Genomic DNA, 53,527 nt, shown 5'->3' on the forward strand with positions numbered 1-53,527 from the left:
AATCCGATCCGGTGAAGGGATCAGGCCAGGATTATCAAGCCTGTGCGGCTTGTGCCTTGGCGATCTCTTTCTTCACTTTCAGCGCGTTTGCCGACAGCTCTTCGTCCTTGGCTTTGGCCAGGAACGCGTCCAGGCCGCCGCGATGGTCGACAGAGCGCAGGGCAGCTGCGGAGATGCGCAGCTTGACGCCGCGGCCCAGAACTTCGGACTGCAGAGTCACGTCGTTCAGGTTGGGCAGAAAGCGGCGCTTGGTTTTGTTGTTGGCGTGGCTGACATTGTTGCCAGTCATCGGGCCTTTTCCGGTCAGTTCGCAACGGCGCGACATATCTTCATCCTTCGTTTCTGGAGGCGCCGGCAGCCCGGTGCCATATCACAAGGGGCGCGGCCATTGGCTGCGCCCGAAAACTGGTTGGATGCGTGTAGGAGGAATCGCGGGCGGGGTCAAGTCATCTGCCAGCGTTTTCCGGTGCTTTCCCCACCGCAACCTGCATATGACGCTGCCGGGCCTGCTGCGCAAGCTGTTTGCGGCCGAATTTTTCCGCCTGCGCCGCCAGATGCTGCCAGTAAACAGGGCTGTTGCGGCGCGCAGGCCGGTGCAGGGCGACGGCCCCCTGTGCCGCGGCTCCGCCGTGCAACAGGAGCTGCTGTAGTGCTGCAAACCCGCGGCCCTGGCGCAGCACCTGGGTCGCCGGATGGCCGCCGCCTGCCAGGCGGGCGATGGCCAGGCCCGGGAACACCATCTGGATCATTTCGGCATGCACCAGGTCCGCCGGGCGGAACGGATCCGCCAGCACCGCGCCCTGCACCGGGTGGCCGCGCCCTGCCAGCGCACCCTGCTCCGGATCAAAGCCATCGGCGTGTTTGCGATAGCGCCGGTCGAAGGGCACATGTTCCGGCGAGATCGAGATCTGCGGTGACACTGCCACCAGCCGGGAGAGGTTCAGCGCCCTGGCAAAACGCAGCGCCGCATAGCCGCCCATGGAGAAACCCATCGCGGCGACCTCATCAAAAGCAGCGGAGAACGCCTGCAATGCGGCCTCCAGCGCTGCGGTGTCGGGGTTGATGTACCAGTCGTTCAGCCGCGACTGCAGGTGCAGGTGGCTGAAGCCCGCGCGGGTGAAGGTCCTGACCGCTTGCGCCCGGGAAAACTGCCCGGCCTCCGCGGTGCGCTGGCGGAAGCTGACGAACAGCCTGGACTGCCCGGGATTGAACAGCGAGGCGCGCAGATGCGTGCCGTCGAAGACCCGGGTTTCCCGCATCCGGCCTCAACCCTTCAGGTGGTCCTGCAGCATCTGCTGCGCCGCCGCCGCCGGGGTCAGCACGCCTTCGGCCACCTGGCCGGACAGCTCTGCCATCGCGGCCTGGGCTCTGGCGGTGTGCAGCCGCGCCAGCAGCGCCTGGCGCACCTCCTGGTCGAACCAGTAGCAGGACTGATCGGCGCGGCGGCGGTCCCAATGGCCGTTTTCCTTGCGCCAGGCGGTCAGCGCCTGCATTTCCTCCCAAGCCTGTTCCAGCCCGTGCTCCTCCACCGCGGAGACCATCAGCGCCTTGGGGAAGCCCTCCGGGTCCTGCGGCCGCTTGCGCAGCAGGCGCAGGGCGCCAGCGTAATCGGCGCAGGTGCGAGTGGCGACGGGCTTCAGCGGCCCGTCCGCCTTGTTCACCAGAATGAGGTCGGCCATTTCCATGATGCCGCGCTTCACCCCCTGCAATTCATCGCCGCCCGCAGGCGCCAGCAGCAGCAGGAACAGATCCGACATCTCTGCCACCACGGTTTCCGACTGGCCGACGCCGACGGTTTCGATCAGCACCACGTCGAACCCTGCCGCCTCGCATAAGGCAACGGCCTCGCGCGAACGGCGGGCAACGCCGCCCAGGTGGCTCTGGCTGGGAGAGGGGCGGATGAAGGCATTGCGCTCGCGGCTGAGACGCTCCATCCGGGTCTTGTCGCCCAGAATGGACCCCCCGGAGCGCGCCGAGCTGGGATCGACCGCCAGCACCGCCACCCGCAGGCCGAGGCCGGTCAGCATCATGCCGAAGCTTTCAATGAAGGTGGATTTGCCCACGCCGGGCGTGCCCGACAGGCCAATGCGCAGCGATTGGCGTTTGTGCTTCGCAAGGCCCGACAGCAGCTCCCCCGCCTTGGCGCGGTGATCCTCGCGGCCGCTTTCCACCAGGGTGATGGCGCGGGCCAGCGCCCGGCGGTCGCCATCGAGGATTTTCTGTGTCAGCTGTTCGGTATCCATGCGCGTCTTCCTGTCGTGATGGGCGGACCTTGGCGCAAGCCATGCCGCAAAGTCCAGCCCCTGCCGTCTGCCGCGCACCCTACATCAGACACGGCCCCGGGAAAGGCGGCAAATCCGCCGCGCCTGCCCCGGTTTGCGTATGGCAGATTTGCGAAAGGGGGGCGCATCACTCCAAATACCGTCATCCATGTCCTGACCGGCGCCACGCCCGGCGGCGCTGCAGCCACGAAGTCCAGCCATGACGCCGCTAGACCTCCCCCTCCGCATTGGCGATAAGGCGGACATGACAAGATTGCCGATCGAAGACGCCCTCCCCGACCTGCTGGACACGCTGCGCGCCCGCGGCCGTGCCGTGCTGCAGGCGCCGCCCGGCGCGGGCAAGACCACGCGGGTGCCGCTGGCGATGCTGGAGGCCGGGCTGACCCAGGGCCGCATCGTGATGCTGGAGCCGCGCCGGCTGGCCGCCCGCGCCGCCGCCGAGCGGATGGCGGAAACGCTGGGGGAGAAGCCGGGCCAGACCGTCGGCTACCGGGTGCGCGGCGATGCCAAGGTCTCCAAGGCGACCCGCATCGAGGTGGTGACCGAGGGCATCCTGACCCGGATGCTGCAGTCGGACCCGGACCTGCCCGGCGTTGGCGCGGTGATCTTTGACGAATTCCACGAGCGCTCGCTGAATGCCGATCTGGGCCTCGCCCTGTGCCTGGAGGTGGCGGGCGCGCTGCGCGATGACCTGATCCTCGTGGCGATGTCGGCGACGCTGGACGCCGAGCCGGTGGCGGGTTTGATGAAGGCGCCGATGGTGACCTCCGAGGGCCGAAGCTATCCGGTGGAGACCCGCTGGCTGGACCGCCCCCTGCCCGCCCAGGCGCGGCGCGTGGACGCCTTAGCGGACCTGGTGGTGCAGGCAGAGAGGGACACAAAGGCAACCGGCGGCGGCATTCTGGTGTTCCTGCCAGGCGAGGGCGAAATCCGCCGTGCCGCCGGCGCGCTGGCAAAACGCCTGCCCGGCCACTGCCATATCCGGCCGCTGTTCGGCGCCCTGCCCTTTGCCGAGCAGCGCGCCGCGATCCAGCCCGAGGCGCAGGGCCGCAAGGTGGTGCTGGCGACATCTATCGCCGAGACCTCATTGACCATTCAGGACATAAGGGTGGTGGTCGACATGGGCCAGGCGCGCCGCGCGCGGTTTGATCCCGGCTCCGGCATGTCGCGGCTGGTGACAGAGAAAGTGACCCGCGCCGAGGCCACCCAGCGGCAGGGGCGCGCAGGACGTGTGGCGGAAGGCATCTGCTACCGGCTGTGGACCAAAGGCGAGGAAGGCGCCCTGATGGCGTTTCCGCCGGCAGAGATCGAAAGCGCCGACCTCACCGCGCTGGCACTGGAGCTGGCGCTGTGGGGGGCCGCGCCGGAGGACCTGATGTTCCTGACCCCGCCGCCTGTCGGTGCGATGGCCGAAGCGCAGGCGCTGCTGCACATGCTGGGCGCGCTGGATGCGCAGGGGCGGATCACGGAGCATGGCAAGGCGCTGGCCGCCCTGCCGCTGCATCCGCGGCTCGGCCACATGCTGCTGCAGGCAGGCCCTGCGGCGGCGCCGCTGGCAGCGCTGCTGGGAGAGCGCGACCCGCTGCGCGGGGCGCCTGCGGACCTGTCCCTGCGGCTGAAGGCGCTGCGGGACCCCAAGGGGTTCGAACGCAACCACCCCTATCAGCTGAACCGTCCCGTCGTGGAGCGGATCAAGAGCGAGGCGCGGCGGCTGGAGAAACAGGCGGGCCGCCGGGACGCAGGCCTGTCCGCTGCAATGATGGCCGCGCTGGCCTATCCCGACCGCATCGGCCAGCGCCGCAAGGGCGACAGCCCGCGGTTCGTGCTGTCGGGTGGCAAAGGGGCCGTTCTGGACGGCGGCGACACGCTGGCGGGCGCGCCGTTCCTCGTGGCGCTGGACACCGACGGCAACCCGCGCGAGGCGAATATCCGGATGGCGGCGCAAATCTCGCAAGGGGAAATCCGCGAGCTGTTTGCCGATCAAATTGCCTGGGAGGACAGCTGCGAGTGGTCCAAGCGCGACCGCCGGGTGGCGGCGCGCCAGCAGGAACGTTTTGGCGCCGTGGTGCTGGACGACCGGATCTGGAAGGACGTGCCGCCGGACGCGGTGGCCCAGGCGATGCTGGACGGGGTGCGTGATCTGGGCCTGCGGCTGTCAGGGGCGGCCGCGCGGCTGGCGGCGCGGGTGGAACTGGTGCGGGCGGAAGGCTTTGACCTGCCGGACTTCTCCCGTCCCGGCCTGACGGAAACGCTGGAGGACTGGCTGCTGCCGATGCTGGACGGGGTGAAATCCGCCGAGGACTGGAAACGCTTCGACCTGTTGCCCGCGCTGAAGGCGGCGCTCAGCTGGGAGCAGACGCAGCTGCTGGACCGTGAGGCACCGGGCAGTTTCATCACGCCGCTGGGGCGCAGAATCCCGATCAGCTATGATGGCGAGATCCCGGAAATCTCGGTCCGCCTGCAGGAAATGTTCGGCGTCACCCGGCATCCGTCCGCGGGCGGGGTGCCGCTGAAGGTCTCCCTGCTGTCGCCGGCCCAGCGGCCGATCCAGATCACCCGCGACCTGCCGGGCTTCTGGGCCGGCTCCTATGCGGATGTGCGCAAGGACATGCGCGCCCAGTACCCCAAGCACCCCTGGCCCGAGGACCCTACCCAGGAAGACCCGACGCTGCGGGCAAAACGGCGCAAGTAGCGCCGCGCATCCCGCGGGCCACGGTTACAACCGCCTTTTCCTGCGGGTTCCTGCAGCAGCCGCGATACCAGCGCAAAAAGTGCCGTGCCAATGCAGGATTTCCCGCCTGAGGCCGGCGCTTGCCTTGAAACTCCGGGCATTCACGCATATTTTTCCACAACTAAGCATAAAAAAACGGGACGATCCCAACACAACAAGGCTGAGCAGACATGACCCGCACGCTGACCCGCGCCTGGGAGGAAATCCTCAGGCCGATGCTGAAACGACCCAACCGCCTGCAAGTTGCTGCCATGTGCTACCGCACCGGCGAGCACGGCAAGGAAGTGCTGATGATCACCAGCCGCGGCACCGGCCGCTGGATCATCCCAAAGGGCTGGCCGGTCGAGGGCAAGGACGGCCCCGCATCCGCGCTGCAGGAAGCCTGGGAGGAAGCCGGGGTCCGGAAAGCGTGCATATCCAAGCAGCCGATCGGCGAGTACCATTACGTGAAGCGCCGCGAGCATGGCCTGGATGAGCCGGTCACCACCCTGATATTTGCCGCCGAGGTGGAGCAGCTGGAGGATGACTACCCGGAATCCGCCGAACGCACCCGGCAGTGGATGACGCCGGAACAGGCCGCGGAACTGGTGCACGAGCCGCAATTGCAGGCCGTTTTGCGCCAACTGTAAAAATTATGTGACATTTTTATGACAAAACCTTGCGCCCGGGCGGCTGCGAGGATAGGCGCGTGCGCAACTCTCTGAATCAGGAATTCGACGATGAGCGATGCAGAACAGCGCACGCAATGGACCACGCTGGACAAGGATCTGAACCGGATCTCCCAGCTTGAACTGGCGACAAGCTATGTCTCCCGCCCGCTGGTGGCGCCCGGCATTGCGCTGGCCTTCATCGTGCTGGCTGGCCTCGGCGCCGGTGTCTTCTTCGGCGGCTCCGCCATGAGCATGGTGGTGATCGCCGCCGCCGCATTCGGCGCCTATATGGCGATCAACATCGGCGCCAATGACGTCGCCAACAACATGGGCCCGGCAGTTGGCGCAAACGCGCTGACCATGGGCGGCGCCATCGTAATCGCCGCCGTGGCCGAAAGCGCGGGCGCCCTGCTGGCAGGCGGCGACGTGGTCTCGACCATTTCCAAGGGCATCATCGACCCCGCCGCGGTGGCCAGCAGCAACGTGTTCATCTGGGCGATGATGGCGGCGCTGATCTCCTCGGCGCTGTGGGTGAACCTGGCCACCTGGGTCGGCGCGCCGGTCTCCACCACCCATTCGGTGGTCGGCGGCGTGCTGGGCGCCGGCGTGGCCGCCGCGGGCACCGCCGCGGTGAACTGGCCCACCATGGGCAAGATCGCCGCCAGCTGGGTGATCTCGCCGGTGCTGGGCGGTGTTATCGCGGCGCTGTTCCTCGCCTTCATCAAGGCCAAGATCATCTACCAGGAGGACAAGATCGCTGCCGCCCGCCGCTGGGTGCCGGTTCTGGTCGCCATCATGGCGGGCGCCTTCGCCTCGTACCTGGCGCTGAAGGGACTGAAGAGGATCGTCAAGATCGACCTGCAGACCGCGTTGCTGATCGGCGCCGGCATCGGGGCGCTGGCCTATGTCGTCACCGCGCCGCTGATCAAGCGCCAGTCCGAAGGCATGGAAAACCGCAACAAGTCGCTGAAGGCGCTGTTCGGCCTGCCGCTGGTGATCTCCGCCGCGCTGCTGTCCTTTGCCCATGGCGCCAACGATGTCGCCAACGCGGTCGGCCCGCTGGCGGCCATCGTGCACGCCACCGAATTCGGCGATTTCGCCACCAAGGTGGCGATCCCGACCTGGGTGATGGTGATCGGCGCTTTCGGCATCTCCTTCGGACTGTTCCTGTTCGGCCCTAAGCTGATCCGCATGGTCGGCAGCCAGATCACCAAGCTGAACCCGATGCGCGCCTACTGCGTGTCGCTGTCGGCGGCGATCACCGTGATTGTGGCCAGCTGGCTGGGCCTGCCGGTCTCCTCCACCCATATCGCAGTGGGTGCGGTGTTCGGCGTCGGCTTCTTCCGCGAGTGGCACATGGAGCGCCGCCTGAAGAAATCCGCCGCGGGCCGCCCGGAGGCAAAGCGCATCGCGCCGGAAGAACGCCGCCGCCGCAAGCTGGTGCGCCGCAGCCACTTCATGACTATCGTGGCTGCCTGGGTGATCACGGTGCCCGCCGCCGCGCTGCTGTCCGCGGTGATCTACATGCTGCTCAACACCTTTGTCGGCTAAGCCGCACCGCTATTGAACAAAGAACCCCCGCGCCAATCCGGCCGCGGGGGTTTTTCTTTTCATCAGAACCGCTCCACCCAGGGCCGCAGCACCAGCTCATCGCTCCAGGCGGAGCGGTGCTGGCGGATCAGATGCATGTATTCCCGGGCGATGGCCTCCGGGTCGAGCATGCTGTCGGGGTTGTCCGCGGCCTCAACCCGCTCCGGCCGCGACGCATTGCGGATGCCGCCATCGATATTGACCCAGGCGACATGAATGCCCTTGGGATGCAGCTCCCGCGCCATCGACTGCGCCAGGCCCCGCTGCGCGAATTTGCCCATGGCAAAAGGCGCGGAGTGCGCGAACCCCTTCACCCCCGCAGAGGCCCCGGTGAACAGGATGGTGCCAAGCCGCCCGTCCGCGGACTGCTGCGCCAGCATCCGTTTGGCCGCCGCCTGCCCCAGCACAAAGGCGCCATAGGCGGTGATCTCCACCGCCTTGCGCACCGCCTCCGGGTCCAGCTCCGCCACCGGGCCGCGCAGCCGGGCCGACGGGTTGTAGCAGGCCACCCGCAGATCGCCGGGCAGGCTGTCTATCAAGGCAGAAGTTCCTTCAGCGTCGGTGCCGTTCAGCGGATGCAGCTCTGCCCCGGTTTCCGCCGCCAGCAGCTCCAGCTTGGCCGGATTGCGCGCTGCCAGATGCACCGCATAGCCCGCAGGGGAGAGCTGCCGGGCGAAGGCCGCGGAAAGACCTGTCCCCGCCCCGACGATCAGCGCCTGCGGCGCTGCCGGATTCCGTGCCATGGCTTACCCTCCCCTTTCCCGTGCAGAAATGCTGACGGCAATCCGCAGGCGGCGCAAGGCCTGTCAAGCGGCGGCTCTGGCGGCCGGCGTGTCAGGTTTCCGCCCCGGCGGGCAGCTGCGCCAGCACATCCTCCGCGCGCACCACTTTGCCAAAGCCTGCGTGCAAAGCCGACAATGTGACCTCGAGCACCACCTCGGCATCCAGCATGCCGCCGTTGCGGGCGGGCAGGTCAAAGGCGATCAGCGCGTCCTCCGCCACTACGACATCAAAGCCCAGATTGGCAGCAGAGCGCGCGGTGGAGTTCACGCAGAACGCCGCCACGCCGCCAACGATCACCAGCCGGCTGACGCCCGCGTCACGCAAATGGCTGTCCAGCCCGGTGCCGCAGAACCCGGAGGATCCGGACTTCCAGAACACCGCCTCGCCGTCCTGCGGCGCTGCGCAGAGCAAGGGCCGGCCGCTGGGCAGATCGCGGCGGAACCTGCTTTCGGGGCGCGGGTCGTCATGCAGCACATGCACCACCGGCAGCCCCGCCGCACGGAAGGCCGCGGCGATCCTTGCCACCGTCTCCTCCGCCCCGGGGTTGGCCTGCGGGCGGCCCGTGGCCGCCACATTGGCCATTTCCTGCTGCATGTCGACGATCAGAAGGGCTGTGCTGCGATCCATGGAAAAATCCTTGCGGTGAAATCCTCGGCAGGAAGGGTTGCCGATCGCGGGTGCAAGGGCCAGCGCAAAAGCCAATGCCCTTGCGTTACTTAGGCCAGCCGCATGAAAAAGGCGCACAGCAGGATGAACTGCTGTGCGCCCTGGCAGGAGCGGAACGCGGCGGCGTCAGCCGCCCAGGCACCAGCGCATGATCGCCTTCTGCGCGTGCAGCCGGTTCTCGGCCTCGTCAAAGATCACCGACTGCGGGCCGTCCATCACGGCAGAGGTCACCTCTTCCTCGCGGTGGGCCGGCAGGCAGTGCATGAACAGCGCATCCGGCTTGGCAGCGGCCATCAGCGCGTCGTTTACCTGATAGGGCCGCAGCATGTTGTGGCGGCGCTCTTTGGAGGACTGGCTGTCATGCATCGACACCCAGGTATCGGCGACCACCAGATCAGCACCCTCAACCGCCTTGAAGGCATCACGTTCGACCACGATCTTGGAGCCCGCCTTGCGCGCCAGCCCCATGAACTCCCCCTCCGGGTCCAGCTGCGCCGGGCCGGTGAAGGTGAGGTCGAAGCCGAACTGCCCGGCAGCGTGAATAAAGGACGCGCAGACGTTGTTGCCGTCACCGGCCCAAACCACCTTCTTGCCCCTGATCGGGCCGCGATGCTCTTCGTAGGTGAGGATATCGGCCATGATCTGACAGGGATGGGTGCGGTCTGTCAGGCCGTTGATCACCGGCACATCGGCATATTCCGCCATCTCGGTCAGCACGGTCTCGTCGAAGGTGCGGATCATGATCATGTCGACGTAGCGGCTCAGCACCCGGGCGGTGTCGGCAATGGTCTCGCCATGGCCCAGCTGCATGTCCTTGCCGCTGAGCACCATGGTCTGGCCGCCCATCTGGCGCACGCCGACGTCGAAGGACACCCGGGTCCGGGTCGAGGGCTTCTCGAAGATCAGCGCCACCATCCGGTCCTTCAGCGGCAGCTCGTCATCCAGCGCCGCCTTGGGGCGGCCGAGACGCGCCAGCTTGGTGGATTTGGCCTGGTCGATGATCCCCCGCAGCTCGGCCGGATCAGTTTTGTGGATGTCGAGGAAATGGTTCATGGTCGTATCGCTTTGTTCTGACGAAGGCCGGGGGCTGCCTGCCCCCGGACCCCCGGGAGTATTTCTGCAAAGGTGAAGATCAGGAGGCTTCCACCTGGGCGGCGGTTTTTTCAAGGCGGCTGACGGCCTCGGCGATGTCCTCGTCCGTCAGGGTCAGCGGCGGCAGCAGGCGGATCACATTGTCCGCAGCCGGGACGGTAATGAGCTCATTGTCATACCCCGCCTTCACCACATCGGCATTCACCGCCTTGCATTTGAGCCCCAGCATCAGGCCCGCGCCGCGGACCTCCTCGAAGACCTCGGGGTGATCGGCAACCAGCCCTTCCAGCTTCTGCCGCATGAGGCCCGCTTTGCGGTTCACTTCCGCCAGAAAGGCCTCGTCGGCGATGTGATCCATCACTGCACAGCCCACCGCGCAGCCCAGCGGATTGCCGCCGTAGGTGGAGCCGTGGGTGCCTGCGGTCATGCCGCTGGCGGCCTCCTCGGTGGCCAGCACCGCGCCCAGCGGGAAGCCGCCGCCGATGCCCTTGGCCACCATCATGATGTCCGGGGCCACGCCCGCCCATTCATGGGCAAACAGCTTGCCGGTCCGCCCGACGCCGCATTGCACCTCGTCGAGGATCAATAGCAGGCCGTGCTCGTCGCAGATCGCGCGCAGCGCCTTCAGCTCGGCATCCGGCACCGGACGGATGCCGCCCTCGCCCTGCACCGGCTCGATCAGGATGGCGGCGGTTTTCTCGGTGATGGCATTGGTGACGCCGTCCAGATCGCCGAAGGTCAGATGCACGAAGCCGGGCAGCAGCGGGCCGAAGCCCTTGATCATCTTCTCGGACCCCGCCGCAGCAATCCCCGCCGAAGACCGGCCGTGGAAGGAGCCGTCAAAGGTGATGATCTCCACCTTTTCCGGCTGGTCCTTGTCGTAGAAATACTTGCGCGCCATCTTCACTGCCAGCTCGCAGGCCTCGGTGCCGGAGTTGGTGAAGAACACGGTGTCGGCAAAGGTATGCTCCACCAGCTTGTCCGCCAGCGCCTGCTGCTGCGGGATCTGGTAGAGGTTGGAGACATGCCACAGGTTCTGCGCCTGCGATGTCAGCGCCTCCACCAGCGCCGGATGGGCATGGCCCAGCGCGTTGACGGCAATGCCCGATCCCAGATCCAGGAAGCGTCGCCCGTCCGCCGCGGTCAGCCAGGCGCCTTCGCCTTTGACGAACTCAAGCGGGGCACGGTTGTAGGTCGGCAGAACGGACGGGATCATCGGGATCATCCTTTTCAAAGGTGGAAGCCAAAGCTGTGACGTAAGCTTGGCCTTGGGTCAACGGTGGATCAGCGGATTTCAAATGGGGGATGTGCTGCACGGCAGGCACAGGGGATCAGGAGCCGGTCACGCCAGGCGGCGTCGGCGTCGCGAGATGGTGATATAAGCGCGTTTGATCATGGTGGGGTTCCATAGTGGAGGTTTCGGTGAAAGAAAACCCCTTTTGTGCAGCCTGCCCCGCCGTTTCGCCGCAGCCCGCCGCCCGGCTCATTCTTCTTTGCTGAAATACTCCGGGTGAATTGGCCGCCAGGCCAAGAGGGCAGCGCCCCTTTTCCGAGCAAGCCTGCGGGGCAGCGCCCCTGCCCTAGCGGTAAATTACGTCAGCGGCCGAGGCCTTTCCGCTTGCATCCCGCGGCGGCTTGCCGCACCGCTTGTGCCATGAGCATCGCAACACCGCAGAACCCGGCCCTGGCCGCCGCCCTGATCCTGGCGGCAACCACCTTCATTGCCGGCACCACGCTGATGGCCAAGGCGCTGGGAACGGATCTGCTGGGGGCGCCGCTGCACCCGATGCAAATCAGCCACGGGCGGTTCCTGTTTGCCTTCATCGGCATTTCAACCGCCGTGCTGATCCTGCGGCCCAGATTCACCCGGCCGCACTGGGGCTATCACATCGGCCGCACGACCTTCGGCTGGGCCGGGGTCACGCTGATGTTTGCCTCGGTGGCCTACATCCCGCTGGCGGATGCCACCGCGATCACCTTCCTGAACCCTGTGTTCGGCATGCTGTTGGCGATCCCGCTCCTGGGAGAGCGGGTCGGCCCCTGGCGCTGGGGCGCTGCGCTGGTTGCGATGGTCGGCGCGATGATCCTGCTGCGGCCCGCGCCGGCCAGCTTTCAGCCCGCGGCGCTGCTGGCCCTGGGGGCGGCAGCGGTGATGGGGCTGGAGCTGATCTTCATCAAGAAGCTGGCGGGCCGCGAAGGGCCGCTGCAGGTGCTGTGGTTCAACAACCTTCTGGGGATGATGATCGCCAGCTGCGCGGTGCTGCCGGTCTGGCAGATGCCGGGCGCGGCGCAATGGGGCGCGCTGGCAGCGCTTGGCCTCCTGATGGCCTGTGCCCAGGCCTGTTTCATCAACGGCATGGCGCGGGCCGATGCGTCCTTTGTCGCGCCGTTCAGCTATGCCACGCTGGTCTTCGCGGCGCTTTACGACTTCCTCGGCTTCGGCGAGGTGCCGGATGCGGTGTCCTTCCTTGGCGCCTGCATCATCCTGGCCGGGGCTGCCATCCTGGCCTGGCGCGAAGGCCGGGTGCGGCCCCCTGCAGGCCGCGCGGCGGCTGCGGTGAAATAGCCCGCGCCCGAACCGTCCCCACGAAAAGTTATTTCACTTGAATGGCCCGGCGGCGACGCCGAGGTCGAAAACCGGCAATTTCCGCCTGCCCGGCGCGCCACCCTGCCTGTTAGCAGGACAGGAGATGACAGATGCACGAAAGGCGAATCCCCGAATGGCTGCGCCACGCGCCGGTGCCCTCGGTCCGGGATTTCGGAATCCTGGCCGGGCTTGAGGCGGTGGTGCGCGGCACATTGATCTCGGTGTTTCCGCTGATCATGTACCGGGCGCTGGGGGATGCCGGGCTGGTTTCTGCCTCCTATTTCGCGGTTGGCGTCCTGTCGCTGCTGGCCGGGCTGATGGTGCCCGCGCTGATCCGGCTGGTGCCGCGCCGCTGGGCCTACAGCCTGGGCGCTCTGATGTTCGTGGCCTCGGCAGCCCTGGCGGTCGAGGGCAGCCCGCCTGCGGTGCTGGCGGCGCTGGCGCTCAACACCGTGGCGGCGGTCACCACCTTCATCTGCTTCAACGCCTATGTGCTCGACTACATCGCCCGGGTCGAGCTGGGCAGATGCGAGACCTCGCGGATGTTCTATTCGGCGCTCGGCTGGACCGCCGGGCCGATGACCGGCGTGCTGCTTCTGGAGGTCTGGGCGCCCGCCCCCTTCCTGATCTCCGCCGCCGCCGCGGCCCTGATGCTGGCGGCCTTCTGGTGGATGCGGATGGGCAACGGCAAGCAGATCGCCCGCGCCCGCGGCCCGGCCTCCAGCCCGCTCAAATACCTGCCACGGTTTCTGGAGCAGCCGCGGCTGGTCACCGGCTTCCTCTTTGCGGTGATCCGCTCCTCCGGCTGGTGGATCTATGTCGTCTACCTGCCGATCTTTGCCATCGAGAAGGGCCTGGGGCAGGAATTGGGCGGCATCCTGCTGTCAGCGACCAACGCCTGCCTGTTCGCCGCACCGCTGCTGCAGCGCTGGGTGCAGCGGCATTCGATCCGCATGGCGGTGCGCACGGGGTTTCTGGCCGTCTCCGCCTGCTTCGGCGCCGCGGCGGCGCTGCAGGGCTGGCCCGCCGTTTCGGTGGCGCTGCTGATGGCGGGATCGGCGGCGCTGATTCTCCTGGACATCTGCGGCGGGCTGCCCTTCCTGATGGCGGTGAAACCCTCCGAGCGCACCGAAATGTCGGCGGTCTATTCCAGTTACCGGGATATTTCCGGCATTCTGACGCCGGGGGCCGCCTGGCTGGTGCTGATGGCGGCGCCGCTGGCCGGGATCTTTGCCGCCGGGGCCGCCGCCACCGCCTATGCCGCCTTCCTGGCGGGCAAGCTGCATCCGCGGCTGGGGCGCGGCAAGCTGGCGCCGGTCTCCGCGGAAGACCCGCTGCCCGCGGAGTAGCGGCGCCGGGGACAGGACCCTAGGGTTTCAGCCGGTAGCCGGTGCGCAGCATCACCCAGGCCAGCAGGCAGACGGCAAAGGTGGCGCCGCTGCAGACCGCCAGCCCCAGCATCGGCGGGCTGTCGGAGGTGCCGATCACCCCGAATCGCACTCCGTCGATCAGGTAGAACACCGGGTTCAGATGCGAGATCACCTTGAGCACCGGCGGCAGCGCCTCCACGGAATAGAAGGTGCCAGAGAGGAACGCGAGCGGCGTCACAATGAAATTGGTGATCGCCGCCATCTGGTCGAACTTGTCGGCAAACACCCCGGCAACGATGCCCAGGCCGCCCAGGAACGCCGCGCCCAGCACGATGAACACCAGCGCCGTCAGCGGATGTGCGGGCACGATCTGAAGCACCGCCATCAGCCCCAGACCGATGCCCAGCGCCACCAGCGTGCCGCGGGCCACCGCGCCCGCCAGGTAGCCCAGCAGGATCTCCAGCCCCGACAGGGGCGGCATCAGCGTGTCGACGATATTGCCCTGCACCTTGGCAATCACGATGGAAGATGAGGTGTTTGCAAAGGCATTCTGGATCACCGTCATCATCATGATGCCCGGCGCCAGGAAGGTCAGGAACGGCACCCCCATCACATCGCCGCGCCTGGGGCCGATGGCGATGTTGAAGATCATCAGGAACAGCGCCGCGGTCACCAAGGGCGCCAGCAGGGTCTGGGTCCAGACCGCCAGGAACCGCTTCACCTCGCGCCAGGCCAGCGCCCTGAGCCCCAGCCAGTTCACCCGCCCGAAGCGGCGCGCGCCCAATTCCACCTGATAGCCACGGTCTGCCATGATGCCCCCTGAATTTCCTTGGCCTGACTGCATAACGGCTGAGGCAATAGGCGCAAGATGCCTTGTAACTCCGCCCGCAGTGATTAAAATAGGGCGATCATACGGATTAGGATGGCGGCCGCAGAAACCCTGGGGCCGCTATTAGCTTGGAAAGGCAACATATGTCCTGGACAGACGAGCGCGTCGAACTGCTCAAGAAAATGTGGGGCGAGGGCCAGTCGGCCAGCCAGATCGCCAAGGAACTGGGCGGCGTGACCCGCAATGCCGTGATCGGCAAGGTGCACCGGCTCGGCCTGTCCAACCGCAACAGCGGCGGCGCCAAAGCGGCCGAGCCCAAGGAAAAGCCCGCCGCGGCCCCTGCCGCCGCCGCGCCCAAGCCTGCCGCCGCGCCCAAGCCCAAGCCGCAGCCCAAGACCGAACCGGCGCGCCCGGCCGCGGCGCAGCCCGCGTCGGACGCCAAGCCGGCAACGCCTGCGCGCCGCCAGATCATCCCGGCCGGCCAGCCGCTGCCGCCGCAGCCCTCGGCCAATGAAATCAGCCCCGAGGCGCTGGCCAAGGTCAACGAGATCGAGAAGAAGGCCAAGAAGCTGGGCCTGATGGAGCTGACCGAGCGCACCTGCAAATGGCCGGTGGGCGACCCGGCGACCGAGGACTTCTGGTTCTGCGGCCTGCCCGCCCAGCAGGGCAAGCCCTATTGCGAGGCGCATGTGGGCGTGGCCTTCCAGCCGATGTCCTCGCGCCGCGACCGCCGCCGCTGAGCGCATCCCGCGATCGGAAGAATTGAAGGCGTCCGCGAGGGCGCCTTTTTCTTGTCCGCGGCGCCGGCGGCCTCGCCTTCTGCCGGAAACCTCTGAAACCGTGTATGATGGGGGCGTCCGCCACCGCCCTGGCGGCGGCGGGCCTGACCCATCGAGGAGGCCAAAATGAAACGCACTGCATCCGCGGCCTGCGCCGCCCTTGGCACAGCGATCGCCCTGTCTCTCAGCCCGGCATCAGCCGACACCGTATCGGAAACGGTCCTGAAGACCGAACTGGAAGGAATGCCCGGAACCGAAGCCCATATCGTTGTCTTCGACGTTGATCCGGACTGGCAGACCGAGCATCACTACCACCCGGGACACGTCTTCGTCTATGTGATCGAGGGAACCGTCAAGATTGACGTCGACGGAGAAGCTCCTGTCGAATACGGCGCAGGCCAAGCCTTCTATGAAAGGCCGAACATCAGTATGACCGGCTCAAACGCCAGCACAACGGAGCGGGCCAAGATCGTTGTCTTCCAGGTGGGAGAGGCCGGCAAACCGCTGATGGTGGCCAACTAGCCGGTTTCCGCCGCACGAGCCCGGCACCGGACGCCGCCCCCTGCTGTCTGAACAACCGGGAGCGGCGCAGCGGCCTGCTGCCGTCAGTTGGCGACCGGCCCTTCCGAATTGAATTTCGGGATCACGCTGTCAGAGGCCGCTTTCCCCTCGATGCCCGGCCAGTTGCCTTCGGCCAGGGTGATGTTGCCGGGGATGTCCTCTTCCCAGAAACCGACCACCACGTCGGTGATGTTGAGGTACAGCTTGTCATCGACGATGCGCCACAGGTTAGGGTTGGCCGGAACCTTGCCGCCCTTCGAGACGCCATAGGCGCAGTGGCCGTCATACTGCGGCGCGTAATAGGCCGGGTTTTCCAGGAAGGCGTCGCGGTTCTCTGCCGAGGCGAAGGCCCAGGTTGCGCCATTGTAGTCCGCAGTGAACGCGGTGCTGCCGCGCACCGGTGCCGTCTGCGGGCTGCCGACCGGGTTCATCTCCAGGCTGCGGTAGGCGACCACGTCATAGCCGGACACCGCATAGCCGGTGCCATCGACATATTGCTCCCCGGCAAAGGCCGGCAGGGCAAAGGACAGCGCTGCCGCAGCAGCAAATGCAAGACGCTTCATGAAATCATCCCTTCCATCGGTGATCGCTTCTGGTTTGGCAGCGGCCCGCAGGCCGGCTTCGGCATTGACATTACCGCCCCCGCGGCAAATGCGAAGGGGGGCTCACGGCTCTGTGTCCAGGGACGAGAGGATGTGAGCGGATTGTAAAATTTCCGCGCGCAGACCTTCCCGTCATTGGAATTTCCGAAAATCTCCTTATCTCTGCCGGAACCGATCGCCGCAGCGCGCGCGATTGCCCCGCAACCGGAAACAATCAGGACAAGGCCGACAGATGAGCGACACCCCCTATACCCCGCCGAAAGTCTGGAAATGGGAACAGGCGAACGGCGGCGAGTTTGCCGCCATCAACCGCCCCATCGCCGGTGCGACCCACGACAAAGAGCTGCCCGCGGGCAAGCACCCCTTCCAGCTCTACTCGCTGGCGACGCCGAACGGGGTGAAGGTCACCGTGATGTTCGAAGAGCTGCTGGCGGCAGGCCACGCGGGTGCCGAATACGACGCCTGGCTGATCAGGATCGGCGACGGCGACCAGTTCGGCTCCGGCTTTGTCGGGGTGAACCCGAACTCCAAGATCCCGGCGCTGCTGGACAACAGCGGCGCGGAGCCGGTGCGGGTGTTCGAAAGCGGCTCGATCCTGCTGCACCTTGCGGAGAAATTCGGGGCCTTCCTGCCCAAGGCGGGCGCAGACCGCACCGAGACCCTGAACTGGCTGTTCTGGCAGATGGGCAGCGCGCCTTATCTGGGCGGCGGCTTCGGGCATTTCTATGCCTATGCGCCGGAGAAGTTCCAGTATCCGATTGACCGCTTCACGATGGAAACCAAGCGCCAGCTGGATGTGCTGGACCGGCAGCTGGCGGAGCATGAGTTCGCCGCAGGCAGCGAATACACCATTGCCGATATCGCCATCTGGCCCTGGTACGGCCAGCTGGTGCTGGGCCGCACCTATGGCGATGCCGCCGAGTTCCTGGATGCAGGGAGCTACAAGAACGTGGTCCGCTGGGCCAAGGCCATCGACGCCCGCCCGGCGGTGCAGCGCGGCCGCATGGTGAACCGCACCTCCGGCGATCCGTCCACCCAGCTGCATGAGCGCCATGACGCCAGCGATTTCGAGACACGCACCCAGGACAAGCTGGAAGCGGCGGAGTAACCGAGCCCCCGTCTTTGGCCGGATCAGGGGCTGCGCCGGCAGACGCGCAACGCGCGGTTCTCCCTTGAGGCGGTCAAAGGCGGCTACACCCTCGATATGGCGCTTCAAGGGCAAAACTGCCCTTGAACGCTTCTCAGAAAAAGAGCACCCGCGCTGTGCGCAGCACAGCGCCACGCCCAACCGTGACGCACATCCAAAAGATGTGCAGGAACAGGCGGGAGCGCTCCCGCCCGGTCAGACCAGCCGCGGCGGCTTTTCCGGGTCGCTGCCGGGCTTCACCGGCTTCAATTCCTGCGGCGCCTTCGGCTGCGGCAGGTCAAAGCGTAGGCCGACGCGGGCCAGGCTGGCCGCGACCGGATCCCCGGCCTCGAAGAACCCGACATCCATCGCCCCTGCCTCGATGCCCGAGAAGGTGAGCGCCTCGCCGGCGGCCTTGGCCAATGAAGCCTGCGCGGCCTCCTTGGCGCCGACAAAGCCCAGAAGATGCCCCTGCCCGCCGCTTTCGTAGCGCACGCCGGCCAGATAGGCCGCCGCCGCCAGCCCGCCCGCGGTGGCGAGCTTGGCGTCCAGCGCGGTCAGCAGCGCTTCCGGCAGACCCTTGGGGGCAGTGAATTCGATGACGCCTGCCTCCACCTCCTGCGGCGCGTGGCCCAAGGTCTGATGCAGCCAGCTGATGGCTTCCGCCGGGATCAGGAAGGCGGACGGCGCCACCTCCAGGTTCAGCCCCAGCCCGATCTCCTGCCCGGCCAGCATCTGCGCAACGATCCGGCCCGACAGCGCCGCGTACGGCACGGGCCTGCCGGCAAACTGGGCCAGCCGCTCCTCGCGGTCGAACACCAGGACAAAGGCGCCCTCCGGCGTCTCGAACAGCTCGGGCGAGATCTGATCCCCGTCCGCCTCCTCCGTCAGCATCAGGAACAGCTCGGCATCCGCCAGCCGCTCGTAAAACCGCAGCCGGGCGGCATCATCCTGCGGCGCGGCCTCCATCGCGGCATGGGCCAGGTCCAGCGGGGTTTGTTCGGTCATGTCATCAGCTCCTTCACCCGGGCCCGCAGTACCGGCAGCAGCTCCGCCTCGAACCAGGGGTTTTTCTTCAGCCATCCGGTATTACGCCAGGACGGATGCGGCAAGGGGAAGACCTGCGGCGCATGATCCCGCCAGCCGCGGACAAGCTCCGTCACCGGCCCCTTGATGCCCAGGTGGTAGCGCTGCGCATGGGCGCCGACCAGCACCTTCAGCCGCACATCCGGCAAGTGCTCCATCACCTGATCATGCCAGGTTTTTCCGCAGACCGCGGGCGGCGGCAGATCGGCCTTCTTCCCGTTGTAGCCGGGGAAGCAGAAGCCCATCGGCACCACCGCGACCCGGTCCTTGTCGTAAAACGCCGCCTCCGTCAGCCCCAGCCAGGCCCGCAGCCGGTCGCCGGAGGGATCGGTGAAGGGCCGGCCGCTCTCATGCACCCGCAGCCCCGGCGCCTGGCCGGCAATCAGGATGCGGGCGGAGGGGCGGAACCACACCACCGGGCGCGGGTCATGCGCGGTGGCGGTGGCGGCAAAACGTTCCGCGCAGATCCGGCAGCTGCGAATCCGGTCCTTCAACTGCTGCGCGGTGCCAATTGTTTCAACTTTGGAAACAGGCATCTTTCCCCCCGAACCCCTCCTCTGCCTGCAATTTCCGCCCCCTGCGGCCCAGTGGCAAGGCAAATTGGTTAAGACTTGGCTGATGATTTATGTCACAATTCGACATAATAAGGCCAAATTCCCGGCGTAGGCCATTAACACTCTTTTGATAAGAAAGAGCCAAGGGCGCGCTGCAAGCGCCTGGAAAATGAGGCATACAAGAGCCCGGCACAGGGCCGAACGGGCAGTACCGGAACAAGCGATGCTTGAGTTTGAGAACGTCAGCAAGTCCTTTTGGACAGGAACCCAGCGCAAGGTGATCCTTGACCGCGTGTCGTTCCGCATCGAGCCCGGCAAATCGCTGGGCGTGCTGGCCCCGAACGGCACCGGCAAGACCACGCTGATCAACATGATGGCCGGGCTGGAAAAGCCGGATGAGGGCGAAATCCGCCGCAACTGCAAGGTCTCCTTCCCGCTCGGATTCATGGGCGGCGTCATCAGCCGCCTTTCGGCAATGGAGAACTGCCGCTACATCGCCAAGCTCTACGGGCTGGACCCGGACTACGTGGAGGCCTATTGCCGCTGGCTCTGCGGGCTCAAGGAATACTTCGACCAGCCTGTCGGCACCTATTCCTCCGGGATGCGGGCGCGGTTCAGCTTTTCGCTGATGCTGGCGCTGGATTTCGACATCTACCTGATCGATGAAGGCATGCCCAGCACCACCGATGTGGAGTTCAACCGCAAGGCCGGGGAAATCCTGCAGGAGCGGCTGGCGACCACCACCATCATCATCGTCTCGCATCAGGCCAAGACGCTGGAAAAATTTGCCCGTTCGGCTGCCGTCCTCCTGCAGGGGCAGCTGCACATGTTTGACACTCTGGAAGAAGCGAAACAGCTCTATGACTATGAAACCGAGAGCTAAGAAGTTCCGCATCCGCCGCAGCGCCTCGGTTGCCGGCGACAGCAGTGCCGCGGCCCGGCCGCAGGCGCCCGCGCGGCCCGAACCCGCTGCCGCTGCCGAAGCAGCCAATGCGCCGATGTCGGGCATGGTCAGCTCGGCCCGCGAAACCAGGATGGAAACCGATATCGACGCAATCCGCCAGGAAGGCCTGACCGGCCGCCAGCTGCGCCTGGCGCGGCGGATGGCGCAGAAGCACAACCTGCCCGCGACTTCCGATTTCGAGGCGGTGCGGATGCTGCGCGAACGCGGCATCGACCCGTTCAAGCGCGCCAACATGCTGGAGCTGGTGGTGCCGCAGAACAAGGCGCAGCCCGCAGGCACGCCGCCCGCCCCCGGCACGGTCCAGCTGCCGCAGACGGTGCCGGCAGGCAAGACCACCCTGCCATCGACGGAGCTGAGCCCGGCGGAACGGCGCGCCCGCGAAATCCAGGACATCCAGCGCGACATCGCCCGCCGCCGCCGCCGCAAGCTGACGCTGCTGGCCGCCCGGCTGGCCTTCTTCGTGATGCTGCCGACCCTGGCGGCGGGCTATTACTTCTATTCGGTGGCGACGCCGATGTATTCTTCCAAGTCGGAATTCCTGGTGCTGAAGGCCGACAGCGCCGCCGGCGGCGTCGGCGGGCTGCTGTCCGGCACCCAGTTCGCCACCAGCCAGGACTCGATTGCGGTGCAAAGCTACCTGATGTCGAAGGAGGCCATGCTGCGGCTGGACGACGAGGCCGGCTTCAAGGCGCATTTCACCCAGGACTGGCTGGACCCGATTCAGCGGCTGGAGAGCGCCCCGACCAACGAGGAGGCCTATGCCACCTACAACCGCAATGTGAAGATCGGCTATGACCCGACCGAGGGCGTGGTCCGGATGGAAGTCTCGGCCGCGGACCCCGAGGTGGCGGCGGAGTTTTCCCGCAAGCTGATTTCCTATGCCCAGGAGAAGGTCAACAACCTGTCGCATCAGAAACGCGCCGATCAGATGTCCGAGGCGGAAACCGCCCTCGCCGATGCCGAGGCCGAGCGCCGCGCGGCGCAGGAGCGGCTGGTGGTGCTGCAGCAGCAGGGCGCGGTTCTCGATCCCGAGGGTGTGGTCGCCTCGCTTCGCCAGCAGATCAGCACATTTGAAATCCAGCTGGAGGAGAAACGGCTGGAACTGGCGGCGCTGCTGGACAATGCCCGCCCCAACCGGGCCAAGGTGTCCGGCGCCGAGGCGGACATCAAGCGGCTGGAGGCGGTGATCGAAAGCCTCAACAACCGCATGGTCGACGCCTCTGCCGGCGAAAATTCGCTCGCCAACCTGCGCATCCAGATCCAGATGGCTCAGGCCGATCTCGCCACCCGCGACCTGATGCTGCAATCGGCCTTGCAGCAAGTGGAAACAACGCGCCTGGAAGCCAACCGCCAGGTCCGCTACCTGACCACCGCGGTGGAACCTGTGCCCAGCCAGGAGCCCTCATATCCGCGCAAGTTCGAGAATACCGTTTTGGCATTCCTGATCTTTTCCGGTATCTACCTGATGTGTTCGCTCACCGCGTCCATCCTGCGGGAGCAGGTGTCATCGTAAAGCCATCGGGTACCCATGAAAAACATCGATATCGCCGGCCTAACCATCGGCAATGATCGTCCGCTGACCTTCATTGCCGGCCCCTGCCAGCTGGAAACCGCAGACCACACCCGGATGATTGCCGGGCAGCTGAAGGAAGCCTGCGACAAGGCCGGCGCCCAGTTCGTGTTCAAGGCCTCCTACGACAAGGCCAACCGCACCTCGCTCTCGGGCAAGCGCGGCCTCGGCATCGACGAGGGGCTGAAAGTGCTGGACATGATCCGCAGCGAATTCGGCGTGCCGGTGCTGACCGATGTCCACACCGAGGCGCAATGCGCCGTGGCGGCCGAGGCCGTCGACATCCTGCAAATCCCGGCCTTCCTGTGCCGCCAGACCGACATGCTGCTGGCCGCCGGCAACACCGGCAAGGCCGTCAACATCAAGAAGGGCCAGTTCCTGGCGCCCTGGGACATGGCCAATGTGGTGGCCAAGGTCGAAAGCACCGGCAACACCAACATCCTGCTGACCGAGCGCGGCACCTCCTTCGGCTACAATACCCTGGTCGCCGACATGCGCTCGCTGCCGCAGATGGCACAGGGCGGCTATCCGGTGGTGATGGACGCCACCCACTCGGTGCAGCAGCCCGGCGGCAAGGGCGGCTCCACCGGCGGCCAGCGCGAGTTTGCGCCGCTGATGGCGCGCGCGGCGGTGTCGCTCGGCATCGCGTCCGTGTTCATCGAGACCCACCAGGACCCGGACAACGCGCCCTCCGACGGGCCGAACATGATCTACCTTGACCAGATGCCGCAGCTGATCGAAAGCCTGATGCGCTTTGACGCGCTGGCCAAGGCCGACCCCATCCGTATTTGACCTTCAAAAGAGATTTCAGACATGACCAAACCGCTGTCCGAGGTGACCCCGAACACCTGGAGCTTTCTGCGCGACGCGATGATCAAGCCCACCGGCTTCCGCGAATACGACGCGCGCTGGAAATACCCGGAGGAGATCAACCTCCCCGGCATGACCGCCCTGGGCCTCGGCCTCGGCACCCAGATGCGCAAGCGCGGCATCGAGCCGGTAATTGCCGTCGGCAACGACTACCGCGACTATTCGCTGGCCATCAAGAACGCGCTGATCCTAGGCCTGATGCAGGCCGGCATCCAGGTCAAGGACATCGGCCCGGCACTGTCGCCGATGGCCTATTTCGCCCAGTTCCACCTGGATGTGCCCGCCGTCGCAATGGTCACCGCCTCGCACAACCCCAACGGCTGGACCGGCGTCAAGATGGGCTTTGACCGCCCGCTGACCCACGGCCCCGACGAAATGGGCGAGCTGCGCGACATCGTGCTGAACGGCGAAGGCCAGCCCGCGCCCGGCGGCTCCTATGAGTTCGTGGACGGCGTCAAGGAGGCCTATCTCGATGACCTGGCGGGCGACTTCAAAATGTCCCGCCCGCTCAAGGTGGTCTGCGCCACCGGCAACGGCACCGCCTCGGCCTTTGCGCCGGAGCTGTTCAAGCGCATCGGCGTCGAGGTGGTCGAAAGCCACAACGAGCTGGACTACACCTTCCCGCACTACAACCCCAATCCCGAAGCCATGGAAATGCTGCACGACATGTCGGCATCGGTGAAGGCCTCCGGCGCCGATCTGGCGCTTGGCTTTGACGGCGACGGCGACCGCTGCGGCGTGGTCGATGACGAGGGCGAGGAGATCTTTGCCGACAAGGTGGGCGTGATCATGGCCCGCGACCTGTCCAAGCTCTATCCGAATTCGACCTTTGTGGCGGATGTGAAATCCACCGGCCTGTTTGCCTCTGACCCGGAGCTGCAGAAGAACGGTGTCACCGCCGACTACTGGAAGACCGGTCACAGCCACATGAAGCGGCGCGTCAAGGAAATCGGCGCCCTGGCAGGGTTCGAGAAGTCCGGCCACTACTTCCTGGCCGAACCGGTGGGCCGCGGCTACGATTGCGGCATGCGGGTCGCGGTCGAGGTCTGCAAGATGCTGGACCGCAACCCGGATCAGGCGATGTCCGATCTGCGCAAGGCGCTTCCCAAGACCTGGTCCACACCGACCATGTCGCCCTACTGCGCCGACACCGAGAAATACGCCGTGCTGGAGCGGCTGGTGCAGAAGCTGGCGGCCAAACATGAGGCGGGCGAAAGCTTTGCCGGCCGCGCGATCAAGGAAGTCGTCACCGTGAACGGCGCCCGGGTGATCCTGGACAACGGCTCCTGGGGGCTGGTGCGGGCCTCGTCCAACACGCCGAACCTGGTGGTGGTCTGCGAAAGCTCCGAGAGCGAAGCCGAGATGCGGGCGATCTTTGCGGATATCGACGCGGTGATCCGCACCGAGCCGCTGGTCGGCGAGTACGACCAGACCATTTGAGTCCGGCGCACATGAGAGGTTTCGCCTGCGAAGCAGGCGATCCGCGCCCGCCTTCGGCGGGCGCTTTTTCGTTTGGCTGAGAAGCTATGTGAGGGTGAGGGCCGTCTTGGAACAGATCCGGAGGATCAATTCAGGCCCGAAGGGGCGGAGCACGGCCCTTACATGCGCCAATGCAAGGTGCTGCCGCGTCAAGGCCACGCCGGGCAAAGCCCGGAGGCCTGCGGCCTCCCATGACCCCGCCTCCGGCTGGTCGCGTCAGTCGCCGCCCAGAAGCTTCAGCAGCTGATCGCGGGCCTCCTGTTCGATCCGCTGCCTCAGCACGTCGTTCAGGTCCTGCTCCGGCGCGGTCTCCGTGTCCAGGTTCAGCTCTTCGGCCAGCTTCTGGCGCACCCGGTCCTTGGCTTCCTGCTCAACATCGTCAATCCGGGTCTGCAGCGCCTGGCTGAAATCAGGGCGGATGTCCGGATTGTCCCAGCTGCCGCGGATGCGGACCGGGATCGTCAGCACCTGATCGCGGCCCGCCCGAACGATCTGCGGCGAGAACAGGTAATCCAGATCGCGCGCGCCCAGCCCGATCCGCCCGTTGCCCTCGGCCCGGAAGCCCTTGAGCAGCACCAGCAGGTCCTGGTTGCGGAGGTTGCCGCCCTCGATCGCGAAGCTGGCGGTCAGCTGGTCGAACACAGTGCTGCCGCCGTTGCCGCCCGAGCGCATCAGCTGCTCCAGGTCGAAGCCGGTGAAGAAGCCCTTGCCCGCCTCCAGCCAGCCCTTGCCGCTGAGCGACTGCATGATGGCGGCAACCGAATGTCCGGAGCCGAGGAATTCCAGCTCGCCCAGCGCCTCGCCGTTCAGCCGGTCATAGCCCGCGGTTTCGCCCAGGGCGCGTTCCAGCCGGATGCCGGTGAAGGTCATCTTGCCGCCCACCGACAGCCCGCCCCGGTTATTGGCGACCACCTGCCCCTGCACCTGGCCGCCGAACATCGACGCCGGCAGGAATTTCAGCACCGCGCGCTTCTGCTCCACGGTCAGGTTCAGCTTGCTGGCCCCCAGGTTCACACCGCCGGTCCGGAGGCTGTCGAAGGTCAGATCCACAACCGCATCCGCCAGCCCCAGCGCAGAGGCGTCTATCGGCGTCTCCGGCCATCCGCTTGCTGCGGAGCCGCTGGCGGGAGCGCCGCCCTGCGCGGCGGCCAGGCCGGAGAAATCCAGCGCCCCGCCCCGCAGCTGCGCGGTGATGCTCGGGCGTTCCTTGATCACCACATCCGCCGCTCCGGTCAGCCGGTTGGCACCCAGTTCCAGCGCCAGATCGCGCATCGCAAGGCGCCCGTCGGCGGTATAGGTCACGTCAGCGCCAAGCACCGCCTTCTGCGCCAGCGCATCGGGCAGAAACACCCCCAGCGCCACGCCGGTTTGCAGCAGGTCATCCGCGCCGAAGGTCAGCCGCCCGCTGGCCTCGCCGCTGATGCCGGCATGGCCGTCAAACCGCCCCTTGCCGCCCGGCGCCGTCACCGTTGCCCCCACCGAGGAGACCTTGCCCGCCAGGAAGGCCGCGAAAGTGCCGATCTCGGCATCCACCTCCACCGGCTCCCCCGCCGGGCGCAGGGTCACCCTGGCGTTCACGGTGCCGTCAGGGTCCGGCCACTGCAGGCTGAGGTCGACGTTCTTCATCTCCACCGGATCCTGCCCGTGCGCCGCATAGCGCAGCGAGGCCCCGGTCAGCTCCACCGCCTCGATCCGGAGCGGCAAAGCGCTGCCGCCCTCGGACCCGCTGCCGCCCGGTGCCGCCGCGCCGCCGCCGCCCATGACCCAGTTGCCAATGCCGTCCGCGTTGGTGGCAAGGTTCAGATGCGGCAGGATGGCGGACACCTCGGTGATGCGCACATCGCCCTGCATCAGCTCCGCCGCAGACACGCCGATGGTCAGCCGCTCCGCCCGCAGCATCGGCTCCGGCCCGGCCCAGTCCGCATTGGACAGCGTCACCGCGTCGGCCTTGACGCCCAGCGTCGGCCAGAAGGTGAAGCGCAGCTTGCCGCCGAACTCCAGCTTGCGCCCGGTCTGGGTCTCCAGCTGATCGGCGGCCAGCCGCGCGATCTTCTCGCCCGGCAGCAGCAGCACCAGCGCCACCAGCAAGACCACCGTCAGCACCAGCGCCGACACGACCCGGATTATCAGCTTCATCATCCCGCTCCTTCTGCCTTGCCCCCCGTCTTCCCCGCGGGCTTTTGCCCAGCTTACCGCCTGTGCGCGGGGGCGCAATGCACGAAGCCCCCGCCCCGCATCAATGCTTCGCGCATATGCGGCCAAGGACTCCCGCAGCCGGGCCCGCCGGCGCAGGCCAAGCCCCCGCTTCACGACGGGCCGCGCCACCCGTTTTCCTTGCCTCCTGCCGCATTCCTGATATATGCGCGCGCATGACCAGTACCCCGTCCAGCAACCCGCCCAGCCTCCGCCCCGACCTCGCCCCGGAACCGCAGTTCCGCGAGGCGCCCCGTGACGGCCAGCCGACCCTCGGCATGGTCTCGCTCGGCTGCCCCAAAGCGCTGGTCGACAGCGAGCGCATCCTGACCCGGCTGCGCGCCGAAGGATACGGCATCTCGCCCGATTACGCGGGCGCCGACGCGGTGATCGTCAACACCTGCGGGTTTCTCGACAGCGCCAAGGCGGAAAGCCTCGAGGCGATCGGCGAGGCGCTGAAGGAGAACGGCAAGGTGATCGTGACCGGCTGCCTCGGCGCCGAGCCGGACTACATCCGCGAGCATCACCCGCGCATCCACGCCGTCACCGGCCCGCATCAGTATGAGCAGGTGCTGGACGCGGTGCATTCCGCGGTGCCGCCCAGCCCGAACCCCTATGTGGATCTGCTGCCCGCGGCGGGTGTGAAACTGACCCCGCGGCACTTCAGCTATCTGAAGATTTCCGAGGGCTGCAACCACAAGTGCAAGTTCTGCATCATCCCCGACATGCGCGGCAAACTGGCGTCACGCCCCGTCCACGCGGTGCTGCGCGAGGCGGAGAAGCTGGTCGAGGCAGGTGTGCGCGAGCTTCTGGTGATCAGCCAGGACACCTCCGCCTACGGGCTGGACCGCAAGTATTCCACCCACCCCTGGAAGGGCGAGGAGGTGCGCAGCCATATCCAGGACCTGTCGCGGGAACTGGGCAAGCTAGCCCCTGCCGATGAGTTGTGGGTGCGGCTGCATTATGTCTACCCCTACCCGCATGTGCGCGAGCTGATCCCGCTGATGGCGGACCCGGACAACGCGCTGCTGCCCTATCTGGACATCCCCTTCCAGCACGCCCACCCGGACGTGCTGCGCCGCATGGCCCGCCCCGCAGCGGCGGCCAAGACGCTGGACGAGATCCGCGCCTGGCGCGAGACCTGCCCGGACATCACCCTGCGCTCCACTTTCATCGTCGGCTTCCCCGGCGAGACCGAGGCGGAGTTCCAGCACCTGCTCGACTGGATGGACGAGGCGCAGCTGGACCGGGTCGGCTGCTTCAAATACGAAAACGTCGACGGAGCGCGGTCGAACGATCTGCCGGACCACGTGGCGGAAGAGGTCAAGCAGGAGCGCTGGGAGCGCTTCATGGAGAAGGCCCAGGCGATCTCCGAGGCCAAGCTGGCGGCCAAGGTCGGCCAGACTATGCAGGTCATTGTGGATGACATCGACGAAGACGGCATCGCCACCTGCCGCACCAAGGCCGACGCGCCGGAAATCGACGGCAACCTGTTCATTGACGAGGAAACCGAGGGCTTGCAGGCCGGTAATCTGGTCACGGTCGAAGTGGACGAGGCCGGGGAATATGACCTGTGGGGGCGCTTGCCCCGGTAACCCGCGCAGCTAACTTCCGATTTCCTGCAAAGGCGGCCCGTCGTTCGGGCCGCCTTTTGCCTGTCAGCCGCAGCGCCCGGAAAAATTTATTTCCGAATCTCCACTTTCAGTTATGTTTGTTTCCCAGTGGGAAAATAACCCCCCGGCCAAAAGGCCCAACAGTGGAGACGACCGTGAACAAACCTGCAATGACCAAACTGCCCGACCGTTCCGTCGAACCGGTTCTGGACGATCTAGAGGGCTGGAGGAAGGTCGAGGGCAGCCCCTCGATGAAGACCTGGATCGAATACACTTCCGGGGACGGCGGCATCATCAGCGGCTGGTGGGAGGCCACCCCGGGCACCTATCACGCCACCTATGATGCCTGGGAATTCGTTCACATGATCGAAGGCCGGATCATCATCACAGCAGAAGGCGAAGAACCGAGGGAGGTTGGCCCCGGCGATGCTTTCGTGATCGAAAAAGGCTTCGCAGGCACCTGGGAGATCAGGGAAAAAGTGCTGAAACACTTCGTGATCAAGCTAAAGTGAGTTTGCGGGGCGGCAGTTGCGGGCCGCCCCGCCCAACGCATGAACCAGCCAGGGAGAGCCCCCAGCCATGACAAACACCCCGGATATCGCCCAGAAAGCCCCGTTCCCTGTCGAGGTGAAGGAGGGCAAGACCTATTTCTGGTGCGCCTGCGGCAAGTCCTCGCGGCAGCCGTTCTGCGATGGCTCGCACAAGGACTCGGCGTTTGAACCGGTGAAATACAAAGCGGAAAAGGACGGCAAGGTGTTCTTCTGCGGCTGCAAGCATTCGGGCAGGAAGCCGCTGTGCGACGGCACCCATTCCAAACTTTGACCGCACGGTCCGCAGCAGCGGGCCGCACATCCGCCCGGCTCCGCGGCGTCAGCGCATCAGACGCTTGAAAACGTCCGCCCGGGGGCAGAACTCCGGCACCGCAGGCGCATCGTCCCGGCGGGCGGACAGCCACAGGGCGCAGGACTTGCTGCAGCCCGCGCCGCGGCAGGCGGTGACCATACGGGCATACTCCAGCCCGCTCAGCCGCCCGGCCCGCATCTCCCGGTCCAGATCGACACCCGCGGCCTGCGCCACGGCGCGCAAGAGCCACAAATGGCGGAAGATGTTGCCAAGGCCCTCTGCCTCCGCTGCCATGTCTTTCATGTCCGGCGCTCCTTCAACTGTATCAGCGCGTCCGCATTGCGGCAGCCCGGCATGGGGCCGGCGGCATGCCCGCGGGCGGCCAGAAACGCCGCGCACTGGTTTGGCGCCGCGCAGCCGCGGCAGCGTGTGATCATTTCGGCCCAGCCCTCGGGGCTGATGTCCCCGGCCGCAAGCGCCGCAGACAGATCGGCGCCGGCGGACTGACCCATCCGGGCCATCAGGCGCAGGTGATACAGAGGGTTGCCCAGAGGCTGCATGCCATCCGCCCCGTCAGGCCTGCTGCTCGCTCAGGTATCCCAGCAGGTCGCGGTTGCGGCAGAAATCCGGCGCAGCGGCACTCGGACGCACGCCATCCGCCAGCCACTTGCGGCAGGCGCCGACTCCGCCGCAGCGGGTGCAGCGCAGCACCGCCTCGGCGATCTCGTCAAAGCGCAGGGTGCCGGACACTGCCTCTTCTTCCAGATCCAGCCCCACGGCGCAGGCCATCCGGTCGAACAGTTCGGCGTGGGTTTTCAGGTCAGCTTCGGCGGTCATCGCGCATACCCCGTAATCATGCATTGCCGGGACAGCTTAGCGATTGCAGGCGGGAGCCGATTTGACTCAGGTCAACCGGAGCGAAAATTCACGCGGGCCTGCCGCCCCGGTGATCAAGATAGGCGCGCACCGCGTCCTGCACCCGCCGGAAGCGGTCGCCGCCCAGTTTCTTGCCGCCGTACCAGCGGGTGACGACGATGACGTGATCGGTGATCCCTTCGCGCTCCATCATCCGCAGGATCACCATTCCCGCGCCGCTTTCGCCGTCATCGGCCTTCAGCCCCCCCGCCGGCAGCACCGCCGCCCAGGTGTTGTGTGTGGCCTTGGCATAGGCGCGCTCGGTCTTCAGTTCCGCCAGCACCGCGTCCACCTCCTCGCGCGAGGTCACCCGCGCGCCGGTGACCGCGTATTTCGAGCCGCGGTCGGTCAGCACAACGCCGAGCTTTTCCAGCGCGGGGGCGGAGGTGTCCTTGGCCGCCACGGTCAGTTCAGGCCGTTGCGCTCGATGGTGGCCTGCACCACCCGCACCCGGTCCGGGTTGGCCGGGTGAGTGCCGAGGAAGCGGTCGCCCGGGTCCGGCAGCCGGTTGAAGAAGCGCACACCGACACTGGGCCGGTAGCCGGCGTTGTGGGTGATGATCGTCCCCAGCTCATCCGCCTCCAGCTCGAAATCCTTGGAGTACCTGCGCGCGCCGACAAAGCCGCCGATATCCTGCGCGGAGGAAACCGCGCCGGCGTCACCGCCGACCAGCGCGGTCAGAATCCCGGCACCGGCGCTGGCCAGCGCCGAATTCGTCGCCTGCCGCGCCAGGTGGCCGCGGATATGGTGCGCCGCCTCATGCGACATCACAAAGGCCAGCTCGTCGTGGTTGGCGATCTGCCCCAGCATCCGCCGGGTGAAGGTGATCACCGGGCGGCCCGAGCGGTCCAGGCTCTGATAGGCGTTGGGGGCGGCATTCGGATTCGGGTCGATGCGGATCAGGAAGTCGCAGTTCATCCCTTGTGTCCGGCTGCGGCATTCCCGCTCGGCCACCGGCTCCACCCGCCGCGTGACAGCGGCAAAGGCACTGCTCGCCTCGCCCGGCGCCAGCCCCTGCACCGGCTGCTGCGGTGCAGTCCGGACTGGCTGGGGCGCGGGTTCCACCACCATGTTGCAGGCGCTGGCAGTCAGGGCAATCAGACACAGAAAACGGCGCATGGCACATCCTTTTGCAGTTCGTCCGCACAGTACCGCGCAAGCCCCGGGGATAGCAATTGCCGGGCGGCGGAAGTCCGCCGTTACATTGGAACGATCGCCTGCAATTGCAAGGCCTTGCCAGCAGGCGGCGCGCAGTGCAGGCTGGGGGCATGTTTACCATCGAACATGAATTCGACTCGACGGTCATCACCCTGGTTGACGAGAACGGAACTCCGCTCAACGAGGATGTGACCATCAATTCCTTTGCCGAGTGCGTCACGGTCGAGCAATACGACCCGCGCACCGACAGCGTGCAGAAAATCACCCTCTCGCACCTGCAGGTGCGGGATCTCGCCGCCGCGCTGGACCTGCCCGAAGGCGTCTACCGCCTGGTCGGCGAGGACTAGCGCTCAGCCCGACCCGGTATAGACGAAGACCTTGCCGCGGGAGGTCGCGCCGCGGCGCAGTTCAAGGTTTGACGCCGCGGTGCCCATTGCCATTGCCAGCAGGCTGCGGACGGCTTCGGTCGCCTTGCCGTTCTCCGGCGCCGCGGTCACGGAAATCTTCAGCGCCTCCCCGGCCTGCACAACGGCATTGCGCGCCGCCTTGGGCGCGGCGCGCACCGTGATTTCCGCGCCCGGCACGCGCAAATGGCGCAGATCCGGCAGGTCTTTCTTCTTCGGCTTTCCCATGAGGCACTGATGCCCTGTGCAGGCGGCAAAAGCCATAGACTTTGCCATCCTGACACCGCTATCACCCTGCCAGCGAAACCCAAGCCCCCGCCGCCTGCTGCATTTTCGGCACAGGCAGCGCGCAAGGCCCATTGGCTCTTGAAAAAACACCCAACGCCGCCGAGATAGGCAGCACCAGATGTAAAAAGGTTTCACATATGCCCGCACGCAATGATGCCGCCCTCGAATTCCTGCTGTCGCGCCGCTCGCGCCCGGCCAAGACGCTGGTGGCGCCCGCCCCCACGCGCGAAGAGCTGCTGCCGATCCTGACCGCCGCCGCCCGCTCCCCCGACCATGGCAAGCTGGAGCCCTGGCGCTTCATCGTGGTGGAGCAGCCCGCGATGGCGCGGCTTGCGGCGCTGGCAGAAGAAACCGGCAGGCGCCTCGGCAAAAGCCCCGAAGACATTGCCAAGGGCCGCGGCCAGTTCGACCAGGGGCAGCTCGCGGTGGTGGTGGTCGAGGTGCAGAAGGACAGCCCCAAGATCCCGCCGGTCGAGCAAAGCTACTCCGCCGGCGCGGTCTGCCTGGCGCTGCTGAACGCCGCACTGGCCTCCGGCTGGGGCGCCAACTGGCTCAGCGGCTGGGCCAGCCACGACCGCGGCTTCAGCGCGGCCGCCTTTGGCCTGGCGGAAAACGAGCGCATCGCCGGCATTGTCCATATCGCCACCGAAAGCTCCGCCCCGCCCGAGCGGCCGCGCCCGGACCTGGAGACCCTCACAACCTGGATGAGCGCATGATCTTCACCGCCTTTTTCAAGACCCTCGGCCAGACCGGCGATCCGCGCTTCCGCAAGGTGCTGTTCCTGGGGCTGGGCCTGACCGTGGCCCTGCTGATTGCTGCCTATGCGGGCTTCCTGATGCTGATCCAGTGGCTCGTCGGCCCGGAGGCCACACTGCCCGTTCTGGGCGAGGTCACCTGGGTCGACGATCTGCTGTCGTTCGGATCGCTGTTCTTCATGCTGTTCCTGTCGGTGTTCCTGATGGTGCCGGTGGCCTCCGCCATCACCTCGATGTTCCTCGAGGAAGTCGCCCAGGCGGTGGAGGACAAGCACTACCCCGCCCTGCCGCCGGCAGCCAAGGTGCCGCTCTGGGACGCGGTCAAGGACACGGTGAACTTCCTCGGCCTGCTGATTGCGGCCAACATCCTGGCGCTGTTCCTCTATGTGCTGTTCCCGCCTGCGGCGCTGTTCATCTTCTGGGCGCTGAACGGCTTCCTGCTGGGGCGGGAATATTTCACCCTCGCCGCCGCCCGCCGGGTCGGCACCGCCGAGGCCAAGAAGCTGCGCCGCCAGCATTCCGCCACCATCTGGGCGGCCGGAACCCTGATGGCGGTGCCGCTGTCGGTGCCGCTGGTGAACCTGGTGATCCCGATTCTGGGCGCCGCCACCTTCACCCACATCTACCACGCGCTGGCCCGCCGCTAGGCCGGCCGCAGCCGGGTCAAGGCCGGAATACACTGGAAATGGCGCTTTCGAGGGCAGTCCTGCCCTCGAAGCGCTTCTCAGCAAATATCTTCCGGGTTCAATCTGGCACTGCGGCCCGCTCCAGCCCGCCGGGCTGGCCGCAACCGCGCCGCGCATCGCGCGGCGCCATGCCCAACCGGTGCCGAGGCATTTCAATGCCTCCAAACCGGGCGGGAGAGTCTGCTGTCTTGAAGGTCAGGCGCAGAGCCCGGTCACTGCCGCTCCGGCAGCATTCCCATCCAGTCGAAATCACGCACCGAAATCGCCCCGGAGATGACAATCGCGCAGATGATGGCCCACAGCACCGCCGCCACGGCGGTGGTGATCCAGGCTTTCTGCTTCAGAAAGTGCTTCTCCGGCGCGCCCGCATGGGTGCCGGGCACCACGTCCCCCCTGTCGCCCTGGGTTTCCAGCCGGATCGGAATGATCACCAGGAAGCTCATGAACCAGATCACCGCATAAAGCACGATTGCTGATGTAACGCCCATTTCACTGGCCTCCTGGAATTGCCCTGCCCCGCAGCCGGGACAGGTTGCTCATACTCTCAAACTTCCTCGAGTTCCACCAGGCAGCCGTTGAAATCCTTCGGATGCAGGAACAGCACCGGCTTGCCATGGGCGCCGATCTTCGGCTCGCCCGATCCCAGCACCCGCGCGCCTTCGGCTTGCAGGTGGTCGCGGGCTGCCAGGATGTCCTCGACCTCATAGCAGACATGGTGGATGCCGCCCGCCGGGTTCTTCTCCAGAAAGCCGTTGATGGGCGAGTTGTCGCCCAGCGGGTACAGCAACTCGATCTTGGTGTTGGGCAGTTCGATGAACACCACGGTGACGCCGTGATCCGGCTCATCCTGCGGATCCCCCACCTTGGCGCCCAATGCGTTGCGGTATTGCGCGGCTGCCGCCTCCAGGTCCGGGACAGCAATGGCAACATGGTTCAAACGGCCGATCATCTCTGTTGTGCTCCTCTCACAAACAATCCTCCGCTGCGGTTATGGGCGCTTTGCTGCGCCGCGGCAAGTGCGCCAATCCGCACGGCAGAAGCCGCCCGGCGCCCGCGCACGCCCTGTTAACGAGTAATTAGCCTCGATTCCCTAGCGTCAGAGCATATCCCGCAAGGAGGATGCGTCATGGACGATTCGGAACTGTTAGCTGCCGCCCAGCGCCTGCCCACCAGCCGGCGCCCGCTTCTGGGCCTGACCATCCTGGTGGTCGAGGACAGCCGCTTTGCCTGCGAGGCGCTGCGCCTTCTGTGCCTCCGCAGCGGCGCCCGGATCCGGCGCGCCGACTGTTTGAAATCCGCCCGGCGCCACCTGCAGGTCTACCGCCCTTCGGTGCTGATTGCCGATGTCGGGCTGCCGGACGGCTCCGGCCTCGACCTGATCCGCGAACTGGCCGACGCCAGCCCGCGCCCCGGCGTGATCCTGGCCACCTCCGGCGACTCCAGCCTGGCAGAGGCCGCGCTGGCGGCCGGTGCCGCCGGTTTCCTGGAGAAGCCGGTCACCTCGCTCGCCGCTTTCCAGCAGGCGGTGCTGTCCAGCATGCCGGCCGACCGCCAGCCGTGCGGCCTGCGCGTGTTGGATGACGAGACCGTGGAACCGGACCTGCTCGCCTACCGGGATGACATGGCGCATGCCGCCGATGTGCTGAACATGGGGCAGGAAGAAAAGACCCTGGCCTATCTGGCGCAATTCCTGGGCGGCGTCGCCCGCAGCGCCGGCGACCGGCCGCTGGCCGATGCCGCCGACCGCCTGGCCCGGTCCCGGCAGAATGGCGAGCCGCTGAAACAGGATGCCGCCACCCTGGCCGGCCTTGTGCAGGAGCGGCTGCAGCGCCGCGCGGCGATCTGAGATGCTGCAGGCCTGCCTCATCGCTCTCGCCACGCTGATCATCGTGCTGTACGGCCAGGTCCGCCTGGAAGCCCGCGCCATCCGCCGCAACCGCACCGGCAAAGCCAGCGGCCGCGCGCTGGTCCTGCAGCCGCACAGGCATTAAGCTCGGCCGGGCGCACCTGCTGCCCGCTTGTTCCGCAAGCCGCCTGAGACAGCCGGGCTGGCAGTCAGGCCCGGTTCAGCTGCCGCCAGCGCCTGCCGCACAGCAGCGGACTGACCGCGCGCCCCGAAAGCTTCCAAAACTCTCCCGCGCCCGCAGCCGCACCGCTTGCGCCGTACCGCTTGGCGCCTGCTCTGCGGAAACTACGGAGGCCGCCGCTACAGCAGCAGGCCCGGGTCGCCGCCCATCTCCAACCCGGGGAACACAGCTGTTTCGAGCCCGCTCCTGCCCGCGCCGGTGAGCCCGTGCAGCAGCCAGGCAAGCGGGCTGCGCACATCCCCGGTCGGCATCAGGTCGCGGCGGTCATAAAGGTCCGCCTCCGCCAGCCCCGGCCAGCGCCCCAGCACCCGGCCGCCGCGGATCGCGCCGCCCGCCAGCAGCATCGCGCCGCCGGTGCCGTGATCGGTGCCGCCGGTGCCGTTCTCGCGCGCGGTGCGGCCGAATTCCGTCACGGCCGCCACCGCAGTCTTGCCCCAGGCTTCCGGCCCCAGGCCGTTTTGCAGGGCCAGGATCGTCTCAGACAGCCGGCCGAGCGCGTTTTTCAGCGCCCCGGCCTGCCGGGAATGGGTATCCCAGCCATTGATGGAGAACGCCGCAATCCTGGTATCGCCGCGCAGCTGCTGTGCCGCATAGGCGGCAACTTCTTGATGCACCTTGCCTTTCGGCGCGGTCATCATCGACATCATCATGTCCTCGCCTTCATCGCCGCTGCTGTCCCCCGCACCCAAAGACAGGTCCTGCCGGGTCAGCTCCAGCGCCCCGTTCAGCGCGGCGTGGAACAGCGGGTCGTCCTCCATCAAGAGGCCTGCCAGCCGTTCCGCCTGCGGGCTCATCGCCAGCCCCGCGCCCGGCGCCCATTGCGCGACCGGCGCCGCGCCTTCCAGCAGCAGCATCCGATCCTGGCCGACGGCAAAGGCGGTGCGCGCCTCCACCCCCGGCACCAGCTGCAGCAGGCGGTTCAGCCAGCCGCCCTCGGCCTGCCCCGGCGCGGCGGTTCCTGCCTCCAGCAGGTCCTGGCCGTCGAAATGGCTGCGCCGGTCGCGGTACGGGGTGGAAACCGCCTGCACAAACCCCAGCTGGCCTGCGCGCCACAGCGGCAGCAGCGGCGCCAGCCCCGGGTGCAGCGCGTAGAATCCGTCCAGGTCGGCCGCGCCAGTGCCGGGGCCGCCTGCCAGGCTCTGCCGCAAGCCGGCATAATCCGGGTCCCCGTAGGGCTGCACCGCATCCAGCGCATCCATGCCGCCGCGCAGGATGATCACCACCAGCCGGGTGTCCCAGGGCGCGGCGGCGAAGGTGACCGGGGTCAGCAGCGGGCTGGCCGCCAGCGAACAGCCCAGAGCGGCAGAGCGGGCCAGAAGAGATCGGCGGGTCAGGTGCATCGGCATAACCTCCAGTTAGCGGCGCTGAAACGCGGGAGAGGACAGGATCAGGCCGATCCCTTCGGACCGGGTTTCCGCCGCGCGCGCGGCAAAGCGGACCCGCTCATTGGCGTATCCGCCCAAAGCGGCCTCGGCAAACTCCCGCGGGTCCGGCAGGGCCTGCAGCAGCTGCCGCGGCGCCGCCAGCGCCCAGCGCAGCCGCGCCGCCAGCGCCTGCGGCGTGATCCAGGCCCGGTCCTCCTCCGCCCAGCCGTCCGGGCCGTTGGGGAACTCCCAGCGCTGCCCCATCGGGGTCAGCGGCGCCAGCAGCAGCCGGTATATCTGCCCCGGCTTCAGGCCTGCAATCCCCGCCTCCGGCACCGCCAGCGCCCGGCAGGCCGAGGCCAGGAAATCAAACGGCGGCTTCACATTGCCCAGCCCGGGCGCCCAGGCCGCCGGATGCTCCAGCAGCGCCTCATACACCGGCAGCAGCGCCCCGCCTGTTTCCAGATAGCGGGCGGCCAGATGGTCCACCAGCGCCCGCTCCGGCGTGTCGGAGGTGAAATGCACCGCCAGCTTCCAGGCGATATGGCGCGCGGTGGCGGGATGGCGGGCCAGATCGCGCAAGGCCGCCAGCACTTGCTCCAGCTCCGGCCTGCCGCCGCCGTAGGTCCGCCCCAGCACCATTTCCGGGCCGGGCTCGGCCATCCCGGGCCGGAACAGAAACCCGTCGCTGCCTTGCACGGACAGCCCGGTGAACAGCTCCGCCAATTGCCGCACATCCGTCTGGCTGTAAGGGCCATCCGCGCCCAGCGTGTGCAATTCCAGCACCTCGCGGGCCAGGTTCTCGTTCAGCCCGCTGATGCGCTTGCGCCGCTGCGCCGCCCGGCTGCCCGGCCCGGCAGAGCGCTCCTGGTCCAGGTAGTGCAGCATCAGCGGGCTGGTGACGGCGGCGATCAGCATGTCCTCGAACCGCCCCGCCACATGCGGCCGGATCACGGTCTCGGCATAGGGGGCCGCCAGAACGCGGTACAAGCCGGTCTTGCCCTGCGCGGAAAGATGATCCGCCCAGAACAGAACCAGCCGTTCGCGCAGGCCGTCAGAGGTGTGGATATGCCGCAGCAGACGCTGCCCGTGCCAGCGGCGGTGCTCCCGGTTGCGCGCCCGGCGGTAGGCCCTGAAGGCGTCATCGGCAGCCTCATAGCCCGCCTGCCCCCGCGCCTTGTAGCGGGCGCGGCGCAAGCGGCGGAATTCCCTGGTGTCTTGAAAGGCGGCATCAAAATCCGGCAGCGGAAAGGCCTGCGCAGCCCGATCCGGCCGCTTCAGGCGCGCCAGCATCTCCTCTGCCGACGCCGGCGGCGGCAGCCGCGGCGACAGCCCTGCGCCAAAGCGGATCTCAGCCAAATCCCCGTCAAACCGCATTGTCCCGTTCTCTCCCCGGATTGCCTGTCCCCTGCAGGTTAGAGCATCGCCGCCCAGGCCCACAGGTGAATTTTCTGTGATACGCAAAACTCCGCGGGTTCCGCCGCCGGCACAGGCATTTTTATGGCGGCAAAGGAAAAGGCCCGGGCGTTTGCCCGGGCCTCTCTCAAATCCTTGCGGCGGTTACTGATCCTGCGGGATCACCCGCAGCCCCAGCTCCATAAGCTGCTCCGCCATCGGCTCGGACGGCGCTGACATCATCAGGTCCTCGGCGCGCTGGTTCATCGGGAACATGATGACCTCGCGGATGTTCGCCTCGTCGGCCAGCAGCATCACCATCCGGTCGATGCCAGCCGCGCAGCCGCCATGCGGCGGGGCGCCGTACTGGAACGCGTTGACCATGCCGCCGAAGCGCTTCTTCACCTCGTCCTCGCCGTAGCCCGCGATCTCGAAGGCCTTGAACATGATTTCCGGCTTGTGGTTCCGGATCGCGCCGGAAACCAGCTCATAACCGTTGCAGGCCAGGTCGTACTGGTAGCCCTTGACCGACAGCGGGTCGGACAGCAGCGCGTCCATGCCGCCCTGCGGCATCGAGAACGGGTTGTGCTCGAAATCGATCTTGCCGGTTTCCTCGTCCTTCTCGTAGATCGGGAAGTCGACGATCCAGGCAAAGGCAAAGCGGTCCTTGTCAATGAGGCCCAGCTCCTCGCCGATGACGGTGCGGGCCTTGCCTGCGACGCCTTCGAACGCCTTCGGCTTGCCGCCCAGGAAGAAGGCCGCGTCGCCGACGCCCAGGCCCAGCTGCTGGCGGATCGCCTCGGTGCGCTCGGGGCCGATGTTCTTGGCCAGCGGGCCTGCGGCCTCAATGCCCTCGCCCTGATCGCGCCAGAAGATATAGCCCATGCCCGGCAGGCCTTCGCCCTGGGCAAACTTATTCATCCGGTCGCAGAACTTGCGCGAGCCGCCTGTGGGGGCCGGAATGGCGCGGATCTCGGTGCCTTCGTTTTCCAGGAGGCTGGCGAAGATCGCAAAACCCGAGCCGCGGAAATGCTCGGAGCAGTCCTGCATCTTGATCGGGTTGCGCAGGTCCGGCTTGTCGGTGCCGTACCATTTCGCCGCATCCTTGTAGGAGATCTGCGGCCATTCATGCGCCGGGTCGACCTTGCGGCCGCCGCCGAACTCCTCGAACACGCCCGCCATCACCGGGGCGATGGTGTCGAACACGTCCTGCTGGGTGACGAAGGACATTTCCATGTCGAGCTGGTAGAAGTCGGCAGGCGAGCGGTCGGCGCGCGGGTCCTCGTCGCGGAAGCAGGGCGCGATCTGGAAATACTTGTCGAAGCCCGACACCATCATCAGCTGCTTGAACTGCTGCGGCGCCTGCGGCAGCGCGTAGAACTTGCCCGGATGCAGGCGCGACGGCACCAGGAAGTCGCGCGCGCCTTCGGGGGAGGACGCGGTGATGATCGGGGTCTGGTATTCGTTGAATCCGATGTCCCACATGCGCTTGCGGATCGACTGGATCATGTTGGCGCGCAGCACCATGTTCTTCTGCATCTTCTCGCGGCGCAGGTCGAGGTAGCGGTAGCGCAGGCGGGTTTCCTCCGGGTATTCCTGCTCGCCGAAGACCATCAGCGGCAGTTCCTCGGATTTGCCGAGCACCTCGATGTCGCGGATGAAGACCTCGATCTCGCCGGTCGGGATCTTGGGGTTCACCAGGCTCTCGTCGCGCGCCAGCACGTTGCCGTCGATGCGGATGCACCATTCGCTGCGGACCTTTTCGATCTCGGCAAAGACCGGGCTGTCCGGGTCGGCCATCACCTGGGTCACGCCGTAATGGTCGCGCAGGTCGATGAACAGCAGGCCGCCGTGGTCGCGGACGCGGTGGACCCAGCCCGACAGGCGGACGGTTTCACCGACATTCGATTTGTTCAGTTCGGCGCAGGTATGGCTGCGGTAAGCGTGCATCGTCATCATCCCTTCGGGCGGCATCAATGGTCGCGGTGATACACCGCGCCAGCGCCCGGAAGTCAAGGGAACTTGGGTGTTTCAGCGCGTCAAAATGGCCGGACCACGGCACCGGAGAAGAAATAGGCCCCCATCCCGGCGGTGAACAGGATGTTTCCGGCCAGCGCATGCAGCAGCACCGCATAGAGGAAGGAGCCGCGCCGCAGGTAGGCATAGGTGAAGATCAGGCTGCCGCCGAAGGTCAGCAGCGACACCACCACGCTCCAGTACATCAGATGCGCCAGCGAGAATACCGCCGCATTGATCAGCGCCGCCTGAAGGCCATCGGGCAGGATGGCATCGTAGCGCCGGAAGAACAGCACCCGGAACAGCAGCTCCTGCGGCAGCGCCGAGGCCACGGGATAGCCCAGCCAGACCGCCGCCAGCAGCAGCGGATTGCCCTGCAGCAGGTCAAAGGCCGCATCCGGCTGCAGCATCTGCACCAGCAGCCAGGCGCCCGCGGCGGACACCGCGGCGAAAAGCGCCGCCTCCCGCCAAGGCCAGTCGCGCCAGCCGTTGCCCAGCTCGCGCCAGCGGAACCCGGGTGTTGCGCAGAGCAGCGCCAGCCCGGCCGCAGTGAAGGCGAACAGCGCCGGAAACATAGACTGCGGCGGGAAGAACAGCGCGATCAGCACCGGCGCGGCAACAAACATCAGTCCGAATTCCAGCCGCAGCCGGGCCGGTGACGGGTCCTGGGACGGGGTGGTTCTGCTCATGCCCTTCAAGCCGCTTTCAAGCCCGGGCGGCGGACGCGGCCTAGATCAGCCGCGCCCGGATCAGCCCGCGCAGGGAATTTCCCATGTGAATAGCCTGCGCATCGTGAAGGTCTTGTAACATCAGCACGTCTTCGCGGCATTGGCCGCTGTCCAGCAGCACCTGCCGCAAGACTCCCGGCAGCAGGCCGGAGCGGAGCGGCGGCGTCACCACCTGCCCGTCTGCGCGGGTGACAAACAGGTTGGTGATCGTGCCTTCGCAAAGCTCGCCGCGCTGATTGAGGAACAGCAGCTCATCCACACCCGCTGGCAGCGCCGCCCGCGCGGTGTCGTAAAGCGCGCGCCGGGTGGTCTTGTGCCGCAGCCAGAGGTCCGCAGCCTCCAGCCGGGTGTCCGCCATGCCGAGCCGCCATTCGGCAGGGCTGCCTCCCAGCGGCGCGGCGGCCAGCTCCAATTGCCCGTCCGCATCCAGCGTCAGGCGGCAGCGCAGCGCCGTTTCGGCGCCGGCTCCAGCCAGCACGCGCCGCGCCTGCTCGGGATCGAAGGGAATGCCGAAGGCCGCTGCGCTGCGCCCCATCCGGGCCAGGTGCTGCTGCAGATGCCGGAACCCCTCGCCCGGATGCCAGCCCAGCGTTTCGATCAGGCGGAAAGCGGGATCGCCCTGGATGGCGTCACGCGGGCGAACCTGGCTTTCCATAGCGCTTCCTCATATTCGGATTCTGCGGTGCTGTCCCAGACCACCCCGCCGCCCACATTGAGCGTGGCGCGGCCTTCCTCCAGCATCAGCGTGCGGATCGCCACGTTGAACTCCGACGACCCGTCCGGCGCCGCCCAGCCGATGGTGCCGCAATAGATGTCGCGCGCCCAGGGCTCCAGCTCCGCCAGGATCTCCATCGCGCGGATCTTGGGCGCGCCCGTGATCGAGCCGCAGGGGAACAGCGCCGCAAATACATCCGCCAGCCCGGCATCGGGCCGCAGTTTCGCCCGCACCAGCGACACCATCTGGTGCACGGTGGCGTAGCTCTCCACCGCAAACAGCTCCGGCACATGCACCGAACCGGTCTGCGCGACGCGGCTGATGTCATTGCGCAGAAGATCGACGATCATCAGGTTCTCGGCGCGGTTCTTCTCGTCCTGGCGCAAAAAGTCGCGGCGGCGGGCGTCCTCGACCGGATCCTCGCTTCGCGGCTGGGTGCCTTTCATCGGGCGGGTCTCGATCATGCCCTCGGCATCGGTGCGGAAGAACAGCTCCGGCGAGCGCGACAGGAGGTCCGGCAGACCGTCCTGTTCGACCAGCACGCCATGGCCCACCGCCTGCCTGGCCTGCAACGCGGCATAAAGCTCCTCAGACGTGCCAAAGGCCTCGGCATCAATCGGGAAGGTCAGGTTTGCCTGATAGATGTCACCCTTGCCGATGTTGCGGTTCACCTGGGTGAAGGCTTCGGCATAGCGCTCATAGCTCCAGCGCGGGCTAATGCCCTCCAGACCCGCTTCGCCCGGTGCCGCTGGCGCATGGCGCTGCACCGGCGCGTCATACACCCCGAAGCAGATCAGCGGCAGCCGCCGCCCGTCGGGCATCCGCCCTGCCAGCTTCGGTTCCAGCGCATACCCCAGTTCATAGGACGCATAGCCCGCCAGCCAGTGCCCGGCGGCCCGCGCCGCATCCAGTGCGGCCAGCGCCGCAGGCACCTCTTCCGCCCCGTCCGCGCGGATCACGCGCAGCGGCTGGTCGAAACATGTGGCGGCCCCCTTGGGGCCCTGATCAAAGCGAATCCGCACCGGATTTGACTCCCTGAGCTCTTGGCCCCCACATATAACTGTTCGCAATGCGAACTAAAGGGGTGGATGCGGCATTTCCAATTCCGTTTCCGATACCCCTTGAACCTTTCGGCGCGGTCCCTATAACGCAGGACAATTTGGGCGCATGACAGCGCCCGTGATTCAAAGCCTGCTCGCGCGAAAAAACCAAAGGAAGCCTGCCATGCCCAAAAGAACGGACATCCAGTCGATCATGATCATCGGAGCCGGTCCGATCGTCATCGGGCAGGCCTGCGAGTTTGACTACTCGGGCGCCCAGGCCTGCAAGGCGCTGCGCGAAGAAGGCTACCGCGTCATCCTGGTGAACTCCAACCCGGCCACCATCATGACCGACCCGGGCCTGGCCGACGCCACCTATATCGAGCCGATCACCCCTGAGGTCGTCGCCAAGATCATCGAGAAAGAGCGCCCCGACGCGCTGCTGCCCACCATGGGCGGCCAGACCGGCCTCAACACCTCGCTGGCGCTGGAAGAAATGGGCGTTCTGGAGAAATTCGGCGTCGAGATGATCGGCGCCAAGCGCGACGCCATCGAGATGGCCGAGGACCGCAAGCTGTTCCGCGAAGCGATGGACCGGCTCGGCATCGAAAACCCCAAGGCCACCATCGTCACCGCGCCCAAGCGCGAGAACGGCACCGCCGACCTGGACGAAGGTGTGCGCATCGCGCTGGAAGCGCTGGATGAAATCGGCCTGCCCGCGATCATCCGCCCCGCCTTCACCCTCGGCGGCACCGGCGGCGGCGTCGCCTACAACCGCGACGACTACATCCACTTCTGCCGCTCCGGCATGGATGCCTCGCCGGTGAACCAGATCCTGGTGGACGAGAGCCTGCTGGGCTGGAAAGAATATGAAATGGAGGTCGTCCGCGACAAAGCGGACAACGCGATCATCGTCTGCTCGATTGAGAACGTCGACCCGATGGGCGTGCACACCGGCGACTCGATCACTGTCGCCCCGGCGCTGACGCTGACCGACAAAGAATACCAGATCATGCGCACCCACTCGATCAACGTGCTGCGCGAGATCGGCGTCGAGACCGGCGGCTCCAACGTGCAGTGGGCGGTGAACCCCGCCGACGGCCGCATGGTGGTGATTGAGATGAACCCGCGGGTGTCGCGCTCCTCGGCGCTGGCCTCCAAGGCGACCGGCTTCCCGATTGCCAAGATCGCGGCCAAGCTGGCGGTGGGCTACACGCTGGACGAGCTGGACAACGACATCACCAAGGTGACCCCGGCGTCGTTCGAGCCGACCATCGACTATGTTGTCACCAAGATCCCGAAATTCGCCTTTGAGAAATTCCCGGGCTCCGAGCCGTACCTGACCACCGCGATGAAATCGGTGGGCGAGGCGATGGCCATCGGCCGCACCATCCATGAGTCGCTGCAAAAGGCGCTGGCCTCGATGGAATCGGGCCTGACCGGCTTTGACGAGGTGATGATCGACGGCGTCGGCGCCGGTGCGTGGGAGCCTGCGGGCGACAAGGCCGCCGTCATCAAGGCGATCGGCAAGCAAACCCCCGACCGGATGCGCACCATCGCCCAGGCGATGCGCCACGGCCTGTCGGACGATGAGATCCACGCCGTCACCAAGTTCGACCCCTGGTTCCTCGCCCGCATCCGCGAAATCGTCGAGGCCGAAGCCGGGATCCGTGAAGGCGGCCTGCCCAAGGACGAAGCAGGCCTGCGCGCGCTCAAGATGCTGGGCTTCACCGACGCCCGCCTGGCCAAGCTGACCGGCCAGAAGGAGGCCGAAGTCCGCGCCGCCCGCCGCGCCCTGGGCGTCAACGCCGTGTTCAAGCGGATCGACACCTGCGCCGCCGAATTCGAGGCGCAAACCCCTTACATGTACTCGACCTACGAGACCCCCGCGTTCGGCGACGCCGAATGCGAGGCGCGCCCGTCGGAGAAGAAGAAAGTCGTCATCCTCGGCGGCGGCCCCAACCGGATCGGCCAGGGCATCGAGTTCGACTACTGCTGCTGCCACGCCTGCTTTGCGCTGACCGACGCGGGCTATGAAACCATCATGATCAACTGCAACCCGGAAACGGTGTCGACCGACTATGACACCTCGGACCGGCTGTATTTCGAACCGCTGACGTTCGAGCACGTGATGGAAATCCTGCGGGTGGAGCAGGACAACGGCACCCTGCACGGCGTCATCGTGCAGTTCGGCGGCCAGACCCCGCTGAAACTGGCCAACGCGCTGGAGGCCGAGGGCATCCCGATCCTGGGCACCTCGCCGGACGCCATCGACCTGGCCGAGGACCGCGAGCGCTTCCAGGCGCTGGTCAACAAGCTGGGCCTCAAGCAGCCGAAGAACGGCATCGCCTCCACCGACGCGCAAGCGCTGGAAATCGCAGGTGAAATCGGCTTCCCGCTGGTGATCCGCCCGTCCTACGTTCTGGGCGGCCGGGCGATGGAAATCGTCCGCGACATGGACCAGCTGAAGCGCTACATCAACGAGGCCGTCGTGGTTTCCGGCGACAGCCCGGTGCTGCTCGACAGCTACCTGGCCGGCGCGGTCGAACTCGACGTGGATGCGCTGTGCGACGGCAAGAACGTGCATGTGACCGGCATCATGCAGCACATCGAGGAGGCCGGCGTGCACTCCGGCGACAGCGCCTGCTCGCTGCCGCCCTACTCGCTCGGCAAGGACGTGATCGAGCAGATCAAGGAGCAGACCAACGCCCTGGCGCGGGCGCTGAACGTGGTCGGCCTGATGAACGTGCAGTTCGCCATCAAGGCCAATGAAAACGGCGAAGAGGAGATCTTCCTGATCGAGGTGAACCCGCGCGCCTCGCGCACCGTGCCGTTTGTCGCCAAGGCGACCGACAGCGCCATCGCCTCCATCGCCGCCCGCGTGATGGCGGGCGAGCCGCTGACCAACTTCCCGATGCGCCCGCCCTACGGGCCGGATGCCGGCTATGACGTCAACACGCCGATTGCCGACCCGATGACCCTGGCCGACCCTGACATGCCCTGGTTCTCGGTCAAGGAAGCGGTGCTGCCGTTTGCCCGCTTCCCGGGCGTCGACACCATCCTCGGCCCGGAAATGCGCTCCACCGGCGAAGTCATGGGTTGGGACCGCTCCTTCGCCCGCGCCTTCCTGAAGGCTCAGATGGGTGCGGGCATGGTGCTGCCGTCCAAGGGCCGCGCCTTCATCTCGATCAAGGATGCCGACAAGGGCCGGCTGATGCTGGAAGCCGCGCAGATCCTGGTGGAACAGGGCTTCACCCTGGTCGCCACCCGCGGCACCCAAAGCTGGCTGGAAGGCCAGGGCGTCGCCTGCGAGCTGGTCAACAAGGTCTATGAGGGCCGCCCGCACGTGGTCGACATGCTGAAGGACGGCGACGTCCAGCTGCTGATGAACACCACCGAGGGCGCCCAGGCCGTCGAGGACAGCAAGGAAATGCGCTCCGTCGCGCTCTACGACAAGATCCCTTACTTCACCACTGCCGCCGGCGCCAACGCCGCCGCACGCGCGATCAAGGCGCAGGCCGAAGGCGACGTCGAGGTGAAATCGCTGCAGGGCTGAGCAAGCCCCGCGCGGCGGACAGGAACAGGAAAGGCCCCGGGATTTCCCGGGGCCTTTTCCTTTGCGCTTGCGGGTCTGCCGTTCGGGCGGGAGTGCGCCCTGCCCTAGCCCGCCTGGCCGATCAGCTTCTGCAGATCATGCCCCAGCGGTGCTGCCAGCGACACGCGTTTGCCGCCCATCTGCGCCTTGGAGGAAATCACCGACACCAGCTTCGGCATGCGGCCCGGCCGGGTCTGCAGCACCGGAGAGCCGGACGCGCCGTATTCGACCCGGCAGGTGGTAATGACCGAGCTTTGGCGCGCTGCAATCACCTGGCAGGCGCTTTGCAGCCGCGGCCGGGTGGCATGGCTGTGCGAATAGGACATCACATCCACCTGCGCGCCCTTTTCCGGCGCTGCGGCCAGCGACAGGGGGCGGACGACATCGCCGCTGATGGCCCGGTCCAGGCGCAGCACGGCAATATCGGTGCCGGTCTGGAACTGGCTGGTCTGGCCGTGGCGGTAGCCGGGGTGGATCACCGCCCTGGCCACCCTGCGGGCCGCCTTGGACTGGCGGCCGTTGAGGCCCGCCTCGAACTTGATGCTGCGCGGGTTCACCTGGCGGCCGTGGCGGATGTCATACATGCAATGGGCCGCGGTCAGCACCAGGTCCGGCGCGATCAGCGTCGCCGTGCACATGGCCCGGCCGCCGATGTTCAGGCGGCCGACCGCCTCCCAGCCGGGAACGGCTTGCCCGGCAGCGCCCTGCCCGCCTGCTGCGGCAGCGCCAGCGCTGCATCCGATGACAAGGGCAGCGGCAATTCCAATCAAACGTCTCATGTCTCACACTCCATGATCCCACATCGCCATGGTCGGTGAGCCCTGCGGCTGGAATGCGGCCCGCTTTGGAGCCGCGCTGGCAGAAAGATGCGCAGATTGTGGCAGGCTTAACAAAAGGTTAACAAGGACGCCTTTTGCCGGAGCGCGCGGGCATAAACGCCTTATTTACTTAACTGGCGCTGTCAATTTTCAGAAAATCCCCCTAAAAACACGGAAAAATCCAATCTGTTTCGTTAGGAGAAAGATCCGCTGTTTTCGCTGCTTTTACGGGATTCCGGGCGCTGCCGGTAACTTCGCAGCCCAATTGCGGCACAAATGAGCCTTAACAAATGCCTAAAGACCGGAATCTCCGCTGCCCAATTGCTTAACCGGACGCCACTCGCTGCGGGAGAATCCCAAAACCCGGGTTCGCCCGGCAATTCACCGCGCCTTGCGCTTGCGCCTCCGGTTAGCCTGCGGCAAGGATGGGAAATCCCTTTGAACGGAGAGCCTGAATGCGCCTCACGCTGTATCTGACTGCCCTGCTGGCCCTGGCCGCCTGCGATGTGCCGCTGATCCCGCTGATCTGACACAAAAGCCCCGGCACTGCCGGGGCTTTCCTCAACCGGGTCCGGGGCCCCCGCCCCGGCCTATTTCTGCGAGACCCGCTTGTGCACGTCCGCGGCGCTTTACACCCGTTCGGAATAGCGGTCCGTCAGATAGTCCTTGCGGCCGCGCACCAGCCAGGTGAATTTCACCAGTTCTTCCATCACATCCACCAGGCGGCGGTAGAACGGGCCGTCGGGCAGGCGGTCGCCTTCCTGGAATTCCAGCCACGCCTTGGGGATCGAGCTTTGGTTCGGGATCGTCACCATGCGCATCCAGCGGCCCAGGATGCGCATCTGGTTCACCGCGTTGAAGCTTTGCGAGCCGCCCGACACCTGCATCACCGCCAGGGTCTTGCCTTGCGTGGTGCGGATGCCGCCCTGCAGCGACAGCGGCAGCCAGTCGATCTGCAGCTTCATGATGCCTGTCATTGCGCCATGGCGCTCCGGGCTGGACCAGACCATGCCCTCGGACCACACCGCCAGCTCGCGCAGCTCCGCCACCTTGGGATGCTCCGCCGCGCCGGCATCGTCGGGCAGCGGCAGGCCCGAAGGGTTGAAGATCCGCGTCTCGCAGCCGAGGGCCCGAAGCACCCGCGCCGCCTCCTCCGCCGCCTTGCGGGAATAGCTGACCTCCCGCAACGAGCCGTACAGCAGCAGAATCCGGGGCGGGTGGCGGGGATCGCCCGGTGCGGCCAGCAGATCGACGTCAACCGGATGCAGCAGCCCCTCCGCAATTCCGGGCAGGCCGCTCAGGTCAAGGCTGTCAGGCACTCTCTTCTTCCAGGTGCAGTTTCATGTCGAGCAGCACCTGCTGCAGCAGCACCGTCTCCCGCAGGAGGCGCTTTGCTTCATTGACGGTGATGATGCCGTCTTCCATTGCCGCCTGGTATTCGCACATCAGCTGGGCAAAGCGCTGGCTCAGCGCGATCACATCGGCATTGACCCCGCCGCTGCGGCCGGTTTCCTCGGCGGTGCCGTTGCCGTTGTAGGACAGCGTGATGTTCTTCAGATCCGCCAGCGCCGAGGTCACGTGCGGATAGGATGACGCGCTTTCCAGCTTGGCCACCGCATCCACCGGCATGAACCGGTCGGCGTGCTCGTCATTATCCGAATAATAGCGCCCCAGCGTTGCTTTCGACTTGCCGGTGATCTGGCAGGCGGCCTCAATACCGACATCCTTCACCAGCGCTTCGGTGTGCTTCTTCAGATACGTCCCGATTTCAGCCATATACGTCCTACCTGGCTCGCCCGCCGCCCCTTGGGGGAACGAACTGATTGTTTTCCCATTTCTGAGTTGTAGAGGAATTGCGATACCTTATCCATCCCTCAGGTTTTCAGGGATTTAGCTAGTGACATGGTGCAATTGGCACTTGTTGTCCAGTGCAAAGCAGGGCGGAGTGAGTGACGGCCTGCTCTCAGGGTAATTGGTCTGCCCGGAACTTGCGCTCTCCGGGGCATTTGGCGATGGCCGCTTTTCAGGGTTTTGTTCCGCCCTGGCCGCGTCAGCCCCGGCGGGCCTTCCCGCGCCGCTCGGCACGCCCGCAGCCGCCAAGAAACCGGTTTCCCCCGGGGGCTTCTGCGGGTAAACCCGCCGCCATGGCCAAGCTCTACTTCAACTACTCGACCATGAACGCGGGCAAGTCGACGGTGCTGCTGCAAGCTTCGCACAACTACCGCGAAAACCGCATGGAAACCTACCTGCTGACCGCGCGGCTGGACGACCGGGCCGGCACCGGCAGGATCGCCTCCCGCATCGGCATCGGCGAGGACGCGGAGATGTTCTCCGCCGGCGACGACCTTTTCGCCCGCATCGAACAGCGCCTGGCGCGCGGCCCGCTGGCGGCGATTTTCGTGGATGAGGCCCAGTTCCTGGAACCCGGTCAGGTCTGGCAGCTGGCCCGCGTCGTCGACGATTTGCGGGTGCCGGTGCTGGCCTACGGGCTGCGGGTGGATTTCCAGGGCAACCTGTTCCCCGGCTCCGCCACCCTGCTGGCCCTGGCCGACGAGATGCGCGAGGTCCGCACCATCTGCCATTGCGGCAAGAAGGCCACGATGGTGGTGCGCCAGGACGACCAGGGCCGGGTCATGACCGAGGGCGAGCAGGTGCAGATCGGCGGCAATGAAACCTATGTCTCGCTCTGCCGCCGCCACTGGCGCGAAGCGGCGGGCGATCTGCGCAGCGGCAAAGCCGCGGAGTAAGCCGTCCGGCCGAACCATGCTATACTGCCTCGAGCGTTTCAAAGGAGGCCGTCATGACTGTTCGCGACCCGCTGGCCGGAAAGCTGCGCTTTCACATGGCCAGCCTGGCAGGCGCCTGCATCGCAGGCGCCCTCATCATCGCCGCATTCACTCTTGGTTTCTACTCCTGGCAGTCGATCGCCGTCTGCGCGGTCATCGCCGCCCTGGCCGCCTGGCCGGCAGGCGCCTTTCTGACCCGCAGGATCAAGCGCGACGACCCCGCGTGGGATGACCGCAACGACAAGCCCAAGGATGTCTGAGCCCCGCCGGGCTCAGATCTTCACGCGGTCTCAGACCCGGTTGGGCAAGGCTTCCCCGGCCAGATAGGCCGCGACATTGTCCAGCGCCATATGGCCCATGTTGCTGCGCACCTCCTCGGTGGCGGTGCCCAGATGCGGCAGCAGGGTGGCATTGTCCAGATCGATCAGCGCCTGCGGCACCTTCGGCTCGAACTCATAGACATCCAGGCCCGCCCCGCCGATGCGGCCCTGCTGCAGCGCCTCGATCAGCGCCGCCTCTTCCACCACTTCGCCGCGGGCGATGTTGATCAGATGGGCGTGCGGCTGCATCGCGCCCAGCACTTCGGCGTTGATCAGGTGATAGGTCTCGGCGCCGCCGGGCACCGCCACCACCAGGAAATCCACCTGCCCGGCCATCGCGATCAGGCTTTCGGCCCGGTCCGCCGGAAAGTCCAGATCCTTATCCGAGCGCGCCACGTAGGACACATCCATGCCGAAGCCGAAATGGCAGCGCCGCGCAATCGCCTGGCCGATACGGCCCATGCCGGCGATGCCGACGCGCTTGCCGGTGGCATGCAGACCCAGCATCTGGGTCGGGTGCCAGCCTTGCCAGTCGCCCTTGCGCAGCATCCGCTCGCCCTCGGACGCGCGGCGCGCCGACATCAGGATCAGCGTCATCGCGATATCGGCGGTGGCATCGGTCACCGCGCCCGGCGTGTTGGTCACCTCGACGCCCGCCGCCCGCGCGGCCTCCACGTCGATGTGGTTGTAGCCGACCCCGAAGTTGGCCAGCAGCTTGCAGCGGGGCGTGCCCGCCTTGGCAAAGATCTCCGCCGAAAACTTGTCGCCCAGCGTCGGCACGACGATGTCGAACTCGGACAAAGCCCGAAGCATCTCCGCCTCGCTCATCACCGCGTTGGTCTCACGGATTTCCAGATCGGCAAAGGCCTCCCGCGCCCGTGCCGTAACCGCTGCCGTCATCGGCCGCGCAATCCAGATCTTCATCTCAGTGCATCCTCCCGCCCAGCGGGACCTTTCCATCAGGCCCGGCCAGGAATATCTCTCCGTTTTCATCCGGCAGGCCCAGCACCAGGATCTCTGACATGAACTTGCCGATCTGCCGCGGCGGGAAGTTTACGACGGCCAGAACCTGCTTGCCCACCAGCGTTTCCGGCATGTAATGCGCCGTAATCTGCGCTGAGCTCTTTTTTACGCCGATTTCTTCCCCGAAATCGACCCACAGCTTGATTGCCGGCCTGCGCGCCTCAGGAAACGGCTCCGCGCGGACCACTTCGCCCACGCGGATGTCGACCTTCATGAAATCGTCAAAGCTGATCTCAGCCACGCGACAGCTCCTTGGAGCGGTTGGTGGCCGCTGCCACCGCGCGGTTCAAAAGCGCCGGGAAGCCGTTGCCCTCGTCCATCAGCACCTCCAAAGCGGCCTGGGTGGTGCCGTTGGGGCTGGTCACATTGATGCGCAGCTGGCCGGGGCTTTCCTCAGCCGCCTCCGCCAGCGCGCCTGCGCCGCCCACCGTCGCCTTGGCCAGCTTCATCGCCAGCTCCGCCGGCAGCCCCTGCGCCTCGCCCGCGGCCGCCAGCGTCTCGATCAGGTGGAACACATAGGCCGGGCCGGAGCCGCTGACGCCGGTGACGGCATCCATCTGGCCCTCGTTGTCAAGCCGCACGGTCTGGCCGACGGCCTGCAGCAGCGCCTCGGTGCGCTCCAGGTCGGCATCGCCGGCACGGGCATTGCCGATCAGCGCGGTGATGCCCCGCCCCACGGCGGCCGGCGTGTTCGGCATCGCCCGCACGATCGGGGTCTCTGCCCCCAGGATGTCCTCATAGGTCGCGATCAAGGTGCCCGCCGCCACCGAAATGAACAGCGTCTGCCCGTTGCCGTAGCTTTGCAGCGTCGGCAGCGACTCGCCCATCATCTGCGGCTTCACCGCGATCAGCACGATGCCCGGCGCGGCCGGCAGCTCGGCGTTCACGTTGACGCCGGTGTTCTTCAGCCAGTCCGACGGGCGCGGATCGATCACCCAGACCGACGTTGCGGGCAGACCGCGCTCTAGCCATCCGGCCAGCATCGCCGATCCCATCTTGCCGCAGCCCAGAAGCACCAGCCCGCGCGCGGCAATATCCGCCATCTCCATGAAACCCCTCCCCTTGGTTTGTCAGGTTCGGGGCAAGGTTTACGCCCGCCCGTAGGCCTCTGCAATGGCAACCTGCATCGCCTGCTCGGGACTGCGCTGCCCCCAGACCGCCAGCTGGATCGCCGGGTAGTAGCGCTCGGCATTGGCCACCGCCGCGTTCAGCATCGCGTCGATCTGCTGCGGGCTGGCCATCTGGCCGCCGGACAGCATCAGCCCGTAGCGGAACAGCATCAGCTTGTGGTCGGCCCAATAAGTGAAGGAGCCCTCCCAGCACTGGTCATTCATGCAGTTGATCAGTTCATAAAGCCGCGGCAGCTCCGCCTCCGGCGGCTCCATCTCGAAGCTGCAGACCAGCCGCAGGCATTCCTCATAGCCCGACCAGGCCAGCGTCAGCGAATAGGTGCGCCACTGCCCCTCCACCGACATCGCGATCTGGTCGTCCCCGACCCTGTCGAAGTCCCAATCGTGGTGCGACGCCAGGGTCTCAACGATGTCGATCGGATGGACGTCTTCTTCCAGGTGAAGCTCGGATAGTGCCATGATGCCACCTCTCTTTTTGCCTAGCGCACCAGGGCACAAAGGCGCCCTATAGCTAGGTTTTCATGCTAGGGGCCGGGGAGGCATCCCCGCTCCCATACTAGATATGGTGGAGCTGAAAAGGTTATCTGGCAACCCTTTATTTTGGGGATATCTGCAATAACTTGTGGACGAACTATCCACAGCCCCCTAAATGCCGGCTTCGCGACTATGGCCGGCGGCGGCTGCGGCGTAAACCCGTGCGGGGCCGTTTTCCCGGATTTCGCGGATCCTCCGCAGCCCGCAAAAGCAGCCGCCCCCTGCCGGCGGGGCGGCAGGGGGCGGCGCAATCACATCAGCACTGGCGGAGCGGCGCTCCGTCCCTTGTCAGCGGAAGGCCGGCCCGTGCGCCCAGACCGTCAGCGACTTGCGCTCGCCGCGGGTGACCGGGGTCACCTGATGCAGCAGGAAGCTGGGGAACACCGTGGCGCTGCCCTGCAGCCGGCTGGCCGACACCACATGGGCGCCCGGCATGATCTCCAGGTCGCCGCCGTCATATGAGCCCGGCTTGCTCAGCTGCACGATCAGGCTCAGCTTGCGCTTGCCCGCCACCGGCCCGTCGCCGATGTCCGAGTGCCAGGCGAAATGGCCGCTGTCCTTGGCCTTGTAGCTGGCCGCCTGCGGGCTTTCGGCAAACTCGCGCAGGTCAAATCCGAAGCGCTCCTTGTTGGCCCGGCGCACCAATGAGATCAGCCGGTCCATCACCCAGCCGGTGCCGGGCACATCGTCCAGCCACACCACGCTGGCCCGGCGCAGGTTGTGATCGCGGGTCTGACCCACCAGCAGCGCCTCGCTGTCCGGCTCCACTTCCGCCTTGCGTATGATCTCCGCGCATTCCTGCGCGCTGAACGCCCCGGGCACCGAATAGACAGATACCATGCCACCATCCTTCTGTTGCAGCAGCGGCAGCATGTACCGGAAGCCGCAGCCCGCGCTGCGCGGTTTTCGACCATGCGGGCGGAAAGCGACCTGTTTTTATCCACAGCCCC

Annotated in this window: 57 protein-coding genes; 23 read left to right on the forward strand and 34 right to left on the reverse strand. The window is 66.6% G+C overall.

What is annotated here, in order from left to right; genetic code table 11:
* Window positions 1–34: 34 nt before the first annotated feature.
* From rpmB to meaB, 3 genes are all read right to left on the reverse strand, one after another.
* Window positions 35–325 carry a 50S ribosomal protein L28 gene (gene rpmB, locus KUV26_RS06105; protein ID WP_019296104.1) on the reverse strand — a complete coding sequence of 97 codons (291 nt, stop codon included), beginning with the start codon at window positions 323–325 and terminating at the stop codon, window positions 35–37.
* Between the two features lie 121 nt (window positions 326–446).
* Window positions 447–1,259, reverse strand: coding sequence for an alpha/beta hydrolase (locus tag KUV26_RS06110; RefSeq protein WP_222507705.1), 813 nt, complete (start codon window positions 1,257–1,259; stop codon window positions 447–449).
* Between the two features lie 6 nt (window positions 1,260–1,265).
* On the reverse strand, window positions 1,266–2,243 hold the full coding sequence (gene meaB, locus KUV26_RS06115) for a methylmalonyl Co-A mutase-associated GTPase MeaB (RefSeq protein ID WP_222507706.1): 978 nt from the start codon (window positions 2,241–2,243) through the stop codon (window positions 1,266–1,268).
* A gap of 283 nt (window positions 2,244–2,526) precedes the next feature.
* On the opposite strand from meaB, the gene hrpB reads away from it, so the two are divergent.
* The 3 genes from hrpB to KUV26_RS06130 all read left to right on the forward strand — a co-directional run bounded on the left by hrpB (window position 2,527) and on the right by KUV26_RS06130 (window position 7,214).
* Window positions 2,527–4,974 carry an ATP-dependent helicase HrpB gene (gene hrpB / locus KUV26_RS06120; RefSeq protein WP_222507707.1) on the forward strand — a complete coding sequence of 816 codons (2,448 nt, stop codon included), beginning with the start codon at window positions 2,527–2,529 and terminating at the stop codon, window positions 4,972–4,974.
* 209 nt (window positions 4,975–5,183) lie between these two features.
* On the forward strand, window positions 5,184–5,642 hold the full coding sequence (locus tag KUV26_RS06125) for an NUDIX hydrolase (RefSeq protein WP_222504543.1): 459 nt from the start codon (window positions 5,184–5,186) through the stop codon (window positions 5,640–5,642).
* Window positions 5,643–5,732: 90 nt separating this feature from the next.
* The gene (locus KUV26_RS06130; protein ID WP_222504544.1) at window positions 5,733–7,214 is read left to right on the forward strand and encodes an inorganic phosphate transporter; all 1,482 of its coding nucleotides are present in this window, start codon (window positions 5,733–5,735) and stop codon (window positions 7,212–7,214) included.
* Between the two features lie 62 nt (window positions 7,215–7,276).
* On the opposite strand, the gene KUV26_RS06135 is transcribed toward KUV26_RS06130, so the two are convergent.
* The 4 genes from KUV26_RS06135 to KUV26_RS06150 all read right to left on the reverse strand — a co-directional run bounded on the left by KUV26_RS06135 (window position 7,277) and on the right by KUV26_RS06150 (window position 11,010).
* Window positions 7,277–7,996, reverse strand: a complete 720-nt coding sequence (locus KUV26_RS06135) for an SDR family NAD(P)-dependent oxidoreductase (RefSeq protein WP_222507708.1) — start codon at window positions 7,994–7,996, stop codon at window positions 7,277–7,279.
* A 91-nt stretch (window positions 7,997–8,087) separates the two neighbouring features.
* Window positions 8,088–8,663 (reverse strand): isochorismatase family protein, encoded by a 576-nt coding sequence (locus KUV26_RS06140; RefSeq protein ID WP_222507709.1) that lies wholly within the window; start codon window positions 8,661–8,663, stop codon window positions 8,088–8,090.
* Window positions 8,664–8,828: 165 nt separating this feature from the next.
* Window positions 8,829–9,755 (reverse strand): ornithine carbamoyltransferase, encoded by a 927-nt coding sequence (argF, locus tag KUV26_RS06145; RefSeq protein WP_222507710.1) that lies wholly within the window; start codon window positions 9,753–9,755, stop codon window positions 8,829–8,831.
* Window positions 9,756–9,834: 79 nt separating this feature from the next.
* Entirely contained in the window at window positions 9,835–11,010 is a 1,176-nt protein-coding gene (locus KUV26_RS06150; protein ID WP_222507711.1) for an aspartate aminotransferase family protein, read from the reverse strand.
* A 438-nt stretch (window positions 11,011–11,448) separates the two neighbouring features.
* Between KUV26_RS06150 and KUV26_RS06155 the strand changes: the two genes are divergently transcribed.
* Window positions 11,449–12,360, forward strand: coding sequence for a DMT family transporter (locus KUV26_RS06155; protein ID WP_222507712.1), 912 nt, complete (start codon window positions 11,449–11,451; stop codon window positions 12,358–12,360).
* Between the two features lie 131 nt (window positions 12,361–12,491).
* Window positions 12,492–13,730: an MFS transporter gene (locus KUV26_RS06160; protein ID WP_222507713.1), complete on the forward strand. Its 1,239-nt coding sequence runs from the start codon at window positions 12,492–12,494 to the stop codon at window positions 13,728–13,730.
* 19 nt (window positions 13,731–13,749) lie between these two features.
* Here the strand turns inward: KUV26_RS06160 and KUV26_RS06165 are convergent, their stop codons facing one another.
* Window positions 13,750–14,562, reverse strand: coding sequence for an ABC transporter permease (locus KUV26_RS06165; RefSeq protein ID WP_222507714.1), 813 nt, complete (start codon window positions 14,560–14,562; stop codon window positions 13,750–13,752).
* Window positions 14,563–14,723: 161 nt separating this feature from the next.
* Between KUV26_RS06165 and KUV26_RS06170 the strand changes: the two genes are divergently transcribed.
* Both KUV26_RS06170 and KUV26_RS06175 read left to right on the forward strand, forming a co-directional pair.
* Complete coding sequence (locus tag KUV26_RS06170; protein WP_222504552.1) at window positions 14,724–15,320, forward strand: GcrA family cell cycle regulator; 597 nt, start codon at window positions 14,724–14,726, stop codon at window positions 15,318–15,320.
* A 165-nt stretch (window positions 15,321–15,485) separates the two neighbouring features.
* Window positions 15,486–15,881, forward strand: coding sequence for a cupin domain-containing protein (locus KUV26_RS06175; protein ID WP_222504553.1), 396 nt, complete (start codon window positions 15,486–15,488; stop codon window positions 15,879–15,881).
* 83 nt (window positions 15,882–15,964) lie between these two features.
* Here KUV26_RS06175 and KUV26_RS06180 read toward each other — a convergent pair whose 3' ends face one another.
* Window positions 15,965–16,483 carry a YHS domain-containing (seleno)protein gene (locus tag KUV26_RS06180; protein WP_222504554.1) on the reverse strand — a complete coding sequence of 173 codons (519 nt, stop codon included), beginning with the start codon at window positions 16,481–16,483 and terminating at the stop codon, window positions 15,965–15,967.
* Window positions 16,484–16,754: 271 nt separating this feature from the next.
* On the opposite strand from KUV26_RS06180, the gene yghU reads away from it, so the two are divergent.
* Window positions 16,755–17,630, forward strand: a complete 876-nt coding sequence (gene yghU / locus KUV26_RS06185) for a glutathione-dependent disulfide-bond oxidoreductase (RefSeq protein WP_222507715.1) — start codon at window positions 16,755–16,757, stop codon at window positions 17,628–17,630.
* Between the two features lie 234 nt (window positions 17,631–17,864).
* Here the strand turns inward: yghU and KUV26_RS06190 are convergent, their stop codons facing one another.
* Both KUV26_RS06190 and KUV26_RS06195 read right to left on the reverse strand, forming a co-directional pair.
* The gene (locus KUV26_RS06190; RefSeq protein ID WP_222507716.1) at window positions 17,865–18,656 is read right to left on the reverse strand and encodes an SseB family protein; all 792 of its coding nucleotides are present in this window, start codon (window positions 18,654–18,656) and stop codon (window positions 17,865–17,867) included.
* Window positions 18,653–19,270 carry a uracil-DNA glycosylase family protein gene (locus KUV26_RS06195; protein ID WP_222507717.1) on the reverse strand — a complete coding sequence of 206 codons (618 nt, stop codon included), beginning with the start codon at window positions 19,268–19,270 and terminating at the stop codon, window positions 18,653–18,655. Before KUV26_RS06195 ends, KUV26_RS06190 begins: the two co-directional genes overlap by 4 nt.
* Window positions 19,271–19,511: 241 nt before the next feature.
* Here KUV26_RS06195 and KUV26_RS06200 point away from each other — a divergent pair, with 241 nt between their 5' ends.
* Genes KUV26_RS06200 through KUV26_RS06215 form a run of 4 tightly spaced genes read left to right on the forward strand, consistent with a single transcriptional unit; the run spans window position 19,512 to window position 24,132 of the window.
* Window positions 19,512–20,171, forward strand: coding sequence for an ABC transporter ATP-binding protein (locus KUV26_RS06200; protein ID WP_222504558.1), 660 nt, complete (start codon window positions 19,512–19,514; stop codon window positions 20,169–20,171).
* Window positions 20,149–21,765, forward strand: a complete 1,617-nt coding sequence (locus KUV26_RS06205; RefSeq protein WP_222507718.1) for a capsule biosynthesis protein — start codon at window positions 20,149–20,151, stop codon at window positions 21,763–21,765. The genes KUV26_RS06200 and KUV26_RS06205 overlap by 23 nt, the downstream gene beginning before the upstream one ends.
* 15 nt (window positions 21,766–21,780) lie before the next feature.
* Window positions 21,781–22,614 carry a 3-deoxy-8-phosphooctulonate synthase gene (gene kdsA, locus KUV26_RS06210; protein WP_222507719.1) on the forward strand — a complete coding sequence of 278 codons (834 nt, stop codon included), beginning with the start codon at window positions 21,781–21,783 and terminating at the stop codon, window positions 22,612–22,614.
* Between the two features lie 21 nt (window positions 22,615–22,635).
* Entirely contained in the window at window positions 22,636–24,132 is a 1,497-nt protein-coding gene (locus KUV26_RS06215; protein WP_222507720.1) for a phosphomannomutase/phosphoglucomutase, read from the forward strand.
* Window positions 24,133–24,387: 255 nt separating this feature from the next.
* Here KUV26_RS06215 and KUV26_RS06220 read toward each other — a convergent pair whose 3' ends face one another.
* Window positions 24,388–26,307, reverse strand: a complete 1,920-nt coding sequence (locus tag KUV26_RS06220; RefSeq protein ID WP_222507721.1) for an AsmA family protein — start codon at window positions 26,305–26,307, stop codon at window positions 24,388–24,390.
* A gap of 233 nt (window positions 26,308–26,540) precedes the next feature.
* On the opposite strand from KUV26_RS06220, the gene rimO reads away from it, so the two are divergent.
* From rimO to KUV26_RS06235, 3 genes are all read left to right on the forward strand, one after another.
* Window positions 26,541–27,959 (forward strand): 30S ribosomal protein S12 methylthiotransferase RimO, encoded by a 1,419-nt coding sequence (rimO, locus tag KUV26_RS06225; protein WP_222507722.1) that lies wholly within the window; start codon window positions 26,541–26,543, stop codon window positions 27,957–27,959.
* Window positions 27,960–28,132: 173 nt separating this feature from the next.
* Window positions 28,133–28,489, forward strand: a complete 357-nt coding sequence (locus KUV26_RS06230) for a cupin domain-containing protein (RefSeq protein ID WP_315900082.1) — start codon at window positions 28,133–28,135, stop codon at window positions 28,487–28,489.
* Window positions 28,490–28,556: 67 nt separating this feature from the next.
* Entirely contained in the window at window positions 28,557–28,799 is a 243-nt protein-coding gene (locus tag KUV26_RS06235; RefSeq protein WP_222504564.1) for a CDGSH iron-sulfur domain-containing protein, read from the forward strand.
* Between the two features lie 48 nt (window positions 28,800–28,847).
* On the opposite strand, the gene KUV26_RS06240 is transcribed toward KUV26_RS06235, so the two are convergent.
* From KUV26_RS06240 to KUV26_RS06260, 5 genes are all read right to left on the reverse strand, one after another.
* The gene (locus KUV26_RS06240) at window positions 28,848–29,123 is read right to left on the reverse strand and encodes a DUF6455 family protein (protein WP_222507723.1); all 276 of its coding nucleotides are present in this window, start codon (window positions 29,121–29,123) and stop codon (window positions 28,848–28,850) included.
* Complete coding sequence (locus KUV26_RS06245) at window positions 29,120–29,380, reverse strand: DUF6455 family protein (protein WP_222504566.1); 261 nt, start codon at window positions 29,378–29,380, stop codon at window positions 29,120–29,122. Before KUV26_RS06245 ends, KUV26_RS06240 begins: the two co-directional genes overlap by 4 nt.
* Before the next feature lie 13 nt (window positions 29,381–29,393).
* Window positions 29,394–29,657 (reverse strand): DUF6455 family protein, encoded by a 264-nt coding sequence (locus KUV26_RS06250; RefSeq protein ID WP_222504567.1) that lies wholly within the window; start codon window positions 29,655–29,657, stop codon window positions 29,394–29,396.
* A gap of 88 nt (window positions 29,658–29,745) precedes the next feature.
* Window positions 29,746–30,138, reverse strand: coding sequence for a YigZ family protein (locus tag KUV26_RS06255; RefSeq protein WP_222504568.1), 393 nt, complete (start codon window positions 30,136–30,138; stop codon window positions 29,746–29,748).
* A gap of 2 nt (window positions 30,139–30,140) precedes the next feature.
* Window positions 30,141–30,854 (reverse strand): M48 family metalloprotease, encoded by a 714-nt coding sequence (locus KUV26_RS06260; protein WP_222504569.1) that lies wholly within the window; start codon window positions 30,852–30,854, stop codon window positions 30,141–30,143.
* Between the two features lie 149 nt (window positions 30,855–31,003).
* Between KUV26_RS06260 and KUV26_RS06265 the strand changes: the two genes are divergently transcribed.
* The gene (locus KUV26_RS06265) at window positions 31,004–31,240 is read left to right on the forward strand and encodes a hypothetical protein (protein WP_222504570.1); all 237 of its coding nucleotides are present in this window, start codon (window positions 31,004–31,006) and stop codon (window positions 31,238–31,240) included.
* A 3-nt stretch (window positions 31,241–31,243) separates the two neighbouring features.
* Here the strand turns inward: KUV26_RS06265 and KUV26_RS06270 are convergent, their stop codons facing one another.
* Window positions 31,244–31,525, reverse strand: coding sequence for a DUF167 domain-containing protein (locus KUV26_RS06270; RefSeq protein WP_222507724.1), 282 nt, complete (start codon window positions 31,523–31,525; stop codon window positions 31,244–31,246).
* A gap of 197 nt (window positions 31,526–31,722) precedes the next feature.
* On the opposite strand from KUV26_RS06270, the gene KUV26_RS06275 reads away from it, so the two are divergent.
* Both KUV26_RS06275 and KUV26_RS06280 read left to right on the forward strand, forming a co-directional pair.
* Window positions 31,723–32,301, forward strand: coding sequence for a nitroreductase family protein (locus KUV26_RS06275; protein ID WP_222507725.1), 579 nt, complete (start codon window positions 31,723–31,725; stop codon window positions 32,299–32,301).
* Entirely contained in the window at window positions 32,298–32,987 is a 690-nt protein-coding gene (locus tag KUV26_RS06280) for an EI24 domain-containing protein (RefSeq protein ID WP_222507726.1), read from the forward strand. The genes KUV26_RS06275 and KUV26_RS06280 overlap by 4 nt, the downstream gene beginning before the upstream one ends.
* A gap of 251 nt (window positions 32,988–33,238) precedes the next feature.
* On the opposite strand, the gene KUV26_RS06285 is transcribed toward KUV26_RS06280, so the two are convergent.
* Both KUV26_RS06285 and mce read right to left on the reverse strand, forming a co-directional pair.
* Window positions 33,239–33,514, reverse strand: coding sequence for a DUF1467 family protein (locus KUV26_RS06285; RefSeq protein ID WP_222507727.1), 276 nt, complete (start codon window positions 33,512–33,514; stop codon window positions 33,239–33,241).
* A gap of 56 nt (window positions 33,515–33,570) precedes the next feature.
* Window positions 33,571–33,975 carry a methylmalonyl-CoA epimerase gene (mce, locus tag KUV26_RS06290; RefSeq protein ID WP_222504575.1) on the reverse strand — a complete coding sequence of 135 codons (405 nt, stop codon included), beginning with the start codon at window positions 33,973–33,975 and terminating at the stop codon, window positions 33,571–33,573.
* 177 nt (window positions 33,976–34,152) lie between these two features.
* On the opposite strand from mce, the gene KUV26_RS06295 reads away from it, so the two are divergent.
* Both KUV26_RS06295 and KUV26_RS06300 read left to right on the forward strand, forming a co-directional pair.
* Window positions 34,153–34,872 (forward strand): response regulator, encoded by a 720-nt coding sequence (locus KUV26_RS06295; protein WP_222504576.1) that lies wholly within the window; start codon window positions 34,153–34,155, stop codon window positions 34,870–34,872.
* 1 nt (window position 34,873) lies between these two features.
* Window positions 34,874–35,017 carry a hypothetical protein gene (locus tag KUV26_RS06300; protein WP_222507728.1) on the forward strand — a complete coding sequence of 48 codons (144 nt, stop codon included), beginning with the start codon at window positions 34,874–34,876 and terminating at the stop codon, window positions 35,015–35,017.
* 215 nt (window positions 35,018–35,232) lie between these two features.
* On the opposite strand, the gene KUV26_RS06305 is transcribed toward KUV26_RS06300, so the two are convergent.
* The 6 genes from KUV26_RS06305 to KUV26_RS06330 form a co-directional block, all read right to left on the reverse strand.
* Window positions 35,233–36,453 (reverse strand): DUF1501 domain-containing protein, encoded by a 1,221-nt coding sequence (locus KUV26_RS06305; RefSeq protein WP_222507729.1) that lies wholly within the window; start codon window positions 36,451–36,453, stop codon window positions 35,233–35,235.
* Between the two features lie 15 nt (window positions 36,454–36,468).
* The gene (locus tag KUV26_RS06310; protein ID WP_222507730.1) at window positions 36,469–37,854 is read right to left on the reverse strand and encodes a DUF1800 family protein; all 1,386 of its coding nucleotides are present in this window, start codon (window positions 37,852–37,854) and stop codon (window positions 36,469–36,471) included.
* Between the two features lie 183 nt (window positions 37,855–38,037).
* Window positions 38,038–39,822, reverse strand: coding sequence for an aspartate--tRNA ligase (gene aspS, locus KUV26_RS06315; RefSeq protein WP_222507999.1), 1,785 nt, complete (start codon window positions 39,820–39,822; stop codon window positions 38,038–38,040).
* A gap of 89 nt (window positions 39,823–39,911) precedes the next feature.
* Window positions 39,912–40,577: a CPBP family intramembrane glutamic endopeptidase gene (locus KUV26_RS06320; RefSeq protein WP_222507731.1), complete on the reverse strand. Its 666-nt coding sequence runs from the start codon at window positions 40,575–40,577 to the stop codon at window positions 39,912–39,914.
* 40 nt (window positions 40,578–40,617) lie between these two features.
* Window positions 40,618–41,271 carry an aminotransferase class IV family protein gene (locus KUV26_RS06325; RefSeq protein ID WP_222507732.1) on the reverse strand — a complete coding sequence of 218 codons (654 nt, stop codon included), beginning with the start codon at window positions 41,269–41,271 and terminating at the stop codon, window positions 40,618–40,620.
* Entirely contained in the window at window positions 41,214–42,353 is a 1,140-nt protein-coding gene (locus tag KUV26_RS06330) for an aminodeoxychorismate synthase component I (RefSeq protein ID WP_222507733.1), read from the reverse strand. The genes KUV26_RS06325 and KUV26_RS06330 overlap by 58 nt, the downstream gene beginning before the upstream one ends.
* Window positions 42,354–42,555: 202 nt before the next feature.
* Here KUV26_RS06330 and carB point away from each other — a divergent pair, with 202 nt between their 5' ends.
* The gene (gene carB / locus KUV26_RS06335) at window positions 42,556–45,927 is read left to right on the forward strand and encodes a carbamoyl-phosphate synthase large subunit (RefSeq protein ID WP_222507734.1); all 3,372 of its coding nucleotides are present in this window, start codon (window positions 42,556–42,558) and stop codon (window positions 45,925–45,927) included.
* Window positions 45,928–46,031: 104 nt separating this feature from the next.
* Here carB and KUV26_RS06340 read toward each other — a convergent pair whose 3' ends face one another.
* From KUV26_RS06340 to KUV26_RS06350, 3 genes are all read right to left on the reverse strand, one after another.
* Window positions 46,032–46,745 (reverse strand): trypsin-like serine peptidase, encoded by a 714-nt coding sequence (locus KUV26_RS06340; protein WP_222507735.1) that lies wholly within the window; start codon window positions 46,743–46,745, stop codon window positions 46,032–46,034.
* A 668-nt stretch (window positions 46,746–47,413) separates the two neighbouring features.
* Window positions 47,414–48,103 carry an arsenical resistance protein ArsH gene (gene arsH, locus KUV26_RS06345; protein WP_222507736.1) on the reverse strand — a complete coding sequence of 230 codons (690 nt, stop codon included), beginning with the start codon at window positions 48,101–48,103 and terminating at the stop codon, window positions 47,414–47,416.
* On the reverse strand, window positions 48,096–48,560 hold the full coding sequence (locus KUV26_RS06350) for a hypothetical protein (protein WP_222504586.1): 465 nt from the start codon (window positions 48,558–48,560) through the stop codon (window positions 48,096–48,098). Before KUV26_RS06350 ends, arsH begins: the two co-directional genes overlap by 8 nt.
* Before the next feature lie 368 nt (window positions 48,561–48,928).
* Between KUV26_RS06350 and KUV26_RS06355 the strand changes: the two genes are divergently transcribed.
* Window positions 48,929–49,531, forward strand: coding sequence for a thymidine kinase (locus tag KUV26_RS06355; RefSeq protein ID WP_222504587.1), 603 nt, complete (start codon window positions 48,929–48,931; stop codon window positions 49,529–49,531).
* 53 nt (window positions 49,532–49,584) lie between these two features.
* A complete protein-coding gene (locus KUV26_RS06360) occupies window positions 49,585–49,830 on the forward strand; it encodes a hypothetical protein (protein WP_261399757.1) in 246 nt (81 codons plus the stop codon).
* Between the two features lie 30 nt (window positions 49,831–49,860).
* Here KUV26_RS06360 and KUV26_RS06365 read toward each other — a convergent pair whose 3' ends face one another.
* From KUV26_RS06365 to KUV26_RS06385, 5 genes are all read right to left on the reverse strand, one after another.
* Window positions 49,861–50,814, reverse strand: a complete 954-nt coding sequence (locus tag KUV26_RS06365; RefSeq protein WP_222507737.1) for a 2-hydroxyacid dehydrogenase — start codon at window positions 50,812–50,814, stop codon at window positions 49,861–49,863.
* 1 nt (window position 50,815) lies between these two features.
* Window positions 50,816–51,154, reverse strand: coding sequence for a tRNA-binding protein (locus tag KUV26_RS06370; protein ID WP_222504589.1), 339 nt, complete (start codon window positions 51,152–51,154; stop codon window positions 50,816–50,818).
* Window positions 51,147–51,962, reverse strand: coding sequence for a pyrroline-5-carboxylate reductase (gene proC / locus KUV26_RS06375; RefSeq protein WP_222507738.1), 816 nt, complete (start codon window positions 51,960–51,962; stop codon window positions 51,147–51,149). The genes KUV26_RS06370 and proC overlap by 8 nt, the downstream gene beginning before the upstream one ends.
* A gap of 39 nt (window positions 51,963–52,001) precedes the next feature.
* Window positions 52,002–52,502, reverse strand: a complete 501-nt coding sequence (locus KUV26_RS06380; protein WP_222504591.1) for a YbjN domain-containing protein — start codon at window positions 52,500–52,502, stop codon at window positions 52,002–52,004.
* Window positions 52,503–52,865: 363 nt separating this feature from the next.
* Window positions 52,866–53,417 (reverse strand): 2OG-Fe(II) oxygenase, encoded by a 552-nt coding sequence (locus KUV26_RS06385; protein WP_222504592.1) that lies wholly within the window; start codon window positions 53,415–53,417, stop codon window positions 52,866–52,868.
* Window positions 53,418–53,527: the final 110 nt, after the last annotated feature.

It is taken from the genome of Leisingera daeponensis, from assembly GCF_019801465.1.
Lineage (GTDB): Bacteria > Pseudomonadota > Alphaproteobacteria > Rhodobacterales > Rhodobacteraceae > Leisingera > Leisingera daeponensis_A.

Bases quoted from the DNA above. Each gene is read 5' to 3' on its own strand.
- KUV26_RS06325 (WP_222507732.1), bottom strand. From the start codon at position 41,271: ATGGAAAGCCAGGTTCGCCCGCGTGACGCCATCCAGGGCGATCCCGCT.
- KUV26_RS06205 (WP_222507718.1), top strand. From the start codon at position 20,149: ATGACTATGAAACCGAGAGCTAAGAAGTTCCGCATCCGCCGCAGCGCC.
- rpmB (WP_019296104.1), bottom strand. From the start codon at position 325: ATGTCGCGCCGTTGCGAACTGACCGGAAAAGGCCCGATGACTGGCAAC.
- KUV26_RS06260 (WP_222504569.1), bottom strand. From the start codon at position 30,854: ATGCGCCGTTTTCTGTGTCTGATTGCCCTGACTGCCAGCGCCTGCAAC.
- KUV26_RS06275 (WP_222507725.1), top strand. From the start codon at position 31,723: ATGCCCGCACGCAATGATGCCGCCCTCGAATTCCTGCTGTCGCGCCGC.
- KUV26_RS06170 (WP_222504552.1), top strand. From the start codon at position 14,724: ATGTCCTGGACAGACGAGCGCGTCGAACTGCTCAAGAAAATGTGGGGC.
- KUV26_RS06155 (WP_222507712.1), top strand. From the start codon at position 11,449: ATGAGCATCGCAACACCGCAGAACCCGGCCCTGGCCGCCGCCCTGATC.
- rimO (WP_222507722.1), top strand. From the start codon at position 26,541: ATGACCAGTACCCCGTCCAGCAACCCGCCCAGCCTCCGCCCCGACCTC.
- yghU (WP_222507715.1), top strand. From the start codon at position 16,755: ATGAGCGACACCCCCTATACCCCGCCGAAAGTCTGGAAATGGGAACAG.
- mce (WP_222504575.1), bottom strand. From the start codon at position 33,975: ATGATCGGCCGTTTGAACCATGTTGCCATTGCTGTCCCGGACCTGGAG.
- KUV26_RS06305 (WP_222507729.1), bottom strand. From the start codon at position 36,453: ATGCACCTGACCCGCCGATCTCTTCTGGCCCGCTCTGCCGCTCTGGGC.
- KUV26_RS06295 (WP_222504576.1), top strand. From the start codon at position 34,153: ATGGACGATTCGGAACTGTTAGCTGCCGCCCAGCGCCTGCCCACCAGC.
- KUV26_RS06110 (WP_222507705.1), bottom strand. From the start codon at position 1,259: ATGCGGGAAACCCGGGTCTTCGACGGCACGCATCTGCGCGCCTCGCTG.
- KUV26_RS06285 (WP_222507727.1), bottom strand. From the start codon at position 33,514: ATGGGCGTTACATCAGCAATCGTGCTTTATGCGGTGATCTGGTTCATG.
- proC (WP_222507738.1), bottom strand. From the start codon at position 51,962: ATGGAGATGGCGGATATTGCCGCGCGCGGGCTGGTGCTTCTGGGCTGC.
- KUV26_RS06160 (WP_222507713.1), top strand. From the start codon at position 12,492: ATGCACGAAAGGCGAATCCCCGAATGGCTGCGCCACGCGCCGGTGCCC.
- KUV26_RS06300 (WP_222507728.1), top strand. From the start codon at position 34,874: ATGCTGCAGGCCTGCCTCATCGCTCTCGCCACGCTGATCATCGTGCTG.
- KUV26_RS06140 (WP_222507709.1), bottom strand. From the start codon at position 8,663: ATGGATCGCAGCACAGCCCTTCTGATCGTCGACATGCAGCAGGAAATG.
- KUV26_RS06220 (WP_222507721.1), bottom strand. From the start codon at position 26,307: ATGAAGCTGATAATCCGGGTCGTGTCGGCGCTGGTGCTGACGGTGGTC.
- KUV26_RS06125 (WP_222504543.1), top strand. From the start codon at position 5,184: ATGACCCGCACGCTGACCCGCGCCTGGGAGGAAATCCTCAGGCCGATG.
- argF (WP_222507710.1), bottom strand. From the start codon at position 9,755: ATGAACCATTTCCTCGACATCCACAAAACTGATCCGGCCGAGCTGCGG.
- kdsA (WP_222507719.1), top strand. From the start codon at position 21,781: ATGAAAAACATCGATATCGCCGGCCTAACCATCGGCAATGATCGTCCG.
- KUV26_RS06135 (WP_222507708.1), bottom strand. From the start codon at position 7,996: ATGGCACGGAATCCGGCAGCGCCGCAGGCGCTGATCGTCGGGGCGGGG.
- KUV26_RS06265 (WP_222504570.1), top strand. From the start codon at position 31,004: ATGTTTACCATCGAACATGAATTCGACTCGACGGTCATCACCCTGGTT.
- KUV26_RS06350 (WP_222504586.1), bottom strand. From the start codon at position 48,560: ATGGCTGAAATCGGGACGTATCTGAAGAAGCACACCGAAGCGCTGGTG.
- KUV26_RS06365 (WP_222507737.1), bottom strand. From the start codon at position 50,814: ATGAAGATCTGGATTGCGCGGCCGATGACGGCAGCGGTTACGGCACGG.
- KUV26_RS06280 (WP_222507726.1), top strand. From the start codon at position 32,298: ATGATCTTCACCGCCTTTTTCAAGACCCTCGGCCAGACCGGCGATCCG.
- KUV26_RS06245 (WP_222504566.1), bottom strand. From the start codon at position 29,380: ATGCAGCCTCTGGGCAACCCTCTGTATCACCTGCGCCTGATGGCCCGG.
- KUV26_RS06310 (WP_222507730.1), bottom strand. From the start codon at position 37,854: ATGCGGTTTGACGGGGATTTGGCTGAGATCCGCTTTGGCGCAGGGCTG.
- carB (WP_222507734.1), top strand. From the start codon at position 42,556: ATGCCCAAAAGAACGGACATCCAGTCGATCATGATCATCGGAGCCGGT.
- KUV26_RS06195 (WP_222507717.1), bottom strand. From the start codon at position 19,270: ATGCCTGTTTCCAAAGTTGAAACAATTGGCACCGCGCAGCAGTTGAAG.
- KUV26_RS06215 (WP_222507720.1), top strand. From the start codon at position 22,636: ATGACCAAACCGCTGTCCGAGGTGACCCCGAACACCTGGAGCTTTCTG.
- KUV26_RS06190 (WP_222507716.1), bottom strand. From the start codon at position 18,656: ATGACCGAACAAACCCCGCTGGACCTGGCCCATGCCGCGATGGAGGCC.
- KUV26_RS06340 (WP_222507735.1), bottom strand. From the start codon at position 46,745: ATGAGACGTTTGATTGGAATTGCCGCTGCCCTTGTCATCGGATGCAGC.
- KUV26_RS06355 (WP_222504587.1), top strand. From the start codon at position 48,929: ATGGCCAAGCTCTACTTCAACTACTCGACCATGAACGCGGGCAAGTCG.
- meaB (WP_222507706.1), bottom strand. From the start codon at position 2,243: ATGGATACCGAACAGCTGACACAGAAAATCCTCGATGGCGACCGCCGG.
- KUV26_RS06240 (WP_222507723.1), bottom strand. From the start codon at position 29,123: ATGAAAGACATGGCAGCGGAGGCAGAGGGCCTTGGCAACATCTTCCGC.
- KUV26_RS06250 (WP_222504567.1), bottom strand. From the start codon at position 29,657: ATGACCGCCGAAGCTGACCTGAAAACCCACGCCGAACTGTTCGACCGG.
- aspS (WP_222507999.1), bottom strand. From the start codon at position 39,822: ATGCACGCTTACCGCAGCCATACCTGCGCCGAACTGAACAAATCGAAT.
- KUV26_RS06235 (WP_222504564.1), top strand. From the start codon at position 28,557: ATGACAAACACCCCGGATATCGCCCAGAAAGCCCCGTTCCCTGTCGAG.
- KUV26_RS06130 (WP_222504544.1), top strand. From the start codon at position 5,733: ATGAGCGATGCAGAACAGCGCACGCAATGGACCACGCTGGACAAGGAT.
- KUV26_RS06175 (WP_222504553.1), top strand. From the start codon at position 15,486: ATGAAACGCACTGCATCCGCGGCCTGCGCCGCCCTTGGCACAGCGATC.
- KUV26_RS06270 (WP_222507724.1), bottom strand. From the start codon at position 31,525: ATGGGAAAGCCGAAGAAGAAAGACCTGCCGGATCTGCGCCATTTGCGC.
- KUV26_RS06150 (WP_222507711.1), bottom strand. From the start codon at position 11,010: ATGATCCCGTCCGTTCTGCCGACCTACAACCGTGCCCCGCTTGAGTTC.
- KUV26_RS06165 (WP_222507714.1), bottom strand. From the start codon at position 14,562: ATGGCAGACCGTGGCTATCAGGTGGAATTGGGCGCGCGCCGCTTCGGG.
- KUV26_RS06360 (WP_261399757.1), top strand. From the start codon at position 49,585: ATGACTGTTCGCGACCCGCTGGCCGGAAAGCTGCGCTTTCACATGGCC.
- KUV26_RS06320 (WP_222507731.1), bottom strand. From the start codon at position 40,577: ATGAGCAGAACCACCCCGTCCCAGGACCCGTCACCGGCCCGGCTGCGG.
- KUV26_RS06200 (WP_222504558.1), top strand. From the start codon at position 19,512: ATGCTTGAGTTTGAGAACGTCAGCAAGTCCTTTTGGACAGGAACCCAG.
- KUV26_RS06385 (WP_222504592.1), bottom strand. From the start codon at position 53,417: ATGGTATCTGTCTATTCGGTGCCCGGGGCGTTCAGCGCGCAGGAATGC.
- KUV26_RS06380 (WP_222504591.1), bottom strand. From the start codon at position 52,502: ATGGCACTATCCGAGCTTCACCTGGAAGAAGACGTCCATCCGATCGAC.
- hrpB (WP_222507707.1), top strand. From the start codon at position 2,527: ATGACAAGATTGCCGATCGAAGACGCCCTCCCCGACCTGCTGGACACG.
- KUV26_RS06180 (WP_222504554.1), bottom strand. From the start codon at position 16,483: ATGAAGCGTCTTGCATTTGCTGCTGCGGCAGCGCTGTCCTTTGCCCTG.